Below are 46416 nucleotides of genomic sequence, written 5' to 3' on the forward strand. Positions count from 1 at the left end.
GCGCGGCTCTGGCTGCGCGAATCCCTCGGGGCGCTGCATGTCGAGGAAATCGGCGAGGACGCGCTCGAGGTGCAGCTGATCGGCCGGCTCGACAGTGCCTCCTACAAGGCCCGCACCCCCGATCTCGACGCCTATGGCGCGGCCCATGACCGTTATCGCCTGATGGTGGACCTGCGCCGCTTCGAGGGCTGGCAGGGTCCGGCGGCGGTGGGCGAGCATCTGGGCCTGATCCGCCATCACCGCCGCCAGCCCTACCGGATCGCGGTGGTCGGCGACAAGTCCTGGATGAAGCTTGCGGAAACCGTCCTGCCGATGGTGCTGGACGCCAAGACCAAGTATTTCGACGAGGACGACTATCCCGCCGCCCGGGCCTGGCTGCTGGCCTGACCGGCCCATCCCCGCGCCCCCCGGCCCGGTGCCGGAGCGGTGCCGGAGGGCGCTTCGGCGCCCTTGCCGGTCCCGGCGCCGCCCCCCTCTTTGGCCAATCGCCGCACCGCCTGCGCACGGGACTCGACCTGACGGGCGCGTTCACGCATTATCGGAAAGGTGGTAAGAGGGACACGGCATCACCCATGTACGATGCATTCTTCGGGCTGGCGCACCGACCGTTCGGCGTCGCGCCATGCGAGGGGTCCGTGCATTGGACCGACCCGCACTGGCATGATTTCGAACGCCTCCGGCTGGCGCTGATCGACGGCGCGCCTCTGGCGCTGGTGCTGGGCGATACCGGCACCGGCAAGACCACCTTCTTGCGCGCGCTTCTGCGCGACGAGACGCTGGCCGACATCTTCCGCCCGGCCTTCCAGACCAACCCCACCGGCGACGGTCCTGCGCTCCTGCGCTGGATCCTCTCGGCCTTCGGCGCCGAGGCGGGCGCGGCCGATCTCGATACGCTGCTGGCCCGGGTCGAAACCGTGCTGGCCGATATCCGCGCCGCGGGCAGGCTGCCGCTGCTGGCCATCGACGAGGCGCAGGGCCTTTCGGATTGCGGGCTCGAGATGCTCGACCGGGTGGCGCATCCCGACCGGGGCGACGGCGCGGCCTTTCAGGTGGTGCTGGCCGGGCTGCCCGATCTCGAACCGCACCTGTCCCAGGCCCGCCCGTCCTTCCTGAGCCTCGCCGAGGACAGCGTGGTCCGGCTGAAACCGATGACCGCGGCCGAGACCGCCGATTATATCCGCACCCGGATTGCGGCGGCCGGAGGTTCCGCCGGGACGCTGCTGGATGCCGATGCCATGGCGCTGATCCATGGTCAGGCCCAGGGCGTCCCGCGCCTGGTCAACGTGCTGTGCGACCGCTGCCTGAATGCAGCCTTCGCCGCGCGCCAGCCCCGGCCCGATGCGGCGCTGGTGCGCAGCGTTCTGGCAGACTGGACCGACCCGTCCGGCGCCGACAGCTGCGTCTTCGAGACGCCCGATGCGGGCGGGCCGCAGGCGATGCCCCGTCCCGCGCCCCATGCCGCGCCCCATGCCGCCCGCCCGGCCGGCCCCGCGCCGATGCCGCCCGGGGCGTCCCCTGACGCGGCTCCCGCGGATCGGTCCGGCCCCGCGCCCGAAGCCGATCCCATGGCCGGGACGACCGCGGCACACCCGCCAAGCCTGCCCGACACGATCCAGTTTCATCTCCCGTCCGACCCCGCACCGTCCCCGGCGGCACCGGCGGCACCGACGGCACCGGCGACACCGGCCGCGCCGATGACGGACCGGATCTCGGCGAAGCCGTCCCCCGCCCCCCTCGCCCCCCTCGCCGCGCCGCCCGCCGCGGCCCCGGCCGTACCTGCCAGCAGGCGCAGCCGGGGGGGGCGTGCCATCGCCGCCCTTGCCGGGGCCGGGATCGGCCTTGCTGCAAGCCTGGGCGCGCTGGCGCTTCTGACCGGTCCGGGGCGCGATCCCGCCGCGGAGCCCGGCACCCACGAACCGCGACTGGCCGCCTCGGGTCAAGCGGCGGGCATCGGACCCGACGCCGCCCTTGCGCCTTTGTCCGACCGGCTGGCCGAGGCCCGCGCCGCCGCCGGAGCCGCCGATGCCGAGGCCCGCGCAGCCGCGCGGCGGCTCGACGATACCCAAGCCCGGCTCGTGGCCGCCGAGAGCCGCCTTGCCGCGACCCGGACCGAGCTTGACGCCATCGAAACGCGGCTTCGCGCCGCCAGTGCCGAGGCCGGCACGGCCGAAATCCGCCGCGATACCGCCCGGTCCGAGGCCGCGCGCGCCGAAGCCGGTCTGGCCGGGCTGCGCGACCGGATCGCCGAGGCCGAGCTGCGGCTTGCCGCGCTGACCCGGCGGATCGACGAAACCGGGGCCGAGCCGCTGATCGGCCTGTCGGCCACCGCCGCCACGCGTCCGGCCCCGAAGCCCCCGGCCGCGGCGCTGGCCGCCGCAGCCGTGCCGCCCGTCACGCTGCATGCGGCCCCGTCCGATCCGCGCGCCGCACAGCGCCTCTATCGGCAGGCTCTGGCCAGCACCGACCTGCTCGACATCGCCATCGCCTATTCCCGCGCCGCGGTGAACGGTCAGGCCCGGGCGGCCTATTATCTGGGCCAGATCTACGAGGTCGGCGACGGCGTGGGCCGCGACCTCGACACCGCGCGGCAATGGTACATGACGGCCTCGGTCGAGGTCGACGCCGCACGGGCGAGGCTGTCGGACCTGCCCGAGCGCCCGGCCGAACCCGAGCGCGCCCAGGCCTGGCCGCTGGCCTCGGCCCTGTCCGACGGCGTGGCCGAACTGGTCTGGCAGGGAAGCGGACCCTTCGTGGTCGAACTGGCGCCCGAGCCGGGGCCGCCCTCGGCGGTCTTCGCAACGCCGCTGACCGCCGCCCGGATCGCCCTGCCCTCCCGGCCCGCGCTGGCCTGGTGGCGGGTGCGGGCGGGCACCGGCGCCCCGACCGAGTGGCAGCCGCTGACCCCGGAATAGCCCTTTCCCGGATGCAGGGGCCGCGAAGACAGGGCCTCAGCAGCCCCCGATGGCGTCGCAGATCCGGCGGCGGTAGGTCGCGTTCGCGGCACTCATCGCCGGTTCGGCCGCAGGGGCCGTGTTGCGCGTGCAGGGCAGCGTGAATTCCGGATCGAGCCCCATGTTCACGCAGGCCCCGACCTCCCAGCCGGGCGGAATGTCGGTCAGGTCGACCTGCGTCCATTTCGGATGGCCGGTCTCTTTCAGCTCGGCGAACTGCGCCAGCACCAGATGCGAGATGCTGCGCACCGCGTCGCAGCTGGCGCGGTGATAGCCGTTCTTGCCGATCTGGTATTCATAGGTCATCAGCACCGCCTTGACCGCCACCGCCTCGACCGGATCGCTCTGGAAAGGATAGGTGTCGGCGGCGATCGTGGCGGGCGTATAGACCGCCTGCAGCACCGGATCGGTCAGCGCCAGCAGATGGAACCGCTCGGCGGAAATCCCGGGATCCTGGAACAGCCTGGTGGGCGCGCCCGCCACATAGAAGAAGGCGTCGATCTCGCCCGCCAGCAGCTGCCGCAGCGACTCGTCGGGGCCGATGGTCACGCGCTCGGCCGCGACCTCGGTCAGGTCGAGCACCAGCGTCGCCGTCACATAGGTGCCGCTGTCCTCGACCCCCACCGCGACCCGCTTGCCCGCCAGATCGGCGAGGTTGCCGATATCGGACCGGGCCAGCAGGTGAACCTCTTCATTGTAAAGCGGAAAGGCGATCCGCACCCCGGCGATGGTCTGGGCGATCTCGGGATCGTTCGAGGCATAGGTGCGCAGATATTCCAGCACGTCGCTCTGGACGATGCCGAACTGGGTAAAGCTGCGCTGCCGCACGCCGACGAAGTTTTCCAGCGACCCCGCGCTTTCGCGCACGTTCAGAACGATGCCGCACTCCCCGGCGATGCGGGCGATGTCGCGGCCGAACTGGATATAGGTGCCGGTCGGTCCGCCGGTCAGGATGTTTTTCTCGAACTGCTGGGCAAAGGCGGGCCCGGCGGCAACAAGGCCCGCCAGCGCAAGCCCTGCCAGACCCCCGTCGCGCAGGGCGAAAATGGCGCGCCGGGACCGATGGAAAAGGGACATTCTCAAACACTCCTCTGCGCAGGGGCAGGCGTTAACACCGGCCGAGACCGCGGATCAGCGAAACGAGCGTCTGGCGGTTGATCCCGCCGAACACGGTGCGAAGCGCGTCGGGCGCGCACATTCCCTCGCCAAGCAGGCGTTCCAGCTCGGCGCGTTCGGCCGGACTGGCCTCTTGCAGGCCGGTGGCCGCGGCCACCGCGCGGGCGACGGCATCGCCCGAGGGCGCAGGCCCCGCGCGATAGGCGGGCCGCGCCCCAGGGGCGGGCGACGACGGAGCCATCACGGCCGCCGCGGCCGGGGTCTCGGGACCGGAGGTGCCGGTCCCTGTTTGGGACGCGTCCGGAAGCAGGCGGCGCGCGGCCTCGATGTCGGAGGCAAGCCGGGTCGCGCGGGCCTCAAGTCCGGCGACCCGGGCTTCGGCGGCCTGCTCGCGTTCCTCGGCCATCGCGCGCGCCTCTTCGACGAGGGTGGCCGCCCGGGCACGGCCATCGGCCATCGCGGTATCGGCCTCGGCCCGGGCCTGATCGCGCATCCGCGTGGCGGCCTCGGTGTCCTGCCGCAACCGGTCGAGCGTCGCGCGCGCTTTGGCGATCTCGGCCTGGAGCGCGTCTTTCTCTGCCCCCGCGGCGCGGACCCGGTCTGCCAGGGCGGCAGCCTCGGCTTCGGCGGTCGCGGCCGCCGCGCGCGCCGCCTCGGCCCGGTCGCGCGCCTCGGCCTCGGCCGCCATCGCCTCCTCAAGCGCGGTCTCGATCCCGGTCAGGCGGCCCGTCGCCTCCTGGGCCCCGGCCTCGGCCTGCCGGCGCGCGGCTCTTGCGGCGTCCGCCGCCGCTCCGGCCTCGCGCGCGGCGGCTTCGGCGGCGGCCAGATCCGCCCGTCGCGCCTCAAGTGCGGCCTCGGTCTCGGCGATCCGGCCTTCGGCCGCGGCGAGTGCGGACCGAGCCGCCTCGGTCCGGTCCTCGATGTCTTTCAGCGCGGCCGTGGCGGCCCCGGTCCCGGCCCGGGCGTCGTCGGCCTCCCGGATCGCGGCCTCGGCCTCGGCCAGCCGGGGCGCCATGTCCTCGATCTTCTGGCGGGTGGCCGCCAGCAGCGCCTCGGCGGCCGCCTGTTCGGCCTCGGCGCGCTCGGCCGCCGCCTGAGCCTCGTCGCGGCGGGCGCTGGCGCTTCGATTGTCCTCGGCCAGCGCCGCTTCGGCCTCGGCCCCGGACGCCGCCTCTGCCTCTGCCTCGGCCCGGGCGGCCCTGGCCGCCTCGGCAAGTTCGGCCGCCTCGCGCCGCGCCGTCTCGGCCTCGGTGCTCAGACGGTCCAGTTCGGCCCGGGTCGCGGCCGCCCTGCGGTCCGCCGCCTCGGCGGCCTCGGTTGCCGTTGCCACCCTGGTCTGAAGCTCTTGCAGACCTGCCGCCGCATCGGCCTGCGCCGTCCTCAGCTCTTCTGTCCCGGCGTTCAGACGGTCGCGCTCGGTCGCAAGCTCTGCCAGCACCGCCCGCGCGGCCTCGATCTCTGCGGTCAGATCGGACAGTTCGGCTTTCGCGGCCCCGGTCGCCGCGAGGCGGTCCTCAGCCTCTGCCTGACGGCCGGTCAGGTCCTCAAGCCGCGCCTCGGCCTCCGCCAACTCGTTCAGCGCCGTCCGAAGCCGGTCCTGGGTCCGCGTCAGCACCGCCTCGGCCTGGGCGCTTTCTTCGGAAAGCGCTGCGATGATGCGCCGGTAAGAGGCTGCCTGCTGCGACAGATCCTGAACATCCTCAGCGGTCAGATCAAGGCCGGTCGGCGCCGCCTGCTGGCAGATCCCCCCCGTGGCCGACACCGACAGCAAAGCCGCCGTCGCGGCCAGCCAAGCAAAGCGCATCCGTCCCTCGCCTCGTCAAAGCGGTCCCCCCGGACCGGATGACGCAAGTGTGACCTGCCCTTTCCGTCAAGGCAAGGGGGCGCGCCGGTCCGTTCCGCGGCAACCGCGCCGCTTGCCCCGGAACTGGAACGGGATCAGTCGAATTTTCATGGATTTCCGGGGGGACGTTAAGCTTGTGCAAAACCCGCTGCCGCAGGATCGCCCGCGGAACAAAAGACGAACCGCAAATGCTGTGCCCCTGCTCTTTCCGCGCCCCCGCGCCCGATCCGCGCCCCGCCGACGCGTCGGTACCGTGACCGGCTCGCTCTCTGCCGTGCTGGCCGGGGTCAATGTCGGCCGCCGGTTCGTGCTGCTGACCGCTGCGGGTTACCTCACCGCGCTGGCCGCGATCGCGGCGGCGCTGTGGCTTGTTGCCGTCCCGGCGCTCCACAAGCTGCACCTGGCCGCGCTCGAAACCCAGGCCCAGACCCGGGCAGGATCGGTGCAGGACACGCTGAGCCTGGTGCTGGCCGATGCCCTGTCGCTGGCCCACGCGCCGCAAACGGGCGCCTATCTCAGCTCTGACGCGGCGGCCCGGACCACCCGGATGCGCCGCGCGCTCGAGCGGCTGAGCGACGGGGTCACCGCTCAGGTTCTGCTTTTCGACCGCAACGGGACGGTCCGGCTTCGAACCCCGGGGGTGATGGTGCGTCCGGTCTTCGGCCTGGCCGAAACGCGGCAAGGGCTCAGCCAGCTTTCCGTCGGCCGCATCGGCGGCGAACCCCTGATCTCGTATCGCCCCGGCCACGGCGGCAACAGCGCTGACTCGGCCTTCCTGATGTCGATCCCGGTCTTCGCGGGCGGCCAGCCGCGCGGCATGCTGGTGATCGAAAAGCACCTCGATCTCAGCCGCGTGCTGACCGGCGACGCGGTCTCCGCCAAGACCCGGCTGGCCACCGCCTTTCAGGTCGCGATGTATGCCGACTGGACCGGCCATCGCGACGACCTGATCGCCGCCCCGGTCGCGGGCACCGACTTCTTCGTCGTGATCGAGCGCAATACCCGGCTGACCGGGCGGCTCGCCCGCGAGATGGGGCGCGAGGTCGTGCTGTTCACCGGGCTGGCTCTTCTGGTGCCGTTCGTGGCGATGGGATTTGCCGGCCGCCGCTTCATCGTCGCCCCGCACCGCGCGCTGGAACAAAGCCGCCGCGATCTGGCCGCCAGCCGGGACGAACTGACCGAACTCGCGCAGATCGCCCGCATGTCGAGCGACTCGATCGTGGTCTCCGACGCCCAGCGGCGCATCGTCTGGACCAATCCCGCCTTCCTGGCGCTGACCGGCTACACCGCCCGGGAGGTGCTGGGCCGCGATGCCGATACCCTGCTGCAGGGCCCCGGCACCGACCCGGCGGCCGGCCGGCGCCTGCGCGAGGCCATCGCGCGCAAGGAACCTGTCCGCGCCGAGATCCTGAACTACCGCCGCGACGGCACACCGTTCTGGGCCCATCTCAGCATCACGCCGATTTTCGACGCCGATGGCCGGGTCATCCGCTTTGCCGCGATCTCGACCGACATCACCCGGCGCAAGACCTATGAGGGCGAGCTTGAGCGCGCCCGGCACGAGCTTGAACACCAGGCGCTGCATGACAGCCTTACCGGCCTGCCGAACCGCCGCGCCCTCGAGCGCCTGTTCGCCGGGATCGACCCCGAAGGCGACCCGCGCAGCGTGGTCCGCATCGACCTCGATCATTTCAAGAACGTCAACGACACCCATGGCCACGCGGCCGGCGATCATGTCCTGATCCGGGTCGCCGAGATCCTGCGCGAGGGCACGGATCCGGGCGATGTCCCGGCCCGGATCGGCGGCGACGAATTCGTGATCGTGCTGGGACCGGGCCGCGATACCGACGACGCGATACGCCTGGCGGACCGTCTGCGCAACGAAATCGGCCGCGATATCCCGTACCAGAACAAGACCTGCCGCATCGGTGCCAGTTTCGGCATTTGCGGCACGGGCGACGGGCTGGTCGACATCGGCGCGCTTCTGGTCAGCGCCGACGCCGCGCTTTACGCCTCGAAGGATGGCGGGCGCAGCGCGATCACGCTTTACACGCCCGATCTGCATCGCGACGTCCAGGAAAAGCGAAGGCTCGCCGTCGAGATCGAGCGGGCCGTCCTGAACGAAGAATTCCTGCCCTATTTCCAGCCCCAGTTCGACGCCGTCTCCGGCGCGCTTGTCGGGGTCGAGACGCTTGCAAGATGGCACCATCCGGTGCGCGGCATCCTGCCGCCCGCCGCCTTTCTGGGCCTGGCCGCGCAGATGTCGATGATGCCCGAAATCGACCGCATCATCTATCGCAAGGGCTTGCAGGAGGTCGCCGCCATGAACCGCGCGGGCTTCGACATTCCCAAGGTCTCGTTCAACGCGGGCGTCGCGCAGCTGCGCGAAACCGACCTGCCGGGCATCGCGGCGGCCATCGACATCGGCCCGACCCGGATCGCCATCGAGATCCTCGAAAGCGTGCTGGTCGAGGAACAGACCGACGAATTCGGGTTTCACGTCGATCTTCTGCGCGACCACGGCTTCGGGATCGAGATCGACGATTTCGGATCGGGCCACGCATCGGTGGTGGGGCTGATGCAGCTCGCGCCCGACGTGATGAAGATCGACCAGCGGCTGATCGTCCCCGTCACCCGGACCGAGCGCGCCCGCCAACTGGTGCGCAGCATCGTCGATATCGGCCACACATTCGGGATCGGGGTAACCGCCGAAGGGGTCGAGACCGCCGCCCATGCCGAGATTCTGGCGGCCCTCGGCTGCCACACCCTGCAGGGCTTTCATTTCGCCCGCCCGCTCGCGCCAAAGGACCTTTGCGCCCGGCTGAGCGAGGGCGAGATGGGACGGGGCCGGGACCCCGGCGCCTCCTCCGTCGCCTGAGCGGGACGCATACGGCCAGGTTTCCCTCGGGCTTCAAGGTTTTCGTAACCCATTCGGCGTAGGACCGGGAGTGACTTGATGAGCAGGGAGAATCCCGTGACTGGCTTTGCAAACGAGATGTCCCCGGCGTCGGCGATTCCCGGCCCGGACACCGCGGCCGCGGAGGCGACTGCCGCCGTCGAGCCTCAGCCGACCCACCTTCTGACCATGTCCCGCGGCGCGCCCGAGGCCGTGCCCGCCTCGGCGATGCGGGTGCTGCGCGCGATGGGGGTCGAGGCCGTCATGATGCCCGGTCAGGGTGTCGGGCTGACCTTCCGGCGCGAGATCCCAAATTTCCTGCGGCTCGATCCCTTCCGCCTGACCGATCTCGCCCCCGCCGAATTGCCGTCCGACCCGGCGGCCGAGGTCGAGCTCGCCGAGACGGATGGAACGGACACGGCCGATGCGGACGCCATGGCAGAGGACTCGGCGTCCGAAGAGATGCCGCCCGAAGCGACCGATGAAACCGTCGAGGACCTTGCCGAAGACAGCTTTGACCTCGGCGCCGGGAACGTGGAAGACGCCCTTGGGAACAGCCCGGCCACCGACCTTGCCGGGGCCGATGTTCCGGAGTCCGATCCGGACCTGCCGGACACCGACTTTCCCGCGCTCGATGAGGCCGGTGCGGAAGAGACCGGGCTCGACGTGCCGGCCGAGCCGGGTGACGCCGAACCGCTCGGCGCCGATGCGATGGCCGGGGATGTGGACGAAGGCCTCTCTGACGAGGCCCCGATGGACCTGACCGGGTCCGGGAGGCCCGCCGACGACGAGACGGCCGCAGAGATGGACGAGGGTGTCGCTCTCGGTGCCGTGGAAACCGTGGCCGAGTCGATGAAATTCGGTGCCGACGAGTTCCATCTCGACGCCGCTGAAGACGACTCGCTCGACACGGTGGGCGAAGACATGCTTTTGGAGGACGAAGGCATGCCTGCCGAGGCCTCCGAGGACCTCGTCTCCGACGAGATGGGTCCCGAAGACACCGGTTCTGTGGACACGGGACTCGAAGGCGTGGGCCTCGAAGACATGGGCCTCGAAGACATGGCCGAGGACCCGTCCGACGCAGCGTTCGACGTTCCTGGCGAGACGGCCGAAGACGACGCCCCGGAGCTCGCGCAGGAATCCGCAGCGATCGACGCCCTGACGGATAGCGCGCCCGACGATATCGGTGCCGGTCTGGACACCGACAGCGCCGAGACTGCGGAGCTCGATCCCGGGACCGGGACCGAAGGTCCGACCGGCGGCGACACCGGGCTTGACCAGATCATGGACCGGCTCGACCTGATCGAATTCATGCTGTGCGGTCAGCGCGACGGCGAGGCCGGTTCGGCCGAGTCCGATCCGGGCGAAAGCCTCGGCACGCGGATTTCGCAGATCGAGGCCGGGCTGGCCCGGGTCGAAGCCGAACAGGGCCGTCTTGCCGAAGGGCTCCAGCGGGTCGAGGCCGCCGTGTCCCGGATCGAGGCCGCTCTCGAGGGGCTTGCCGGGCAGGCGGCCGCGTCCGCCGCGCCCCCTGCCGATGGCGCCAGCCTTGGCGACGCGCTCGACGCGGTGGATCAGCGGATCGAGGCCATTGCAGATCGGTTGACCGAGGTGCAATCGTCGCATTCGGGCGAGATCGCCGCGCTGATCGAACGGATCGAACGCCTCGCCGAAACCCAGCCCGAGGGCAGCGTCAGCGCCGATGACATCGCCGCCCGCGCCATCGAGATCGATGCGCTGTCAAGCCTCGTCACCGCGCTTTCGGAACAACTGATGGCGGGCCAGGGCGGCGGCGAACGGAAGGACGGCCTCGAGGAAGTGCTCGAACGTCTCAACGCCACCCAGGAAAGCATCGCCGCCATGGTCAGCCAGCTGGTCGAGGGCACCCCCGCCCCCGAGCGTCAGATCAGCGCCTGATTTTCGTCCGGGCCTCCGCGTCCTCCCCCCTTGCGCGGCCCCGGACAGACCGGCCCCCGGCCCCGATTTCGGGACCGGGGGCCGCCTTTTTCCGCTGACCTGTTCGAAGCCTCTTCCCCGCGACGCCCCGGCGCCGGACCAGACATGTTGCATGGAGCGGGCCGTTCCAGAGATCTGGCCGGATATCGGCGTAAGCCGAGGCGCAGCACGAGGGATCACCGGCCCGATCTTCTCGAAAGCACCGAAAGAGCCGTCACGACGGCACCACGGTGATCAGGCCCGGGAAACGCGCTTTTTCGGGCGACTCGGCATCCGGGCCATAACCAGGGGCTCCCCGTTCCCGGAGGGCCGAAGCCGTCGATTGAGGCGACCGGTCTCAGCCCGCCCCCTGCGTCGAAACGGCCCGGACCCGGAAGCCGCGCCTCAGGCCGCCGCAGCCGCGACCGCCCGCCCGGTCAGGACCCGGATCAGATGCGCGCGGTAGTCGGGCGAGCCGTGCAGATCGCCGATCATGCCCTCGGGGTCGACGCTCAGCCCCGCCACCGCTTCGGGCCGGAAATCGTCCGACAGCGCGGCCTCGGCCTCGGTCCAGCGGAAGACCCCGTCTTCCGAGGCGCCGGTCACGGCCACCCGCACCCCGTCCGCGAACCGCGCGACGAAGACGCCCACCAGCGCGAAGCGCGAGGCCGGCTGGGCGAATTTCACATAGGCCGCCTGTTCGGGCAGCGGAAAGCGCACCTCGGTGATGATCTCGCCCTCTTCCAGGGCGGTCGCAAACATGCCCTCGAAATAGTCGTCGGCCGCGATCTCGCGGGTATTGGTCCGGATCATGGCGCGTGAGGCCAGCACCGCCGCCGGATAGCAGGCCGAGGGGTCGTTATTGGCCAGCGATCCGCCGATGGTGCCGCGGTTGCGCACCGCCGGATCGCCGATATGGGCGGCCAGATCGGCCAGCGCCGGGTAGGTCGCCGCCGCCTCGGCCGCCACCGTCGCATGGGACGTCGCCGCGCCGATGCAAAGCGCGCCGTCATCGGCCACGCAGATGCCTTTCAGGTCGTCGATGCCGGTCAGGCTGACCAGCCGGGCGGGGCTGGCCAGCCGCTGCTTGAGCGCCGGGATCAGGGTCTGCCCGCCGCCAAGCGCCTGCGCCTCTTCCTGCCCCAGCGCCGTGACGGCCGCGTCGAGCGTGGTCGGACGGTCGATTTCGAACGCATACATGGTCTTCTCCTCAGCCCTGCATCGCCGCCCAGACGCGCGCGGGCGTTAGCGGCATGTCGATATGGGTGACGCCGGTGTGGCCCGCGCGCTGCAGCGCATCGACCACGGCATTGACCACCGCGGGCGGCGATCCGATGGCGCCCGCCTCGCCGCACCCCTTCACGCCCAGCGGGTTATGGGTGCAGGGCGTCGCGCAGGAATGATCGACGCGGTAGAACGGCACATCGTCGGCGCGCGGCATGGCGTAGTCCATGTAGGAGCCCGACAGAAGCTGGCCGTAGTCGTCGTAGGACGCGGCCTCCAGCAGCGCCTGGCCAATACCTTGCGCGATCCCGCCATGGACCTGACCCGACACGATCATCGGGTTGACGATATTGCCGAAATCGTCGGCCGCGGCAAAGGAACAGACGGTGACCTTGCCGGTCTCGGGATCGACCTCGACCTCGCAGGCATAGGCGCCCGCGGGATAGGTGAAGTTGTTGGGGTCGTAGAAGGCGGTTTCCTCGAGCCCCGGCTCGAGTTCCTCCAGCGGGTAGTTGTGGGGGACATAGGCCGCGAGGGTGACATCGCCCCAGGCCACCGACTTGTCGGTGCCCGCGACCGAGAACTTGCCGTCCTTCAGCTCGATATCCTCGGGCGCGGCCTCCATCAGGTGGGCCGCGATCTTCTTGGCCTTGGCGATGATCTTGTTGGTCGCCCTGACCATCGCCGAGCCGCCCACGGCAAGACTGCGCGACCCGTAGGTGCCCATGCCCATCGGCGTGTTGGCGGTGTCGCCATGGACGATCTCGACCATGTCCTCGCCGATGCCGATCATGTCGGCCACGACCTGGGCGAAGGTGGTCTCGTGCCCCTGCCCGTGGCTGTGCGAGCCGGTCATCACCACCAGCCCGCCGGTGGCGTTGACCCGGACGGTCGCGCTTTCGTAAAGCCCGGCGCGCGCGCCGAGCTGGCCCACAAGCTGGCTGGGTGCGATCCCGCAGGCCTCGATATAGCAGTTGAGCCCGAGCCCGCGGAGCATGCCGCGGGACTTGCTGTCGGCAAGGCGCGCCTCGAAACCCGCGACGTCGGCGATCTCCAGCAGCTTGTCGAGGGTCGCGTTGTAATCGCCGGTGTCATATTCGACGGCGACGGGGGTCGCGTAGGGAAATTCGGTGATGAAGTTCCGCCGCCGAAGCTCGACCGGGTCGATCCCCATCTCGCGCGCGGCCTTGTCGATGACCCGTTCCAGCTGGAAGGTGGCCTCGGGCCGCCCGGCACCGCGATAGGCATCGACCGGCACGGTATTGGTGAAGACCGCCTTGACGTTCACGTAGATCAGCGGGGTCTTGTAATTGCCCGCCATCAGCGTGCCGTGCAGCCAGGTCGGGATCGAGGGGGCGAAGGTCGAGAGATAGGCCCCCATATTGGCATGGGTCTCTGTCCGGAGCGCCTGGAAACGGCCCTCGGCATCCAGCGCCAGTTCGATCCGGGTGACATGGTCGCGGCCATGGGCGTCAGAGATGAAGGCCTCGGACCGGGTGCAGGTCCATTTCACCGGGCGCCTCAGCTGTTTCGCGGCGAAGGTGCAGAAGGCTTCCTCGGCATAGTGGAAGATCTTCGAGCCGAAGCCGCCACCCACGTCAGGGGCGACGACGCGCAGCTTGTGTTCGGGGATGCCCAGCACGAAGGCGCCCATCAGCAGCCGGATCACATGCGGATTCTGCGAGGTGGTGTATAGCGTCGAGTCCTCGGTCGCGGGGTTGAAATCACCCAGGGCCACGCGCGGCTCCATGGCGTTCGGCACGAGCCGCTGGTTCACCAGATCGAGGGTGGTGACATGGGCGGCGGTCTCGAAGGCGGCGTTGACCGCCGCGCGGTTTTCCTCGACGAAGCCCCAGTCGTAGCAGAGGTTGTTCTTCAGCTCGTCATGGACGAGGGGCGCGTCGGGGTCGAGCGCGGCTTTCATGTCGAGCACGGCCGGAAGCTCGTCGATCTCGACCTCGACCGCCTCGGCGGCATCGCGGGCCTGTTCGGCGGTTTCGGCGACGACGACGGCAACCGGGTCGCCGACATGGCGGACCTTGCCGCGGGCCAGCACCGGGTGGCCGGGTTCCTGCATCGGCTGGCCGAAGCGGTCGGTCACCAGCCAGCCGCAGGGCAGACCGCCCACCCCCTCGAAATCGGCGCCGGTGAAGACGCGCAGCACGCCGGGCATGGCCTCGGCGGCGGATGTGTCGACCCCGGTCAGGCGGCCATGGGCGACCTGCGAGCGCACGAACCAGGCATGGGCCTGCCCGGGCAGGTTGATGTCGTCGGTATAGCGGCCCTTGCCGGTGAGGAACCGCTTGTCCTCGCGCCGCTTCGAGCTGGCGCCGATGCCGTGATCTTTCGGCATTTTTTCCTCCCTGATACGATCTTTCTGCGAAAGATCGGTCCGAATTTTCTGCGAAAATTCGTGTTCGCGTTACTCGGCGGCGATGGCGTCGCCGCCGATGTCGCTGACATCCTGGCCCGATGCCGCGAGGATCGCCTTGACGATGTTGTGGTAGCCCGTGCAGCGGCAGATATTGCCTTCGAGATAATGCCGTATCTCGGCCTCGGTCGGTTTCGGCGTCCCGGCCAGAAGCGCTGCCGCCGACATCACCATGCCCGGCGTGCAGAAGCCGCATTGCAGCCCGTGATGGTCCTGAAACGCCTGCTGGATCGTCGAGAGCGATCCGTCGGCATTGGCCATGCCCTCGATCGTGGTCACCTCGCAGCCTTCGGCCTCGGCCGCGAACATGGTGCAGGATTTCACCGCCTGGCCGTCGACATGCACGACGCAGGCGCCGCACTGACTGGTGTCGCAGCCGACATGGGTACCGGTCAGACCCAGAGTGTCGCGCAGGAAAGACACCAGCAGCGTCCGCCCCTCGACCTCGCCCGACACGGGCTTGCCGTTCACCTTCATGCTGACCTTGGTCATTTTTATCCTCCCTGGGTCCCTGTCATTCCGCCTCGGCCTTGCGGGTCATCAGCCGCCCGAGCCAGCCCTTGCCTTTCGGCGCATCCTCTGCCGGGTCCGCGCCCTCTGGTTCGGCGCCCGCCTCGTCCGTTTCCGAGGGGCCTTCGACGACCTCCTTGAAGCGGGTGAAGAACTGATCGCTCAGCTTGTGCGCCACGCCGTGGATCATCCGGCTGCCGAGCTGCGCGAGCTTTCCGCCGACCTCGACCTCGACCTCGTAGCCGAGCCGCGTGCCCTCGGAGATCTCCTCCAGCGTCACCCGGGCCGCGCCCCTGGCAAAGCCCGCAGCGCCCCCCTTGCCCTCGCCCGACAGGGTCAGTGCCGAAGGTTCCTCCATGTCGCTGAGGGTCACATGGCCCTTGAAGGTCGCCTTGACCGGGCCGATCTTCTGCAGAACCGTCGCCTCGAACCCGTCCTCGGGATTGCCCGACAGCTCCTGACAGCCCGGCAGGCAGGCCTTCAGCACCTCGTCGGTCAGCAATGCCTCCCACACGGTCGCGCGCGGCGCGGCAATATCATGCGTTGCAGCGAGTTTCATCTTGAGCCCCCTCTTCGCACCCAGCCTAGGGTGCCCGCGCCTCGGTTGCTATTCGACCAAGGGATTATATCCCCCGTCATACTGCCGGCGCGGTCGCCTGCCCAACCCGCCGGTCCGACCTTGGTGCCGATGGGCGCGGCGCCGCCCGCATGCTAGGCTCCGCCAGACCGCAACCAGCCGGGAGACCCAAGGGCCATGACCGCCGTCCAGAACCGCCCGGCCGCAGGACCCGCGCCCCGCCGCTTCGACACGGCGATGGTGATCGACGACCATCCGCTTTTCTGCGACGCGCTGTCGATGACGCTGAAATCGGCCGTGGGCATCGCACGGGTCGAGACCAGCGATCACCTGGAGGATGCGCTTTCGCGGCTCGGCCAGGCGCCGCGGCCCGATATCGTGCTGCTCGATCTGAACCTTCCCGATGTCACCGGGCTCGACGGGCTGATCCGGCTGAAGACGGCGGTCGGAGAGACCCCGGTCGTGGTCGTGTCCTCGATGGCCGACCCCAGGCTGATCGGCACAGCGATCCGGGCGGGCGCGGCCGGCTTCGTGCCCAAGCACAGCCCCCGCGACGTGTTCCGGGCCGCCTTCGCCACGATCGCCGAGGGCGAGGTCTACGTGCCGGACGGCGTGGTTCTGAGCGATCAAACCGGCGCACCGGCCCGCGACGACGCGATCCGGCGGCTCGCGCTGCTGACGCCGCAGCAGGGCCGCATCCTGCAACTGATCTGCGCGGGCAAGCTGAACAAGCAGATTGCCTTCGACCTCTCCATTGCCGAAACCACGGTAAAGGCCCATGTTACGGCCATCATGCGCAAGCTCGGGGTCCAAAGCCGGACCCAGGCGGTCCTGATCGCCCAGGAAGCCAGCTTCTCCGGGGTGATGACCGACCCGAGCTAGCTGCAGGCCAATCGGCCCCGGAACCTGCCGGGGCGCTTGATGGGACGTCGTCTTTGGGAGGAGATGCATGGACCGCACCGCGATACCGGGCCGAGGACAGGTCCGATGCACCACCGCCGCGCGGATTTCCGCATGTCCGACCGCCTGATCCGCCCGCCGGAACCGCCCGAGGACCGGGAGGACCGGGTCCACCGGATCGCGACGCTTCTGACCGGACGAGGCGCGTCCGAGCCCACGGGCCCGTCGCTGACCGACCGCGCTGTCCTGCTCGAGGACGAGGTGCGCGCCCGCACCGACGAGCTTGAACACGCGCTCGACCTGCTCAACGAATCGAATGCGCGTCTGGCCGCGGCGAACCGCGCGACCGAGGCCGCCCGCGCCGATCTGGCCAATGCCATCGAGACGCTGCAGGAAGGCTTTGCGCTTTTCGACGAGGCCGACCATCTGGTGCTGTGCAACAGCCGTTTCGTGATGCAGATGCCCGATGTGCGCGAACAGCTTCGGCCCGGGCTCGGCTTTCAGGCCTATGTCGAGGCGGTCAGCCGGTCGCGGTTTCTGACCCTGCCAGACGGCGACACCGCCGCGGACTGGGCCGACCGCCGGATCGCCCGGCACCGCGACAACCTCCATACGGTCATCAATATCAGCCTGCTCGGGCATCGCTGGATCCAGGTCAGCGATCACCGCACCCAGGACGGCAAGACGGTGATCCTGCAGACCGATATCACCGACATCATGCGCTCGGAACGGCGCGAACGCAGCCGGATGCTGGACGATCAGGCGCGCATGGTGCGGGCCACGCTCGATCATATCAACCAGGGCGTCTGCATCTTCGATCCCGACCAGCGCCTTGTCGGCTGGAACCGCAAGGTCGGGGCGATGCTGTCGATCCCGGTGGCCCAGTTCCGGCTGGGCGCCGATTTCGACCGGCTGTTCGGCCAGCTTGCCGCCGACCCGGCGCTGCAGGTCGACATCGCCCCCGAAGCGCTTCTGACCTGGGTCCACCGCACCGACCGCCGCCCGCCGCTTCGGTTCGGGCTCAGGCGGGGCGAGGCCCTGGTGCTGGAGGGTCTGGCCGAAGAGATGCCCGACCGGGGCTTCGTCATCTCGTTTTCCGACGTCACCGCCGCGCGCCGCGCCGCGGGCGCGCTGGCCGAAGCCAAAAGCCATCTCGAACAGCGGGTTCTGGAACGCACGCTCGATCTCGAGGACGCGCTGTCGGTGGCCGAACGGGCCAATGCCTCGAAATCGCGCTTTGTCGCGGCGGCCAGCCACGACCTGCTGCAACCGCTGTCGGCCGCCCGGCTTTACGTCTCGTCCATCGTCGAGGATCTGGCCCAACCCGACCACCGCGAGGTGCTGAGCCGCGCCGAAACCGCGCTGGAAAGCGTCGAAGGCATCCTTGAGGCGCTCCTTGACATCTCGACGCTCGACAGCGGTCAGGCGGCGATCTCGCCCGAACCGGTCGGCATCCGCGATCTCTTTGCCCGGCTGCAGAGCGGCTTTGCCCCCCATGCCGCGCTGAAGGGGCTGGATCTGAGGGTGATGCCCCGCGATCTGACCGTGCGCACCGACCCGGGCTATATCCGCCGGATCCTGCAGAACCTCGTCTCGAACGCGATTCGCTATACAGAAACCGGCCGGGTCCTGGTGGGCGCCCGTCGCCAGGGAGCCTCGCTGAGGCTCGAGGTCTGGGATACCGGCCCCGGCATCGCCGAAGAGGACCAGGAGGCGATCTTTCGCGAATTCCACCGGCTCAATGCCCGCGCCTCGGCCAGCGAGGGCATGGGGCTGGGGCTTGCCATCGTCGAACGCGCCTGCGCGCGGCTCGGCCATCCGCTGGGGCTCTGGTCGCGGCCCGGGCGCGGCAGCGGTTTCTTCGTCACCGTGCCGCTGGCCGAGCCTGCGCCCGTCCGTCCCCCGGCCCCGCCGCTGCCCGAGGCGACGCCGGGGCTGGTCGCGCTGTTGATCGAGGACGATCCCGAAATCCGCCGCGCCCTGCCGATGCTGGTCCGGCGCTGGGGCGTCGACGTGCTGGACGTCGCCGATGCCGACGAGGCGCTGGCGCTGCTGGCCGAAATCGACCTCAAGCCCGACGCGGCCCTGATCGACGACCGGCTCGGAACCGGGACCGGGCTCGCGGCGCTCGACCGGATCGAGGCGCGCTACGGCCCGATCCCGGCCCGCATCGTCAGCGCGAGCCGCAGCCCCGACTTTGCCGCCGCCTGCCGGGCGCGCGGGGTCCAGATCCTGCCGAAACCGCTCTCGCCCGAACCGCTCCGCGCCTTCTTCGCGGATGTCTCGCACCGCCGGAACGGTCAGACCTGAACCGCGATCCCGGCGCGTCCGAATGCCCGCGCTCAGTACAGCCCCGCGACCCGCGCGCGCAGGCTGACCAGCGCCAGCACCGTATCGATGGCGGGCGTCGGCGTGTCGGTGATCCGGCCCAGCTCCTGCACCGATCCGACCAGCGCGTCGATTTCCATGGGCCGCCCCAGATCCAGATCCTGCAGCATCGAGGTCCGGTGCGCGCCGACCGCAGCCCCCCCCTCGATCCGGCGGTCCACATCGATCGGAAACTTCACGCCCAGCTTTTCGGCAATGGCCTGCGCCTCCAGCATCATCGCCCGCGCCACGCCCCGCGTGCCCGGATCGGTGCACAGCACATCAAGCGTGGCATGGGTCAGCGCCGAAATCGGGTTGAACGACAGGTTCCCCCAAAGCTTGACCCAGATCTCATCGCGCAGTTTTGGCCTGACGGGCGCCTTCAGCCCGGCCGCGGCCAGCGCCTGCGACAGCCGCGTCGCGCGCTCGGACTTCGACCCGTCGGGCTCGCCCAGCGAAAAGCGGTTGCCCTCGATATGCTTGACGACGCCGGGCTCGACGACCTCGGCCGCGGGATAGACGACGCACCCCAGCACGCGGTCGGGGCCGAACCCGGTCCATTGCGCATCGCCCGGGTCGACCGACGCGAGCCGCGTGCCCTCCAGCGGGCCGCCGATCTTGTGGAAATACCACCAGGGCACCCCGTTCACGCCGGACACGATGGTCGTGCCCTCGCCGATCAGCGGCTGCATCTTCGGCACGACCGGCGGCACCGAATGCGCCTTGAGCGTGACGATCACATAGTCCTGTTCGCCCAGTTCGGCCGCATCCTCCGCGACCCGCACGGGCACCGTCTCGTCGGTCCCGGTCTCCTCCTCGATCAGCCGAAGCCCCCGCGCCTTCATCGCCGCCAGATGCGGGCCGCGCGCCACCAGACTGACCTCGGCGCCCGCCTGCGCCAGCTTCGCCCCCATATAGCCGCCGATGGCGCCCGCCCCGAACACACATATCTTCATCGAAAGACGTCCCTCGTTCCGGCAGCGGACCCGAAAGGCCCGCCGCGTCCCGTTTCTTCTTGGGAAAAATACCCGCCGCGCAGCGTCCGGGCAAAGCCCGGAATTCTTGCCGTCTGGGCAAAGCCCGGAATTCTTGCCGTCTGGGCAAAGCCCGGAATTCTTGCCGTCTGGGCAAAGCCCGGAAACCGGCTCAGGCGGGTTCTGACAGGCCCAGCTTTTCGGCCAGGCCGATCCGCTGCAGCTTGCCGGTCGCGCCCTTCGGGATCTCGTCGAGGATCACCACCTTGCGCGGCACCTTGAAATCGGCGATGCGTCCGGCCGCGAACTCGCGGATCTCGCGCTCGCTGGCCTCGGCACCCTCCTTCAGCACCACGGCCGCCGCCACCTCTTCGCCCAGCTTCGGATGCGGCAGCGCGAAGGTCACGCATTGCGCGATCGCCGGGTGGTCCATCAGCACGCCATCGACCTCCAGCGGGCTGACCTTCTCGCCGCCCCGGTTGATGATCTCCTTCAGCCGTCCGGTCAGATGCAGATAGCCGTCTTCGTCGAAAGCCCCCTGATCGCCGGTGCGGAACCAGCGCCGCCCCTCGGCCTCGAAGAAGTTCTTGGCGTTGGCCTCGGGATTGCCTTCATAGCCGGGCGTCACGTTCGGCCCCGAAATCACCACCTCGCCGGTGCCGTCCGTCAGGCGGTTCTCGACCTCATGGGCGATCCGCACCTCGGGCCCCGCGGCCACGCCCACCGATCCGGGTTTCTGGGCCCCGCGCGGCAGCGGGTTGCAGCACATCTGGTGCGCGGCCTCGGTCATGCCATAGGCCTCGATCAGCGGCGCGTCGAAGGTCTCGACCAGCGCGGTCATCACCTGCGCGGGCAGCGAGGCCGAGGACGACCGCAGGAAGCGCAGCGGCACCGCCTCGATGGTCTCGCGGTTGCGGCCCGCGCGCGACAGGATCGCCTGATGCATGGTCGGGACGGCGGTGTACCAGCTGGGCCGCGCCTCGGCCATCCAGCCGAAGAATTTCAGCGCGTCGAAGCCCGGCGCGCACCAGATCGAGGCGCCTGCCGACAGCGACGCGGTCACCGCCGCCAGCAGCCCGTGGATATGGAACAGCGGCATCACGTTCAGACAGCGATCGGCCGGCTTCAACGCCAGCGAGTCGCGGATATGCACCGCCGAGGCCGCGACGTTCGATTGCAGCAAGGGCACGATCTTCGGCCGCGAGGTGGTGCCCGAGGTGTGCAGGATCAGCGCCACGTCTTCAGGCCCCGGCGCCGAGGTATCGCACTCGCCGCCGCCGCCCTCGGCCTGCAGGGTAAAGCTCCCAGCGGGTTCGGCCGGATCGGCCGAGAGCCGCAGCACGATCAGACCGAACCGGCGCGCCGCGGCCGCGGCCGGGCCGTCATAAGCTTCGGGCAGGACGATGGCGCGGGCCTTCAGGTCTTCCAGATAGAAGGCGAATTCCTCCTCGCGATAGGCCGGGTTCAGCGGCGCCGTCACCGCCGCCTGCGCCACCGTCACGAAGGCCGCGGCCATCTCGGGGCCGTTCGGCAGCACAATGGCCACCCGGTCACCCCGGCCGATCCCGGCCCGATGCAGCGCTTCGGCGACCGACCGGGCCTGCGTCCGCAATCCGCCGAAATCGAGCCAGGGCCGCCCCGGTGCGCCGATGGCCGGCGCGGCGTCGTCATGTCCCTGAAGAAGGTCCGCGATGGTCTGCACGTTCATGTCCTTTCAGTCTCGTTACGTCACTCGGCCGGAGCCGGATTGGAGGCGCGGGCCCGGCTGCGGCGCAGCAGCCGGATCAGCGGCAGCAAGAAGAGCAGCACCGAGATCGCCATGAAGACCGCCGAGATCGGCCGGTCGACAAAGACGGTCACGTCGCCATGTTCCGCGATCATCGTCTGACGGAAGCTCTTTTCCATCAAGGGGCCAAGCACCAGCGCCAGCACCAGCGGCGCCAGCGGATAATCGGCCTTGCGCAGCACATAGCCCGCAACCCCGAACCCCGCGATCATCCAGACGTCGTGCATGCGCTGGTCGGGGGCGTATCCGCCGACGATGCACAGCACCAGCACCATGGCGCAAAGCACCGTGAACGGCATCCTCAGCGCCCAGACAAAGACCGGGATCAGCGCGATATTGACCAGCACCGCCGCCACGTTCGCGGTGTAAAGCGAACTGATCAGCCCCCAGACGAACTCCTTCTGCTCGACGAACAGCATCGGCCCGGGCGTCAGCCCCCACATCACCATGCCGCCCAGCAGCAGCGCGGTGGTCGGCGAGCCCGGAATGCCCAGCGTCAGCATCGGCAGAAGCGAGCCGGTCGAGGCCGCGTTGTTCGCGGTCTCGGGCGCGGCCACGCCTTCGGGATTGCCGCGTCCGAAACTTTCGGGGCGTTTCGAGATCGACTTCGCCACGCCATAGCTCATCAGCGCGGCGGGTGTCGCGCCCGCGGCCGGCAGGATGCCGACGAAGAAGCCCAGAACCGAGCCGAGGCTCATGGTCCGCCACATCCGGGTCATCTTCGACAGCCCCGCGCGCAGTTCGGAAAAGGTCAGCCGGGCGGGCGTGACCATGGGCGCATTGCGCGAGGTCTCGATGGTGTAAAGCACCTCGCCCACGCCATAGACCCCGATCGCCAGCACCAGGAACGAGACCCCGGAATAAAAGCCCGGCATGTCGCCGAAGATCAGCCGCGGCTCGCCCGAAATGATGTCGAGCCCGACGGTCGAGAGCACGAGGCCGAGGCAGATCATCACGATGGTCTTGAGGATGTCGTCGCCGCCCAGCCCCACGAAGGTCGTGAAGGCCAGCAGGACCAGCGCGAATTCCTCGGCCGGGCCGAAGGCCAGCGCCATGTCGGCCAGCGGCACCGCGAAGGCGGTGAACAGCACGACCGAGACCGTGCCGCCGATGAAGGAGGCGACGGCCGCGACGATCAGCGCCAGCCCCGCCTCGCCCTTCTGCGCCATCGGGCGGCCGTCGAAGGTGGTGGCCACGGCGGTCGAGGCGCCGGGAATGCCCAGCAGGATCGAACTGATCGCGCCGCCATACATCGCCCCGTAATAGATCGCGGCCAGCAGGATGATGGCCGAGGTCGGCGGCACGATGAAGGTCAGCGGCAGCACGATGGCCACCCCGTTGACCGACCCGAGCCCCGGCATCGCGCCGATGAAGATGCCGACAGTCACCCCGATCAGCACGATCAGCAGATTCAGCGGCGAGATCGAGGTGGCAAACCCGTCGGCCAGAAGTGCGAGAACGTCCATCTCCGGGGCTCCTCAGAAGAACATCGCGTAAAGCGGATAGAACAGCGGCTCTGTGATGCCCTTGGGCAGCAGGATCTTCAGCGTCACCTCGAAGAAGAAGAACAGAAAGACCGGCGTCGTCAGCGTCAGGATTCCGGTCAGCACCCAGCCATGGCCGCCGATGATCCTGAGATAGGCCAGCAGGAACAGCATCAGCGCGATATAGGCCCCCAGCAGAGGGATCAGCGCGATGGCGCCCAGCAGCAGCCCGATCACCCCCAGGATCTGCGGGATCGCATCGGCATCGGGGATGAAAGTCTCGTCGGAATGGGGCCGCACGACGAAGCTGCGCGCCAGGATCGCGCCCGAGGCCAGCAGCATCCCGAGCCCGAGCCAGAACGGAAAGGCGCCCGCGCCGGGTCCGGTCTCGGGCTCCCAGCCGATCGGCAGACGCAGGGCATAGATCATGAAGCAAAGAGACAGCCCCATCAGGGCCAGGGCGATGATACGGTCGGCGGCAAGCATTTGCCTCGCTCCTTCTCGTGCCGGTGGTCGGGCCAGTCTGTCGGGCCAGTCTGTCGGGCCGGGACCGGCGGGCGCATCCGCCGGGGCTTCGGGATCAGGACGGGATCAGGACGACCCCATCTCGCGCAGGATCTGGGCGTGCTTGTCGCGTTCCTCGAGGAAATAGTCCTGCAACGCGTCTCCGGTCAGGAAGTCGGCCAGCAGGGCCTGTTCGGCGGTGTATTTCCGCCATTCCTCGGTCTCGCTGAGCTGGCGGAACATCTCGGTGTAATAGGCGACTGCGCCTTCGGGCATGTCCTTCGGTCCGACGAAGGACCGCTGCATCGTATAGACCAGCGGGTGGCCAAGTTCGGTGAAGGTGGGCAGATCGGGGAAGGTCTCGAGCCGGTCGGCGGTCAGCGCGGCGATGGGGCGCGACTTGCCGGCCCGCAAGAAGCCCATCTGTTCCGACGGGTTGTTGACGGTCGAATCGACATGCCCGCCGATCAGCGCGGTCGCGACGTCGCCGCCGCCCTTGTAGGGCACATAGGTGACCTTGATGCCGAATTCCTTTTCCAGCATTGCGGTGACCAGGCTGTCCTCCTGCCCGGTGCCGGTGCCGCCCATCTTCCAGGTGCCGCCCGAGGCCTTCACCGAGGCGACGAAATCGTCCAGCGTCCGGATCTCGCTGTCGGCCGAGACCCACAGCACGAAGGTATCCAGCGCCATCCGCGCGATCGGCGTGAATTCGGCGATGTCGACGCCGATATCGGTGCGCAGGGGCGTGGTGTAATAGCTGTTCAGCGTCGCCATGATGACATGGGCGTCGCCGTCCTTGTCCTTGAGATAGCGCAGCGCCTCGGCGCCCGATCCGCCGCCCTTGTTGACCGGCAGGATCGGCATCCGCGACAGGCCCTGTTTCTGGATGATCGCCTGGAAAAGCCGCGCAAGCTGGTCGGCGCCGCCGCCCTGCCCGGCCATGATCACCATCTCGATGGGCTTGATCGGTTTCCACTCATCGGCGAATGCAGGGGCGGCCGCGGTCAGGGCCGCCGCGCCCATCAGGGCCAGGCTCGCCCGACGTGTGAATCTGTGTGTCATGTTGATCCTCCCAAACTGACCGGAAGGCCGGGGGCGGCGGGCGGTCTCCTCCCTGCCTGCCGAACCCGTCTCTCCGCAGCCTCGACAATAAGCGGGGAGGCCGATTTTTCACACGAAACCGCGTCGGTCTGTTAAAGTCGGTTCTTACAAACCGCGATCTTGTAATGTTGTAAATCATGCAGAAAGCCCTGATCGGATCGAAACTGCGCCAGCTGCGGCGCGATCATGGCCAGACCCAGGCCGAGATGGCGCGGCGGCTGAACATCAGCCCCGCCTATGTCAACTTGCTGGAAAACAACCAGAGATCGTTGTCGGTCAAGGTGCTGATGGCGCTGGCCGAGGCCTATGGCATCGAGATCCGCGAACTGCTGAGCGACCGCAATGCCGGGCGTCTGGCCGATCTGCGCGCCGCCGTTTCGGACCCCGCCTTCGGGCGCGACCGGCCCGATCTGCAGGAGCTGCGCGGCGCGGTCGATCACGCCCCCCGCCTCGTCGATCTGTTCCTGCAACTCTACCGCAGTCACCGCACCGCGGTTGACCGGATCGCGCGGATCGGCGGCACCGGAACCGAACCCCGGCTGCTGGTCACCTCGCCCGAAACCGCGGTGCATGACTTCTTTCGCGATAATCGTAATTATTTCGACGCGCTCGAGACCGCAGCCGACAATGTGCGCGGCCAGTTCATCGGCGGCGCCGATGACATGTATGCCCAGCTCAAGCGCTATCTCCGGCTCAAGTTCGACATCGAGGTGCGGGTCGAGCCCAGCCAGGACATGCCCGACGCGCTGCGGGTCTTCGACCGGCAGGCGGGTCAGGTGCGGCTGTCACAGGCGCTCGACCATGCCAACCGGGTGTTCCAGCTGGCCCATGTGCTGGCGCTGGCCGACATTCCCTATCTGCTCGATTCGATGATCGGCCAAAGCGGCATCGACAGCGATCTGACCGCCGCCCGCTGCCGGGTCGAGCTGGCGAACTATTTCGCCGCGGCCCTGCTGATGCCCTATGACCCCTTCCTCGCCCTGGCCGAGGCCACGGGCTATGATGTCGACCGGCTGGGCGCGGCCTTCGGCACCTCGTTCGAGCAGGTCAGCCACCGCCTGACCACGCTGCAGCGCGACGGGGCGCGCGGGGTCGCCTTCTTCCTGATCCGGGTCGACAAGGCGGGCAATGTCACCAAGCGGGTCAACGCCACGCCGTTTGCCTTGGCCGAAAAGGGCGGGTCCTGCCCGGTCTGGAACGTGCATAACGCCTTCGCGACGCCCGGGGTGATCCTGCCGCAACTGGTCGAGATGCCCGATGGCAGCCAGTTCTTCACCCTCAGCCGCACCGTCAAGCGCCCGGTCTTCAGCCCGCATCTGCAGGACAACCGGCTGGCCGTGGCGCTGGGCTGCGAGCGGGGCGAGGCGCACCGGATCGGCTATGCCCAGGCGGTCAATCTGGCGGCCGAGGGGCCGGTCGCCCGGATCGGCGTCAGCTGTCAGCTTTGCCCGCGCCAGGCCTGTTCCCAGCGGGCGCACCAGCCCTTGCACATGGACCTGCCGATGGATGGCGACAGGCGCGGCAAGACCCGCTACGAAAGCTGAGCCTCAGCGGCGCGGCGCCGGGCTTGCGCCGGGAAAGGGCAGCGGGCCGGTCAGCGGGGTCAGCGGCCCGGACGATGCGGCCTTGTGCGGCCAGACCGCGTCCCGGCGCGTCAGCGCACCGGCGATCAGGCGCAGGTCGACCCAGGGACCGGCGATCTGGCTGTAGCGCAGGTCGTCATGGACCCGGTCGCAGAACCGCCCGCCGGGGTGCGCATCGGCCAGCCCGATCAGCCCGGGACGCATCGCCAGATAGACGCTGCGCGCCAGACCGTAGCGCGCCAGATCGGCGCGCGTGGCCGGGCGCGGACCCACGAGGCTCATGTCGCCGCGCAGCACGGTCCAGAGCATCGGCAGCCCCGCAAGGCCCAGCCGCCGCACCCGAAGCCCGACCCGGCCCGCCGCGGGCTCGGTCCCCGTATGGGTTCCGCTGCAGATCCCGGTGTCGCGACGCCGCGCCCAGAGATCCCCGGGCCGCGCCCGGACAGGTCGGCGCGCGGGCGCGGAGCGGGCGGTGTGGAAGACAAGGCAGGAGATCGGCACGCCGCCCCGGCCGATCCGGGTCCGCCGGGCGAATCCCCGCCCCGTCTCGACCCGAAGCAGAAGCCAGATCGCGCCGATCACGAGCGCACAGAGGATCAGCAGCGCCGCCGACAGGACGATATCCAGCAGACGCTTGCCCGCATAGCCGCCCGGGCGCGGCACCGGCGCCGCGCCCATCGGCACGGCAAAGACCTGCAGGACACCCGTGTCCATCCAACCCTCCTGCCCAACTCTTCTGCGAGGCGCGCATGACAGGCGCCCCGCCTCAGGATCGGCGAAAAAGGGTCAACCATGGGTTAACAAAGCCTGCGGCATTCGCGGCATAAACAACTAATTTTCCGAAACTTGCACACGCATCTTCATGCGATGCGCGAAGCGGTCAGGTCGCCACCGGCGTGCCGGTGACCAGCGTGCCCTCCTGCGCGTAGAACGGAAAGACGACGTTGTGGCGGGTATTAGTGCGCTCGACCTCGTAGTCCAGAAAGACGCTCATCCGCCCCTCGGCCCAGTTCTCGAAACTGACCCGCACCTCGCGCAGCGTGATCCGCGCCTCGAAGAACAGGATCGCCCGGGCAATGGCGGTCTCGACCGCGCGGGCGGTGGCCGCGGTCATCGGCTCGAACACCAGATCGTGGATGCGGCAGCCATAGGTCGGGTGCATCACCCGTTCGCCCGGCCGGGTCTCGAAGAGGATGCGCAGGCTCTGGTCGATGTCCTCGACCGCCTCGACCATGCGCGCGCCGCCTTCTGCCGGATCGAAATCGGGTGGAAACGCCCAGCCCCGGCCCAGAAATCCCGGATCGCCCCACTCCATCGCCTCAGCCTCCGATCATCACGGTGGCCAGCCCCAGCACGATCGAGCCGCCATGCGAGGTCGTGTCGCCCATGCGCGCCGCAGGCATGCCGCCGATCATCACCGTGGCCGATCCCTTGACGATGCTGTCGGGCGGGCCGACGCAGACGCAGCTGTCGCCGACCACCGCCGCGGGAAGACTGCCGATCAGCACGGTCGCCACCCCCGGTCCCGCGATCGGTCCGCCCACATGGGGCACGACGCCCGTGACCATCGGGCAGACATGCATGTCGGTCAGTCGCGCGGCGGGCGGCATCGGGTTCTCCTCAGTTGATCATCACCATGGCGCCCTTCACCGTGGTCTGTCCACCGGCGCTGAGCTCGGCCGAAGTGCCGCCCTTGGCGGTCAGACCCATATCGCCGCTGAGCGTGACATTGGTGCCGCTGACGCTGACGTCTCCGCCCGACGAACTGATGGTGATATTGCCCTCGGCGGTCAGATCGAGCGTGCCCTTGCTCGACACCGTCACGCCCGAGCTTTCCATCTTGATGCTGTTGCCGGTGCTGTCGGTCACGGTGACGGACGTGTCGTCATCGCTCAGCACGATGCTGTGGCCGCCCGGGGTCTTGGCGGTCAGCACGGTCTTGTCGTCGTCGAAGCTGATCTCGAGCCCCGAGCGCGTGGTCAGGGCCTTGATGTCGTTGCCGTCGGTGGCCTCGCGGGTGCGCGCAAGCTTGCCGCCATGGAGCGAGCCAAGGATCACCGGCGCCGCCGGATCGTCGGCGAAAAAGCCCAGCACCACCTCGTCGCCCACCTCGGGCAGGAACTGGATGCCCGCCCCGTTCGACCCGTAGGGCTGGGCATAGCGCGCCCAGATCTCGACCGGCGGATCGCCCGACAAAGGCAGGCTGACCTTGATCATGGCGCTGTCAGAGAGGGGGTTTTCGCTGCCGCTGTCGGTCAGGGCCACCACCGTCGCGGGCTGCAACCCCGGCACCGGGGCCACGAGCCCGCCCGCCGCAGCGCCCCCCGGCCCGATCCCGTCCGACCGCCAGCCCTGCGGCAGCCCCAGCCGGGCGGTGGTGGTCCAGTGCCCGTCGCCCAACTCGTGGGTGATGCCCGCGACATAGGCGGTGCCGCCCATCCGGTCGCCCACGCCCTTGATCTCGACCGTGTCGCCGGGCCTTGCCGCGGCGGACCCGGGATAGCTGCACCGCCCCTGCAACGCCGCCAGCGCGACCCGCGCCGCGCGCGCCTTGGCGACCGAGGTCAGCGAGACCTGACCTTCGGCATAGGACGCGGTCTGCGACCGGGTGCGGTCGCCGGTCACGCCGGTCAGGTCCGACAGCGCGCTCGACCCCCAGGCCCCCGCCGCCACGGCATCCGAGGTCTGGACCGTCGCGGTTTGCTGGGCCGGGTCCCAGCCCGTCACCGAGACCGTCTTTTCCAGCCCCACCGTGTCGAGCCGGGCGTCGAAATCGAGCACATCATCGCCCAGCGTCAGCGTCAGCTTGGCCGCGGCCGACGGGTCGGGCGCGGCCGCGGTGATCTTGCCCGCATCGACCGCCAGCACCAGCCCGTTGCGGTCGGCCAGAAGCCTGAGGAAATCCCAGTCGGGGCAATCGTGCTGCACCAGATCGGCCTCGGGGCCGTCGGTCGCGGCGATGTCGGCGGTCAGCCCCGCGGCCTGCACCAGCGCCGACATGGCATCGCTGTCCTTGGTCTTCGACCAGACCGCCGTGCGGCACAGCCCGGTCAGCTTGACCGCCTTGTCGCGGCAGGAAAGCTCAAGCTGGCCGCCGCTGCCGCTGCGGATCCGAAGCCGCAGGCCGGTGACGATCCCGGTGAACAGGGTCTGCGCCGTGTTCGACCCGAACTGGGCGGAAATCTCGATTTCGCTTCCGGGCTTGGCGGTGTCGGCATCGGTCAGCGGAAATTCCTGTTCGGCGACCGACCCGTCGGCCAGCGTGACCACCGCCTCGGGCACGCGGTTCAGCTCGGTCTCGACCCGGATCGACACGACGCCGACCGTATCGGCCAGCGCGGTGCCGTTCAGCTTGACGGTGACGCCCAGCGGGCCATCGGCGTTCTTGACGGGGCTGTCGGCCATGGCTCAGCGGATCGGCGGGAAATGCAACAGCATGCCGGGCGTCAGATCGCGGAAATCGTCCAGCTCGTTGGCCCGGGCGATTTCCAGATACCGCGTCACGTCCTTGTAGACCCGCTGGCACATCAGGGGCAGCGTATCGCCCTCGCGAACCTGCAGCACATGGGTCATGTCCGGCGACTTGTCGTTGCTTTCCTTGGCCTCCTTCTCTTCGGTGATGGCCTCGATGAATGTCATCTCGACGGTCGCGCGCAGCGGCGTGCCATCGGCCTGGAACAGGGTGTAATCGACATCTAGCCCGGTCAGCCGGCCCTGGAAATCGGACAACCCGCCGCCCCATTCCACCTCGACCGGGTTCGGCTGGTGGTCGTCGCCGTCATAGCTGTAGGCGATGCTGCGGAGCTTCTCGATCTGGGCCGAGACGGTGGTGTTTGCGGCATCGGGCACCACGCCGGTGCCGTCCAGCGTCAGCGTCAGGGTCAGATGCTCGGGGTCCGAGCGGTCGAACTTGGGCACCGGTTTCGACTTGCCGATGGCCCCGTCGCGGTCGATGCCCGAAAACCGGGTCTTGTACTTGCGCTTGAACCGGGCCGGGTTGATGGTGGCGGTGAAGATGTTCGAATCGCCCGCCATCTTGACGATGTCGCCGCCCTGGATCTCGCAGCGGGTGATCTTGAGCTTGGTCACGACCGCCCCTCGCGCAGCCGCCGCTCGGCCGCCTCGACGGCGCGGGCGATCTCGTCCTCAAGATCGCGCCGCAGATCGGCCAGCCGCTCTGCGAATTCTTCGGGGCCGACCGCCTCGGTCTGCTGCGCCGGGCGCCCGAACGAGCCCTTCACCACCAGACTGCCGATCTCGATCGTCATCTCAGAGCTTCCTTTCCAGCGTCAGATAGGCCAGCTCGACCGTCTCCAGCGCCAGTTCGTTCTTCATCGCGTCGAACCCCGCCACCGTCCACTTGACCGGAAAGGCGTTGCCGACCGCCCAGGTCGCGACCGGGTTGGCCTCTTCGTCCAAGAGCGACACGACCAGATCCTTGGGCACGATCGCCGTGCCGAAGCCGCCTTCGAGACAGGACTTGCACCAGGTGACCAGACCGCTCGACGTGCCGGTCAGGGCGCGTTTCAGCGTCAGGTTCGAATGCGCGACCTTTTCCGGCAGCTGGTGCTGAAACCGGTTCTCGCCACCTTCCTGCAGGGGGGTGGTCTCGATCCGTGTCTCGAGACCGCCCACCTCCTGAAAGGCGGTGTCGTCCACCTTCGGCGCGCTTCCCGTGAAGCTCACCGAAAAGTGGAACGCGACCGGAGGCGCGAAATCCTCCATCGCCTCAGCCGTTCTCGATCACGAAGCCTTCATGCGCGATCTCGATGGTCTCGACCGCGACCTCGTTGCCCTCGGCCTTCAGATCGGTCGAGGACACCTTGACCGGGAAGGCGTTCTGCACCTTCCAGACCATGGTCGGGTTGCCCTCCTCGTCGAGCAGCGAAATCGTCAGCGCCTTGCGCTTGATGATGTTCATCTTGATCTCGGCGAACCAGTCCCAGATCGCGTTGTCCTTGACGAAGACGCCCTTCTTCATGGTGATGTTCGAGGTCTTCAGAAGCCCCGGCATCTTGATCTTGGAAAACACCTTGCTGTTGCCCGCGCGGTATTCGATGGCCTCGCTTTCCATGTCGAGCCCCGAGACCTCCTGGAAGGCCAGTTCGGTATCGTCCCATTTCACCTGGAAATAGAACTTCGGAAGCGGCCATACCGTCTGCGACTGGGCGGAACCGTCATCTGCCATGGGTCATACCCTCCTCAGGCTCAGGATTTCTGCATCTGTTGCTGGAACGTGATCTCGATGAATTCCGCGGGCCGGGTGACGGCAACCAGCACCGTGATCCGCAGAATGCCCTCGAGGATGTCTTCGGGCGTCATCGTCTCGCCCAGGCCCACGAAGACGCTGAACGCGTCGGTCGGCACCGCGCCGGCAAGCCCGCCCGCCTTCCAGACCGAGGTCAGGAAGTTCTCGATCATCGACCGCATGGTGACCCAGGTATTGGCGGTGTTGGGCTCGAACACATAGGCCTTCGACGCCAGCCGGATCGATTCCTCGATCATGATCATCGTCCGGCGCACGTTGATGTAGCGCCAATCAAGGCTGTTGCCGTCGAGCGTCCGCGCCCCCCAGACCAGCGTGCCCTCGCCCACGAAGGGCCGGATCGCGTTGATCGACTTGCCGGTGGTCGAGACGTTGAGGTTTTCCTGTTCCTCGTGGTTGATGTTGACCCGGGGCGCCACGACCGAATTCAGCGACACGTTGGCGGGCGCCTTCCAGACCCCGCGGGCATTGTCGACCATGGTGTAGATGCCCGCCATCGCGGCGGCGGGGGGCATCGCATTCTCGCGCTTGGCGATGGCGTCCATCATCGTGATGTAAAGCGGCACCAGCGCGCGCAGGGTCTTGTCGATGGCCGCGGGCGTCGGGGTTTCCTGGCGCACCGGCGTCGTGCCGTCGACCAGCACCCGGATCTCGCGGGTCGCGAGCGGCGCGTTGTCCTTGAAGATGGTGTATTTCACCTTGGCCTCGGGCCCGGCGAAGGCCGGATCGGGGGTGAAGGTCACCGTGCCCGCATCGGCCTTCCAGGTGCCGACGCCTTCCAGCGCCTTGGTCTTGCCATCGGTGCTGGTGGCTTCCAGCAGCACGATCGAGTCCGCGTCGCCCTCGGGATTGTCGGCGGCCACATCGACCGAAACCGCGGTCTCGGCCTCGATATCGGCCTTGGCCAGCACGCCGCCCACCACCTCGACCTTCAGCGTGATGGTGTCGGTCGAGATCCCGAGCTCGTCGGTCACGGTCATCTCGAACTTGCCCTCGGGCGTGGCGTCGTCATGCTTGAAGCTGACCTTGCCCTCGGACACGTCCTCCTGGGTGAAGGTCTTGATCTCGCTGTCGTCCTCGGTCTTGACGAAACTGCCCGCCAGGGTGCCGGGCTTCTTGGCCAGCGCATAGGTCAGCCCGGCCTTGTCGCTTTCGTCATCCTCGGCCTTCAGATCCTGTTCGGTGATCGCGACCTTGCCGCCCCTGGTCACCGAGATGGTGAAATCGCCGGTCACGGTCGGCGCGCTGATCCGGTCGATCTCGGGCGCGAGGTCGGGATTGCGCTTCACCGACTGCTTCAGCAGCGCCATCATCTTGGGATGGCTGGCGGGCTCGATGTTCTGGAAGCTGAAGTCGCGCGACTGGAAGATCGAGGTGTCGAGCCAGGGGAAATAGGCCGCCCCGAAATCGAGGTTGTTGATGCCCACATCGTTGCGGAAGGTCGCGACCGGGTTGCCCAGCGGGTCCTTCTGGCCAAGATGCCCGCCGAAGATATCAAGGATGGCAAAGCGGTTCTTCATGTCGTTGCCGCAATGCTTCAGCATCGCCTGCTGGACCTTGACGCAGTTCTGCCGCACCAGCCGCGTCGCCTCGGGGATCACCAGCATGGTGGGCTCGGGCTCGTTCTTGAGGCTGTCGATGGCGGTCAGCATCTTCTCGGCGTCGATCACGTTGTCGACCAGCTGGCCCTGGTCGTCCCTGACCTTGTAGGCCCCGATCGAGATCACGTAGCAGGGCCCGCCGCCGTTCTGGAAAAAGAGCCGCATCGCCCCGTAAAGCGAAAAGGCCGGGTTCTTCTGCTTAAGCTCGAATTTCTTCTCTCCCAGCGGGAAGACCGCCCGCGGCAGCGGGTCCTTCATCGCCGCGCCATCGGCCGACAGCGGCGACACGCCCGAGGCTACCTCGAAATCGACGATCTCGAAGACCGGGTCGGGGGCGCCGCCGTAATACTGCACGAATTCCGAGAACGAGGTGATCCGCCAGGGCGTCATGTCCAGCGACACGGTGCCGTTGACGGCCCGTTCGGTGTAGCCGATGAAGGCCGGCACCGCGGTGGCCACCTGGACCACCGAGTTTGGAAAGGCGCTTTTCTCTACGATGTAAACGCCGGGGGTCTTCATGGCCATGGGGGCGTCTCCTCTACCAAAGGCTCACGTAAATGTCGGATTGCAGACCGTCCTGACCGGGGGCCGGACGCAGGTTGGCGCCGCCCGCGGGCAGCACCGGGATCAGGGCTATGGGATCGAAGGGCGCGGGCTGGGTTTCCTCCAGCCGGAACCGCCAGGGCGAGCGCGCGGCCAACGGCACCGGACGGGCCGAGCGCAGAACCCGCGCGCGCCGCCCGTCCGGCATCGGCGTCTGGCCCAGATCCTCGAAGGCAACCTCATCCGCCGGGTCGATCACCCGGATCGGCCCCTCCGCGCCGCGGCCGGTCACATGGTAGGCCCAGAGCGCCGCGACCGGCTCGAGCCGCAGGCTCAGCACCCAGCCCGCCTCGGGGTCCGCGCCCGCAAGGTCCAGCAGCAACCGGCAGACCCGGCGGTCGCCGAGATCGCGAGGCAAGGTCTCCTGCGCCGCGGCAAGCCCGGTTTCGGCCTGGCCCGGCGCGGGGGTCAGCACCGACACGGCGTCGGCCTGCCAGCCTTCGGTCAGCGCGATGGCGCGCGGCTCGGCGAGGATGTCCAGCGCGACGGCTGCAGGCGGCGGAGCCGTCTCGGGCAGGCCGAGGATGGCGCGCGTGCCGTCGGTCTTGAAGACGATATCGGCCCTCGTCAGCCGTCCCGGATCGGCTGCCGCGATCCTCAGCGGTGCGGGCGCGTCGCCCCAGAAGCCATGACGAACCGTCAGATCCAGGGCGACGCGATATCTCATTCGCGCCCCCTCCCCGCGCGCCCCTCGGGCCGCTGCGCCGACCGGATCGGCGCCGCAACCCCGGCGATGGCCCCGGCATCGACCCGGACGGACCGGATCTTGAACATCACCGAGGGCACATAGCGCCCGCCGAGATTGCCCCAGAGCTGGCCCACCTCCTCGACCTTCAGATTGGCGATCTCGAAGGACAGCTGCGCCAGACCGGGCGGCATGTCGGGGGTGTTCTGCGGCGTCATCACCGGCTGCACCTGAAAGAACATCAGCGCCGCCGACAGCTGCTTGAGACCCTCGGCGTATTTGTCGGGGTCATGCGCCGCGGCCAGCATCGCGTAGATGTCGAGATGAATGGCCTGCGCCCCGCGCGCGAGCCCGATCGAGGACAGCCCCGGCCCGCGCGCGCTGCGCGGCATGGTGTCCTCGGCGATGGCGGTGACGAACAGCGCCAGCTTGTTGCGGGCGGCATCGGCGGGTTTGCCCTCGGCATCGGTCAGCGGCGACAGCACCACGACGTCGTCCCCGGTCCGGAACCGCCCGGCCAGATGGCCGTTCAGGCGGTCGACGGCAAGGCTCAACGCCTGATCGATCATGCGCCGCTTGCCCCAAGGGGTGACACAGATCCGACGCGGGCTGCGGGTGCAACCATGGCTCCCCCCTGACCGGACCGCGGGTCCGGCCGTTTTGACCGGCGTCCCGCGCAATCGCCAAAAGGCGTTGTTCCGAAATCCAAATTCAACCACAGGAGGTAGCCACAAGGCAAGCCAAGAAATCACCGGCGTTCCGCACCGTCGCGACAGGTCCGGCGGCGGCCTCTGCCCCTGGCTTTCTCGGGGACCTCAATCCGGGGCAATGCTGCCCGATCCCAGATAGCGCTGCGCCAGCCGTCGCCAGCCGCCATGACGGATCTGCTGGATCAGCGCGCTGTCGATCCGGGCGCGCAGGTCCTGCGTCAGCGCGCTGCCATAGCCCCAGCCCAGGGGCTCGCTGCGATAGACCTTCTGCTCGACGGTCACCTTGCCGCGAAACCGGCCGGTGCCCGCCAGATAGGTCAGTTCGGCCCAGTCGCCGATCACCCGATCGACCTCATCGGCGACCAGAGCCTCCAGCAGCTTGTCGGCCGACACCTCGGTGACGCAGCCCGGCCCTGCCAGCGGCGCCGCCGACAGCGGGCGGCATTCGGGATCGTCGGGCTTTCCGGCGGCCGCCTCATAGGCGTCGGCCAGGAATTCCTGCGCGGTCGAATGGGATTCGATGCCCACGCGTTCGTCGGTCAGGTCAAGCTCGTCCACCCGGTCGCTCTGGCCGATGGCCGAGACGAAGGCCGAGGTCAGCACCCCCAGAAGCGCCGCCGACAGCGCGGTGCCGATGATTGCCATGAACATTTCCAGCGCCCGGCCCGCCAGGTTGAACCCGGCATCGCCGATGCCCTTCAGCCCGAGCGTCCTCTCGACCGCCTCGAGATAGGGATCGACCAGCGTCAAGAGACGGCCGGGGGGCGCGCGATCCTCTTCGGGGCGGCGGCGGGCATCGCGCAGCACCCATTTGATCATGACGGCCAGCACGAGATTCAGCACCAGAAACAGCACCACCGCCCGCAGCGTCCCGGGCTGAAACAGCGTCGTCACCAGCACCTCGAGCGCATGGGAAAACGCGATCTCGTTGCTGTGCCGCGCGGCGATGGTCAGCCCCGACAGGAAATACTGGCGCGAAAAGCCATAGGACAGCAGCCGTTCCGGTGTGATCGTCAGCGGCGCCAGCACCAGATCGAGACCGCCATCGGTCAGCGCCTGTTCCTGCTGCTCGATGGCGTCGCAGATCACGAAATGGCTGCCCTCGATCCGCCCGGCCTCGATCAGGCCGGTCTCGACCCGGCGCCAGAGTTCGACCGACAGCCCGGTGGGCGGCGCCCCGTCCTCGAGGATGACGAAGGGCGGCGCATGGGCGACGCCGAGATCGAGAAAACCCGGCTCGCGCGGGCCGTCGCACCGGGCGACAGCGGCGCCGACAGCGGCCCCGGCAGCCCATGCCGTGACCACCGCCCAGACCGCCAGCGCCCGACACAGCGCGGCAAGGACACCAGCGCAAGGACCGCCCCCCCGAACCGCCTTGACCGGACCGGAGCCGATGCGCCCCGCCGATGTCGGGCGGGGCGTCACGCGGCTCATAGCCTCTCGGCTTTTGCACCCATCCGGTCGGCCTCGCTTTCCAGCGCGGGGCTGTCATTGACCGGCGTCCCGGCGACCTCGGTCGTGGGCCGCACCCGGCCCTTGGCCTGCTGCACCGTATGCCAGGCCTCGTGCGGCAGGTGTTTTTCCTGGCCCGGGCCAAGATGGATGTCCGATCCCTGCGCATAGGCGTGGGCCTGCACAGCGGCTGGTCTGGACGAATTGTAATGCACCCGGACATGGCTCATGTCGACGCCCGATAGCCGCTCGACGCCGGACCTGAGCCTCTCCGGCAGGCCGGTCTTCGAGCCGCCCTTGCGCTGGAGCGCCTTGCCCTGAAGCGGCTCGTCTTCCTCGACGCGCTGGAGCGCCTTGCCTTGCAGGGGCTCTTCCTCTTCGGGGGCTTCGGCGCGTTGCAGGGCCTCGGCCCGAAGCGCCCCCAGCCGGGCGGCAGCCCCCCCCGACGTTGCCGCATCGGCCTTGGCCTGAAGCGCGGACAGACGGTCTTCCTGGGGGCCGCCCGCCCGGGCGCCGCCCCGGGCCTGCGGCGCCGGACCGGCGCTGCCGCGTTCGCTCTGGAAGATCTGGGCCATGGCTGCCTCCCGATACCGATAGGGAATGAAACCACAGGTTGTGACGCGCTGGCAAGCGGCATCGCGCGCCCACGCCCCGCCGTCGCGGCAAGGGCCGCGTCCGGCTCGGCGCCGCTGCGCCCCCCCCAAGGGCAACGCCCTTCCGGACCGGTCCTTGCCGATGTCGCACCGCCACACGCTGCCACACGCCATGGTTGACGAAGCCGCCGGGCTCGGCCACGCTGTCGGCAACGAACCGCCCCCAGGGAGGCGCCCCAGATGACCACAGGCCGCCGCCTGTTCCAGTCTTTTCCGGCCGTTGCACTGGGGCTTGCCTGTCTTGCGCCCACGGCCTGCGGGCTGGTCACGAAGGTGCAGGAACTGCCGGTCGTCGAACGGTTCGGCTTCGGGATCGAGGTGCCCTGCGACATCAATCTCTATCAGCAACGGCGCATGACCGGCGCCTATCTGCAGATCGCGGTGGGCTCGGCCGGGGGCGTTGCGCACTATGTGACCGGGCGCCCCTCGCGCAAGGCGCTGCCGCGCAATCTGGTGATCGAGGAGGACACGATCCGGCGCCTCCGCCCCGAGGAAGAGAACGGCCAGACCAGGCTGGAAGGCTGGAAGCGCGCCAGCGCGGTGCCGGTCGCGGGGCTTGGCCCCGGCACCGAACTGCCCGCCGCCTACACCTTCAATTTCCGTTCGCAGAAGATCGACTATACCGGCCCGCTGGTGGTCGGCCAAAGCCCGACCGCGACCGAGATCCCGAAGGCGGGGCTTTCCACCATCACCGGGCCGGTCCGGGTGACCTTCACCGCGACCGACGCCACCGGCAAGACCGAGGTCACCGACGCGCTGGGCAGCTTTACCCTGCAGATCGGCTATGGCACCGGGCGGGCCAGTTTCGTCGCGTCGGGCTTTACCGCCGACAGCGGCCCCGCCCTGCCCTTCGACAGCTTTTCCTGGTCGCGGCTCGGGCTGTGCGCGCCGCGCGTGGTGTCCAGCGGCCAGGGGACGGTCCGCTTTACCGGCCCCGATGGCGGCCGCGTCGGGCTGCTGACGCCCGGGCTGGAACCGGCGGCGCTGCTCAGCTTCGAGGCCAGCCAGTTCGCCGGAACCGACCGCCCCGGCCCGCCCGGCGCGGCGGGCGGCGTCTTCGCGATCCAGGGCAACAGCGCTACCCTGACAGGTGTGTTCCTGTCGCAACCTTCACCCTAGACGGGTTTCTTTCCTTGCCCTGTATCGAGGCTTCCGCCAGTATCTTAACCAAGAAAGACCCTACATCCGTGAACCGGAACGATTTTCTACCGTCTTCAGGGGGGACCGATCGCAGCCGCCTGGCCTGCGGTCCTTTGGCAAGTCGCATGCGTTGAATACCGACTGGTCCGATATCCGCGTCCTGCAGGGGGCCTCGTGCGAGGCGCGCCTTCCGGTTCCTTTGACCCGCGACGCCCCCTGGCTTCGCCCGCGCGATCTGGCCGCCCGGCTGGCGGCGCTGGCCGAGACCGCACCTTCGCCCTGGCGCGACCGGCTGCGGGCCGAGCCCGCCGTCGTGGTGGCCCAGATCCTCAGCTTTCGCCCCGACGATGCCATCGCCGCCTTCGATCTGGCCGCCGACGAGGGCACCGAGGCGCTGATCCGCCATGTGCGCGCGCTGTCGCGGCGGATCGACGACTGGCTGATGCGGATCGAGGCGCAGCTGCCCGAGGCTTTCGGCGAGACCATCGCCGCACTCGAACGGCAGATGGGGCTGCGCGGGCGGGTCAGCGGGCTTGCGGCCCGGTCGGGCACCGATCTGGCCGCGCTTTTGCTGGCCACCTTCGGTAGCAGGCAGGCCGGGCGCCCGGCCGAGGCACAGGCCGAGGCCGTGCCCGACCGGATCGCCGAGGCCCGGGCGCTCGCGACCGCGATCAGCGCGGCGCATCGGCAGATGATCCATGCCGTGGCCTCGCTGCAGCCCGCCGCCGCCACCGCCTTTGCCGAACGGATCGAGGCGGGCACGATCGAGCCCGGCATCGGCCTGATCCTGGCCGAGCTGTCCGCAGCCGGGCTGGTCGACGACCGGCTGAACCGCTTTACCCGCCGCCATACCGATTTCTACTACCGCGAGATCCTGGGCCAGCCGCCCGCCGATGCGACCCCCGAACGGGTGCTGCTGCATGTGCCCCCGGCGGCGGCCGAACGGCACCTGCCGCGCGGCACCACGCTGGCCGCGCGCGGCGCCGACGGAGCGGTCGCCACCTTCCGCACCCTGACCGCGATCCCGGTCAGCACCGCGCGCGTCCGCACCACCGGCGCCATCACCTTCGAGACCGATCCGCAGGTGTCGTTCTTTGCCACGCTGGGCGCGATCACCCGCGTCGAGGCGGGGCTCGACCCGGCCGGGGCCGGGCCGCTCGGGCGCGGGGTCTTCGTCGCCCGCAACCGCGCCGCGCCCGAGGGCGGGCGCAGACAGGCCGGGGCCGAAATGGGGCTCGACATCGCCTCGGACCTGTTCCGGCTGCGCGAGGGGCGGCGTCAGGTCGAGGTCCGGCTGGACATGCGCCGCGCGAGCCCCCTGCCCGCGATGTCGCCGAAGCTGCCGCCCGGCACCGAGCCCGGCCGCGACCCCAATGTCGCGCTGGAACTGCGCAACGATCCCGAACTGATCCGCGCCTGCGGTTTCGCCAGCCTCGCGGAGGGGATCGAGGTCGTCGACGCCGCCGTGCAGGACTGGGCGCGCAACATGGTGCGCGCGCCCTCGATGGCGATGATCTACGAGGTCATCGCGCGCAAGACGCTGAACGCGGCACCGCTGCGCCAGCTTCTGGGGCGGATCGTGACGCTGAGCCTCGTCGAGGGCGTGCCCTGGCCCGAGGGCGACTATCTGCAGCTGCTTCTGGACAAGAACAGCGCATTGCAGCAAGGCCCGGACGGGCTGCTGCGCCGCGCCGCCGCGGGCGAGACAGACGGAAACGCCCCGGCGGACGGGGCCCCGGCCTCGCTGATGGCGGGCGCCTTCCAGCTGGCCCCGGGCGGCCGGGGGTTCCTGCTGGCGCCCTGCGACGTCTTCCAGAAGTTCTTTGCCGATGCCTTCACCGTCACCCTGACCAGCGCGCGCGGCCCGGTCGCGCCCGAGGTGCTGCAGATCCTGCCGAACGGCCCGGGCCAGCCGCCGGGCGTCACCTTCCGCATGACCTTCGGCCGCGAGGCGCCGCCGCTCGAACCCGATCCGGCGACGCCCGAGGCCGCGCCCGCGCTGGCGATCCGCGCCGCCCCCGATGCCCGGATCTGCCCGGTCAGCTTCTTCGAGCGCTACGAGGTCGATGCCGCCGCGATCCGGGTCCGGGTCGAGGGGTTGCGGACCATGGCGGGCTTCAACGATGACGGGCCGGTCGCGGTCGATCAGGCGGTGCTGCCCTTCGGCGCCCGCCCCGCCGATGGCGGCACGCTGACGCTGGCCGCGCCCGAACTGGCGGTCAAGCCGGTGACCCATGTCTCGCTCGACCTGACCTGGGCCGATCTGCCCGCCGGGATCGACGGCTTTGCCGGGCATTACGCCGCCTATCCGCGCGACACGCCGGTCCCGGACCCGCTTGTGACCGTCGAGGTGCTGTCGGGCGAGACCTGGAAGCCGCTGCTGAACGGCCCGACGCCCATGGCCGACCGCGATCCGGCCAGCGGCCGGCTGCTGGCCGACTGGCACCGCGAGGCCGATCTGGAAAGCCCCAGCCTGCCCGAGGACGGCCCGGCCGCGCTGAAGCTGCCGAAGGCGCGGGGCGAGATCCGGAGCGGCGCGCTGCGGCTGCGGCTTTCGGGCAGCGCGGGCGGCTTCGGGCAGACCGCCTATGCGCTGGGGCTGGCCGATGCGCTGCGCCCGCGCCTGCTGCGGCTGCGCCCCCGCCCGGTGCCGCTGCCGCCCTATCTGCCGCGGATCGCGCGGCTCAGGATCGGCTACGAGGCCGCCGGGCGGATCGCGCTTTCCGCCCCCGACAGCGCCCGGGCGCGCGACCGGGTGCGCCAGATCACGCCGTTCGGCACCATCCCGGTCTTTCCCGAACGCACCGAACGGGCGGCGGGGCTGGTGCCCGCGCGGCTGGGCTATGGCACGCTTTTCCTTCAGCTTTCGGGCAATTCGGCCAAGGACAACCTGGCACTGCTGTTCGACATCGCCGATAGCGGTCACGAACGGGTGGTGCCCGACCCGGTGCCGCTGGCCTGGCACTACCTGACCGAGGCGGGCTGGCAGGACCTGCCCGCCACCGCGATCTCGTCGGACACGACCGACGGGCTGCTGAGGTCCGGCACGGTGGTGATCGACATGCCCGACGACGCCAGCGAGACCGCGCCCGACATGCCGCCGGGCGGCATCTGGCTGGCGGTTTCGGCGGTGCGGCCCGGGTTTCACACCCATCCGGTGCTCGATGGCGTGCATACCAACGGGGTCTGGGCCGAAAGCCGCGACAGCCATCCGCATCCGGGCGACGGCCCGCGCGACTGGCGCTTCGATCCGGGCTTTGCGGGGCTTGGCAAGCCGGTCGAGGTCGACCGCCGGATCCCGCCGCGCCCGCCCGAGACCCCGCCCGCCTGGCGCGCCCGCGTGGCAGAACGGCTGCGCCATCGCAAGCGCGCGGTCACGCCCTGGGATGTCGAACGGCTGGTGCTGCAGGAATTCCCGGAAATCTGGCGGGTCAAATGCCTGTCCCATCTGACCGCCGCCACGCCCGAGCCCGCGCCCGGCCGGGCCACGGTGGTGCTGGTCCGTCGCCCGCCCGAGCCCACGGACGGCGCGCCCCCGCCCCCGCGCGAGCTGTACTTCGATGTCGGCAAGCTGGAACGGGTCCGCGCCTGGCTGCAGGCCCATGCCTGCCCCTTCGCGGGTTTCGACGTGGTCAACCCGGCCTTCGACCGGCTGCAGGTGCGCGCCCGGATCCGCTTTGCGCCCTTCCTGAACGACGGCGCGCTGGCCTTCCGGCTGCGCCAGGACCTGATCGCCCGGCTGTCGGTCTGGACCGCCGCGCCCGAGATCGCGCGGTTCGGCTGGTCGCTGAACGTGGCGCTTCTGCGCGCGCAGATCGCGGCGCTCGACTATGTCGAGGACGTCACCGATTTCTCGGTGCTGCATTTCGCGGCCGACGATTCCGGTGTCCACCGGCTGGCCGATACCGCGCAGATCGACGGGCGCGGCCCGCACGGGCCGGTGATCCGGCCGTCCCGGCCCTGGGCGCTGGCGCTCTCGGCCTCGGATCACGCGCTGGCGGCAGCCACCGCACGGAGCGGCATCGAAGCGACGCAAAGCGGCATCGGTCGGCTCCGGGTGGGCGACATGCTGATCGTGGGGCAGGAGACGGCGCGGTGACGAGACAGGACAGGACGACGCTCAAATCCTTTTTCCGCGACGGGGCGCTGCCCACCGCGGAACATTACCGCGACCTCATCGAATCCTGCGTCAACCAGACCGAGGACGGATTCTCGAAGACCCCGGCCGACGGGTTGCAGTTGCATTCGGTCGGCAGCTCGCGCGCGGTTCTCAGCCTCTATGAGGGGCTCGGCACGCCCTATGCCTCCTGGGTGCTCGAACATGGCGAAACCCAGGGCCATCTGCATTTCCGCCAGGGGCTGGGGGTTTCTGGCAACACGCTGGACGGCGCGGCGGGCGGCTGGGTCAGCGGTCCGCCCGGGCTGACGCTGGGCCGGGACGGCCGGATCGGGATCAGCGAGGCCGCGCCCGAATGGCGGCTTGACCTGCGCGGCACCGCGCGGATGGACGGGCGGCTGGGGCGCGCGACCGAGGGCCTTGCCGACCCCGTCGCCGACGGGCGCTGGCACGACATCACCCGGCCGATGACCGGCTGCCAGGCCTTCGAGGTGATGGCGGGCGTCGGCGGCGAGGTCGGACAGGGGCATTACGCGCTGGTCCACGCGGTCGCGATGAACGCCTTCCATCCCCGGAACGCGATCCTGAACTGGATGTTCGGACGGCGCCGGATCCGCGCCCAGACCGCGGTCTACGGGTCCTATGCCGACCGGCTGCGGCTGCGCTGGATCGCGACCGAGGAACGTCACCACTTCAAGCTGCAGATCCGCACCAATGCCGATTACGGCCTGGCCGAGGGCGCGCCGGTCCGGATCCGCTATCACCTGACGCGGCTCTGGTTCGACCCCTTGATGACCGGGTCGCGCGGACCCGCCGGAGGGCCGGACCGCGAGGACGGGCTGTTGTGACCGAAGATCTGCCGCCTCCGATCACCTTCGCGGCGCTGATGGCCGAGGCGACGCCCGCCGCGCAACGCGCCTCGGGCCGGATCTGGACCGATTACAACACCCACGATCCGGGCGTGACCTTCCTCGAACAGACCGCCTTCGCGCTGACCGAGATCGCCTATCGCGCCGACCATCCGGTGCGCGATCACCTGACCGCCGCGCCCGAGGCCTTCGACCTCGACGCGCTGGCGCTTTTCGGGCCGCGCGCGGTGCTGCCGGGGCGGCCGGTGACCGCGCTCGACCTTGCGGCCTGCCTGTCCGCCCTGCCCGAGGTCGCGCGGGTCTTCGTGCGCCCGGCCGGGGCGCGCGGGCTTTACGAAATCGCCGTTCTGCCGGGCGAGGGCACCCCTGCCGCCACGGCCATCGACGCGGTCGCGGCCGCCTTCGAGGGCATGCGGCTGATCGGCACCGATACCCTGCCCGTCGCGCTGGCCGAGACGCGCTGGCTCGATCTGGCCGGCCGTATCAGCATCGGCCCGATGGCCAAGCCCGAGGCCATCGCGGCCGAGGTCTATCATGTGGTCAATCTGGTGCTGATGGGGCTTGACGCGACCGGCACGGGCGGGCGCCGGGGGGCCACGCGAGCCGACCTTTTCGACGAGCCCGCCGCGATCTGGCCGCCGGTTCAGGCCGAGCCCGGCGACCCGGCGCGCCCCGATCTGGTGCTGGCGGCACTCGAACGGATCGAGGGCATCGAGAATGTCCACGAGCTGCGCCTGACCGAGACCGCGCCCCATGACGACCGCAGGCTGGCCCGGCCCGGCATCGTCGCGGTGCATGAGGTCCGTCTGCCCGCAGGCGCCGCGCGTCTGGACCTGACACTGGACGGCGCGCCGGTGCCGCTCGATCCGCATGGCATCGCCGAGGAATACGGTCGCCTGACCGCGGCGCGGATCGCCGGACAGGGCAACCGGCTCGACCCGCGCGATTTCGACGTGGCCTTTGCCGGGCGGCCGCGCGCGGCGGGGCGGCTTGGGGTCGATGCGACCCTGCCCGCCATCTACCGGATCCGGGGCGGCGAGCGCATCGCCTCCTATCGCGGGATGATCGACGCCACGCTCGGGGCGATGGCCGCGCCGCTTTCAGCCCTGCCCGCTCGCTATGCCGCCCGCGCCGTGCCCGACCCCGAGGATGCGGTGGCGCTGCGCGAACGGCGCGAGATGCTCGATTATCTCATTGCGCTTCAGGGCGAAGAGATGCCCGATACCGGACAGACCGGGCTGCATGCCTATCGCAGCGCGGCCGAGCGGCTGCGCTGGGACATCGCCTGGCGCGAGGCCTATCTGGCCCGCCTGCCAGACTTCGACTTTCACAAGGGCACCGCCCATCCCGAATTCGGGGCGGCGGCGCGGCTGGCGCATCTGTGCGATCTCTCGCCCTGGACCGGGCCGGTCGTGGCGCTGGCGGCGGCGGGCCTCACGCTCGCCCCCGGGGCCGATGCCCCCGAAGCCCCCGTACCGCGCAGCGACCTGACCCTGCCCGATCCAGCGCATGACCTCTTTCTCACCCGCCGGTCGGCGCCCGCGCCGCTTGGCGCATCCGATCTCGCCGCACTCTCGCCCTGGATCGCAGACGGGCGGATCTCGCCCGCGCTCCTGCGCCGCGCCGCCTCTGCCGAGGCCTATCTGCTGACCCCGGGCGACGATCCCGGGGATGGCTGGCAGCTTCTGTTCGAGGCCGTCCCCCGCGCGCCCTTCCTCTACCGCTGCGCCACCGACAGCGACCGCGCCGCGCTCGACCGGCTCGGGACGCGTCTGTGCCGCGCCTGGCAGGATCTGAACCGCGCCTGCGAACAGCTTTTGCTCATTGAGGATATCCGGCTGCGCGGCGCCGGGCGCGGCTTTGCCGAGGCCAGCGTATGGGCGCTCCTGCCGGGCTGGACCGCGCGCGGCGCCGACCCGGCCTTTCGCCGCCACGTCGAGGACATGATCCTGCGCGTCGCCCCCGCCCATGTGCATGTCCGCCCGGTCTGGCTGGACGCCGATGCGCTGGCGGATCTGGCCCCGCGCATCGCCGCTTGGCAGGCTGGCATCGACGGCGCCGCGGCGGATCTGCGTGCGGCGCTGAGGCAAGACGGAGGGCCGCTGGAATGACCGGCCAGCCCGCGTCCCGACCTGCGCCCGAAGCCCCCCCGAACCGGATCGGGACGCTTGAATTCCGCTTCGACCTGGTCGACGGCCCGGGGCCGCTCGGCACGCCCGAACGGCTGCTGCTGGCGGTTCGGGCCGAGTTGCTCGAGACCGTCGGGCATGTGCTGGCGGCCACCTCTGTCGGCCGCGCCGATCTGCGGCTCGAGACGGTCGAGATCGACCTCGGCGTCTTCCCCGACCCGCCCGACTGGCCCGCCGTCAGGCGCCGTCTGGCCGAAACCCTCACCGCCGCGCTGGCGCCCCATCTCGGCAGCCCTTTGCCGGACCGGGCCGGGCCGGGGACCGGCGCCCCGATCCCGGCTTGCACATTGCCCCGCCCCGAAGCCCCGCGCGGGCCAGCCCCCGCCGCCGCGACTCCCGCGGCGCAGATGCCGACCGGCCCGGCCCCGAGGTCCGATCCACCGCCAGTCCACGCTCTCCCCACCGGGCCTGCGCCCGGACGGACCGGAACCCGATCGGCGCCTGCGACCGTCCCGGCCCCCGCGCCGGTGCCCCGGCAGCACTCCGCGCCGACGGCTGCGGACCGGCTGGCCTCCGGCGCGGAACCTGCCGGCCGGTTGGCCACCCCGCCTCCGCCGGACCGCCAGTCGGCCGCGGCCTCGCCGCCCGCCGACAGCATGGCACCTGCCGCGCCGCTCCGGCCGGGCGACCCGCCCCCTGCCGCGCCGCCCTCACCGGCGCCGCCCTCACCCGCGATGTCCGCAACCGAGCGTCCCGCCCCCGGCTCCCCCGATGGCCCGTCGCCCCTCGGGCAGAGCCCGTCCCCCGGCATCCCGGCCACAGCAACCGCAGCAACCGCAGCAACCGACGCAACCGACGCAACCGACGCAACCGAAGCAACCGAAGCAACCGACGCAACCGACGCAACCGAAGCAACCGAAGCAACCGAAGCAACCGAAGCAACCGAAGCAACCGAAGCAACCGAAGCAACCGAAGCAACCGAAGCAACCGAAGCAACCGAAGCAACCGA

The 46416-nt window shown here is 69.7% G+C and carries 35 protein-coding genes and 1 pseudogene (1 of these 36 only partly in view); 12 read left to right on the top strand and 24 right to left on the bottom strand.

Features of this window, described 5'->3' with window-relative positions; translation table 11 throughout:
* Together EV657_RS03600 and EV657_RS03605 are read left to right on the top strand one after the other, a co-directional pair.
* Positions 1-387, top strand: partial view of a SpoIIAA family protein gene (locus EV657_RS03600; RefSeq protein WP_075786019.1) — the 3' portion only. 339 nt of this gene lie to the left of the window's left edge; only the last 387 of its 726 coding nucleotides appear in the window; the start codon falls outside the window, past its left edge; the stop codon is at positions 385-387.
* Positions 388-572: 185 nt separating this feature from the next.
* Positions 573-2912, top strand: coding sequence for an AAA family ATPase (locus tag EV657_RS03605; RefSeq protein ID WP_134077158.1), 2340 nt, complete (start codon positions 573-575; stop codon positions 2910-2912).
* Positions 2913-2948: 36 nt separating this feature from the next.
* Here EV657_RS03605 and EV657_RS03610 read toward each other — a convergent pair whose 3' ends face one another.
* Positions 2949-4028: a TAXI family TRAP transporter solute-binding subunit gene (locus EV657_RS03610; protein WP_134077159.1), complete on the bottom strand. Its 1080-nt coding sequence runs from the start codon at positions 4026-4028 to the stop codon at positions 2949-2951.
* A 31-nt stretch (positions 4029-4059) separates the two neighbouring features.
* Positions 4060-5871, bottom strand: coding sequence for a coiled-coil domain-containing protein (locus EV657_RS03615; RefSeq protein WP_134077160.1), 1812 nt, complete (start codon positions 5869-5871; stop codon positions 4060-4062).
* A 292-nt stretch (positions 5872-6163) separates the two neighbouring features.
* Between EV657_RS03615 and EV657_RS03620 the strand changes: the two genes are divergently transcribed.
* Both EV657_RS03620 and EV657_RS03625 read left to right on the top strand, forming a co-directional pair.
* Entirely contained in the window at positions 6164-8788 is a 2625-nt protein-coding gene (locus EV657_RS03620; RefSeq protein WP_166673633.1) for a putative bifunctional diguanylate cyclase/phosphodiesterase, read from the top strand.
* Positions 8789-8884: 96 nt separating this feature from the next.
* The gene (locus EV657_RS03625) at positions 8885-10723 is read left to right on the top strand and encodes a putative sodium/potassium/calcium exchanger (RefSeq protein ID WP_134077162.1); all 1839 of its coding nucleotides are present in this window, start codon (positions 8885-8887) and stop codon (positions 10721-10723) included.
* Positions 10724-11146: 423 nt separating this feature from the next.
* On the opposite strand, the gene EV657_RS03630 is transcribed toward EV657_RS03625, so the two are convergent.
* From EV657_RS03630 to EV657_RS03645, 4 genes are all read right to left on the bottom strand, one after another.
* Positions 11147-11941, bottom strand: coding sequence for an FAD binding domain-containing protein (locus EV657_RS03630; RefSeq protein ID WP_113669859.1), 795 nt, complete (start codon positions 11939-11941; stop codon positions 11147-11149).
* A 10-nt stretch (positions 11942-11951) separates the two neighbouring features.
* Positions 11952-14318, bottom strand: a complete 2367-nt coding sequence (locus EV657_RS03635) for a xanthine dehydrogenase family protein molybdopterin-binding subunit (protein ID WP_134077163.1) — start codon at positions 14316-14318, stop codon at positions 11952-11954.
* A 69-nt stretch (positions 14319-14387) separates the two neighbouring features.
* Entirely contained in the window at positions 14388-14888 is a 501-nt protein-coding gene (locus EV657_RS03640) for a (2Fe-2S)-binding protein (protein WP_134077164.1), read from the bottom strand.
* A gap of 22 nt (positions 14889-14910) precedes the next feature.
* Complete coding sequence (locus tag EV657_RS03645) at positions 14911-15465, bottom strand: SRPBCC family protein (RefSeq protein WP_075786027.1); 555 nt, start codon at positions 15463-15465, stop codon at positions 14911-14913.
* A 195-nt stretch (positions 15466-15660) separates the two neighbouring features.
* On the opposite strand from EV657_RS03645, the gene EV657_RS03650 reads away from it, so the two are divergent.
* Positions 15661-16365 carry a response regulator gene (locus tag EV657_RS03650; RefSeq protein WP_134077165.1) on the top strand — a complete coding sequence of 235 codons (705 nt, stop codon included), beginning with the start codon at positions 15661-15663 and terminating at the stop codon, positions 16363-16365.
* A gap of 132 nt (positions 16366-16497) precedes the next feature.
* The gene (locus tag EV657_RS03655) at positions 16498-18693 is read left to right on the top strand and encodes a hybrid sensor histidine kinase/response regulator (protein WP_134077166.1); all 2196 of its coding nucleotides are present in this window, start codon (positions 16498-16500) and stop codon (positions 18691-18693) included.
* A gap of 32 nt (positions 18694-18725) precedes the next feature.
* Here the strand turns inward: EV657_RS03655 and EV657_RS03660 are convergent, their stop codons facing one another.
* The 5 genes from EV657_RS03660 to EV657_RS03680 form a co-directional block, all read right to left on the bottom strand.
* The gene (locus EV657_RS03660) at positions 18726-19706 is read right to left on the bottom strand and encodes a 2-dehydropantoate 2-reductase (RefSeq protein ID WP_134077167.1); all 981 of its coding nucleotides are present in this window, start codon (positions 19704-19706) and stop codon (positions 18726-18728) included.
* A gap of 190 nt (positions 19707-19896) precedes the next feature.
* On the bottom strand, positions 19897-21426 hold the full coding sequence (locus EV657_RS03665) for an acyl--CoA ligase (RefSeq protein ID WP_371412600.1): 1530 nt from the start codon (positions 21424-21426) through the stop codon (positions 19897-19899).
* A 26-nt stretch (positions 21427-21452) separates the two neighbouring features.
* Positions 21453-22976: a tripartite tricarboxylate transporter permease gene (locus tag EV657_RS03670; RefSeq protein ID WP_113669864.1), complete on the bottom strand. Its 1524-nt coding sequence runs from the start codon at positions 22974-22976 to the stop codon at positions 21453-21455.
* A gap of 12 nt (positions 22977-22988) precedes the next feature.
* Positions 22989-23480: a tripartite tricarboxylate transporter TctB family protein gene (locus EV657_RS03675; RefSeq protein ID WP_075786032.1), complete on the bottom strand. Its 492-nt coding sequence runs from the start codon at positions 23478-23480 to the stop codon at positions 22989-22991.
* 105 nt (positions 23481-23585) lie between these two features.
* A complete protein-coding gene (locus EV657_RS03680) occupies positions 23586-24560 on the bottom strand; it encodes a Bug family tripartite tricarboxylate transporter substrate binding protein (protein ID WP_113669865.1) in 975 nt (324 codons plus the stop codon).
* 176 nt (positions 24561-24736) lie between these two features.
* Between EV657_RS03680 and EV657_RS03685 the strand changes: the two genes are divergently transcribed.
* The gene (locus tag EV657_RS03685; RefSeq protein WP_075786034.1) at positions 24737-26143 is read left to right on the top strand and encodes a helix-turn-helix domain-containing protein; all 1407 of its coding nucleotides are present in this window, start codon (positions 24737-24739) and stop codon (positions 26141-26143) included.
* 3 nt (positions 26144-26146) lie between these two features.
* On the opposite strand, the gene EV657_RS03690 is transcribed toward EV657_RS03685, so the two are convergent.
* The 13 genes from EV657_RS03690 to EV657_RS03750 all read right to left on the bottom strand — a co-directional run bounded on the left by EV657_RS03690 (position 26147) and on the right by EV657_RS03750 (position 37074).
* Entirely contained in the window at positions 26147-26896 is a 750-nt protein-coding gene (locus EV657_RS03690) for a sugar transferase (protein WP_134077168.1), read from the bottom strand.
* A gap of 166 nt (positions 26897-27062) precedes the next feature.
* Positions 27063-27497 carry a GPW/gp25 family protein gene (locus tag EV657_RS03695; RefSeq protein WP_134077169.1) on the bottom strand — a complete coding sequence of 145 codons (435 nt, stop codon included), beginning with the start codon at positions 27495-27497 and terminating at the stop codon, positions 27063-27065.
* Positions 27498-27501: 4 nt separating this feature from the next.
* Positions 27502-27792, bottom strand: coding sequence for a PAAR domain-containing protein (locus tag EV657_RS03700; RefSeq protein ID WP_134077170.1), 291 nt, complete (start codon positions 27790-27792; stop codon positions 27502-27504).
* 10 nt (positions 27793-27802) lie between these two features.
* The gene (locus tag EV657_RS03705) at positions 27803-29587 is read right to left on the bottom strand and encodes a phage baseplate assembly protein V (RefSeq protein ID WP_134077171.1); all 1785 of its coding nucleotides are present in this window, start codon (positions 29585-29587) and stop codon (positions 27803-27805) included.
* A 3-nt stretch (positions 29588-29590) separates the two neighbouring features.
* The gene (locus EV657_RS03710; RefSeq protein ID WP_134077172.1) at positions 29591-30271 is read right to left on the bottom strand and encodes a CIS tube protein; all 681 of its coding nucleotides are present in this window, start codon (positions 30269-30271) and stop codon (positions 29591-29593) included.
* Positions 30268-30450, bottom strand: a complete 183-nt coding sequence (locus EV657_RS03715) for a hypothetical protein (protein WP_075786040.1) — start codon at positions 30448-30450, stop codon at positions 30268-30270. Before EV657_RS03715 ends, EV657_RS03710 begins: the two co-directional genes overlap by 4 nt.
* 1 nt (position 30451) lies before the next feature.
* Positions 30452-30907: a phage tail protein gene (locus EV657_RS03720; RefSeq protein WP_134077173.1), complete on the bottom strand. Its 456-nt coding sequence runs from the start codon at positions 30905-30907 to the stop codon at positions 30452-30454.
* A gap of 4 nt (positions 30908-30911) precedes the next feature.
* Entirely contained in the window at positions 30912-31370 is a 459-nt protein-coding gene (locus tag EV657_RS03725; protein ID WP_075786042.1) for a phage tail protein, read from the bottom strand.
* A 20-nt stretch (positions 31371-31390) separates the two neighbouring features.
* A complete protein-coding gene (locus tag EV657_RS03730) occupies positions 31391-33574 on the bottom strand; it encodes a cadherin-like domain-containing protein (RefSeq protein ID WP_134077174.1) in 2184 nt (727 codons plus the stop codon).
* Between the two features lie 13 nt (positions 33575-33587).
* Positions 33588-34319 (bottom strand): hypothetical protein, encoded by a 732-nt coding sequence (locus EV657_RS03735; protein ID WP_134077175.1) that lies wholly within the window; start codon positions 34317-34319, stop codon positions 33588-33590.
* Positions 34316-34906 carry a Pvc16 family protein gene (locus tag EV657_RS03740; protein ID WP_075786045.1) on the bottom strand — a complete coding sequence of 197 codons (591 nt, stop codon included), beginning with the start codon at positions 34904-34906 and terminating at the stop codon, positions 34316-34318. Before EV657_RS03740 ends, EV657_RS03735 begins: the two co-directional genes overlap by 4 nt.
* Before the next feature lie 246 nt (positions 34907-35152).
* The gene (locus tag EV657_RS03745) at positions 35153-36481 is read right to left on the bottom strand and encodes a transporter substrate-binding domain-containing protein (RefSeq protein WP_134077176.1); all 1329 of its coding nucleotides are present in this window, start codon (positions 36479-36481) and stop codon (positions 35153-35155) included.
* On the bottom strand, positions 36478-37074 hold the full coding sequence (locus tag EV657_RS03750; RefSeq protein WP_134077177.1) for an eCIS core domain-containing protein: 597 nt from the start codon (positions 37072-37074) through the stop codon (positions 36478-36480). Before EV657_RS03750 ends, EV657_RS03745 begins: the two co-directional genes overlap by 4 nt.
* A 258-nt stretch (positions 37075-37332) precedes the next feature.
* Here EV657_RS03750 and EV657_RS03755 point away from each other — a divergent pair, with 258 nt between their 5' ends.
* The 5 genes and pseudogenes from EV657_RS03755 to EV657_RS21430 form a co-directional block, all read left to right on the top strand.
* The gene (locus tag EV657_RS03755) at positions 37333-38271 is read left to right on the top strand and encodes a hypothetical protein (RefSeq protein ID WP_113669875.1); all 939 of its coding nucleotides are present in this window, start codon (positions 37333-37335) and stop codon (positions 38269-38271) included.
* 151 nt (positions 38272-38422) lie between these two features.
* A complete protein-coding gene (locus EV657_RS03760) occupies positions 38423-42391 on the top strand; it encodes a hypothetical protein (protein WP_134077178.1) in 3969 nt (1322 codons plus the stop codon).
* Positions 42388-43257, top strand: coding sequence for a hypothetical protein (locus EV657_RS03765; RefSeq protein ID WP_075786049.1), 870 nt, complete (start codon positions 42388-42390; stop codon positions 43255-43257). Before EV657_RS03760 ends, EV657_RS03765 begins: the two co-directional genes overlap by 4 nt.
* A complete protein-coding gene (locus EV657_RS03770; RefSeq protein ID WP_134077179.1) occupies positions 43254-45389 on the top strand; it encodes a hypothetical protein in 2136 nt (711 codons plus the stop codon). The genes EV657_RS03765 and EV657_RS03770 overlap by 4 nt, the downstream gene beginning before the upstream one ends.
* Positions 45386-46416 (top strand): annotated as a pseudogene (locus EV657_RS21430) (hypothetical protein); the annotation flags it as partial. The gene EV657_RS03770 and the pseudogene EV657_RS21430, both read left to right, overlap by 4 nt.

Origin of the sequence: Rhodovulum visakhapatnamense (genome assembly GCF_004365965.1) — a bacterium.
GTDB lineage: Bacteria > Pseudomonadota > Alphaproteobacteria > Rhodobacterales > Rhodobacteraceae > Rhodovulum > Rhodovulum visakhapatnamense.

What these genes read in the sequence shown, in the direction of transcription:
- EV657_RS03605 (WP_134077158.1), top strand. Translation starts at nt 573, where the DNA reads ATGTACGATGCATTCTTCGGGCTGGCGCACCGACCGTTCGGCGTCGCG.
- EV657_RS03610 (WP_134077159.1), bottom strand. Translation starts at nt 4,028, where the DNA reads ATGTCCCTTTTCCATCGGTCCCGGCGCGCCATTTTCGCCCTGCGCGAC.
- EV657_RS03615 (WP_134077160.1), bottom strand. Translation starts at nt 5,871, where the DNA reads ATGCGCTTTGCTTGGCTGGCCGCGACGGCGGCTTTGCTGTCGGTGTCG.
- EV657_RS03630 (WP_113669859.1), bottom strand. Translation starts at nt 11,941, where the DNA reads ATGTATGCGTTCGAAATCGACCGTCCGACCACGCTCGACGCGGCCGTC.
- EV657_RS03635 (WP_134077163.1), bottom strand. Translation starts at nt 14,318, where the DNA reads ATGCCGAAAGATCACGGCATCGGCGCCAGCTCGAAGCGGCGCGAGGAC.
- EV657_RS03640 (WP_134077164.1), bottom strand. Translation starts at nt 14,888, where the DNA reads ATGACCAAGGTCAGCATGAAGGTGAACGGCAAGCCCGTGTCGGGCGAG.
- EV657_RS03645 (WP_075786027.1), bottom strand. Translation starts at nt 15,465, where the DNA reads ATGAAACTCGCTGCAACGCATGATATTGCCGCGCCGCGCGCGACCGTG.
- EV657_RS03650 (WP_134077165.1), top strand. Translation starts at nt 15,661, where the DNA reads ATGACCGCCGTCCAGAACCGCCCGGCCGCAGGACCCGCGCCCCGCCGC.
- EV657_RS03655 (WP_134077166.1), top strand. Translation starts at nt 16,498, where the DNA reads ATGTCCGACCGCCTGATCCGCCCGCCGGAACCGCCCGAGGACCGGGAG.
- EV657_RS03660 (WP_134077167.1), bottom strand. Translation starts at nt 19,706, where the DNA reads ATGAAGATATGTGTGTTCGGGGCGGGCGCCATCGGCGGCTATATGGGG.
- EV657_RS03670 (WP_113669864.1), bottom strand. Translation starts at nt 22,976, where the DNA reads ATGGACGTTCTCGCACTTCTGGCCGACGGGTTTGCCACCTCGATCTCG.
- EV657_RS03675 (WP_075786032.1), bottom strand. Translation starts at nt 23,480, where the DNA reads ATGCTTGCCGCCGACCGTATCATCGCCCTGGCCCTGATGGGGCTGTCT.
- EV657_RS03680 (WP_113669865.1), bottom strand. Translation starts at nt 24,560, where the DNA reads ATGACACACAGATTCACACGTCGGGCGAGCCTGGCCCTGATGGGCGCG.
- EV657_RS03685 (WP_075786034.1), top strand. Translation starts at nt 24,737, where the DNA reads ATGCAGAAAGCCCTGATCGGATCGAAACTGCGCCAGCTGCGGCGCGAT.
- EV657_RS03690 (WP_134077168.1), bottom strand. Translation starts at nt 26,896, where the DNA reads ATGGACACGGGTGTCCTGCAGGTCTTTGCCGTGCCGATGGGCGCGGCG.
- EV657_RS03695 (WP_134077169.1), bottom strand. Translation starts at nt 27,497, where the DNA reads ATGGAGTGGGGCGATCCGGGATTTCTGGGCCGGGGCTGGGCGTTTCCA.
- EV657_RS03700 (WP_134077170.1), bottom strand. Translation starts at nt 27,792, where the DNA reads ATGCCGCCCGCCGCGCGACTGACCGACATGCATGTCTGCCCGATGGTC.
- EV657_RS03705 (WP_134077171.1), bottom strand. Translation starts at nt 29,587, where the DNA reads ATGGCCGACAGCCCCGTCAAGAACGCCGATGGCCCGCTGGGCGTCACC.
- EV657_RS03715 (WP_075786040.1), bottom strand. Translation starts at nt 30,450, where the DNA reads ATGACGATCGAGATCGGCAGTCTGGTGGTGAAGGGCTCGTTCGGGCGC.
- EV657_RS03720 (WP_134077173.1), bottom strand. Translation starts at nt 30,907, where the DNA reads ATGGAGGATTTCGCGCCTCCGGTCGCGTTCCACTTTTCGGTGAGCTTC.
- EV657_RS03725 (WP_075786042.1), bottom strand. Translation starts at nt 31,370, where the DNA reads ATGGCAGATGACGGTTCCGCCCAGTCGCAGACGGTATGGCCGCTTCCG.
- EV657_RS03730 (WP_134077174.1), bottom strand. Translation starts at nt 33,574, where the DNA reads ATGGCCATGAAGACCCCCGGCGTTTACATCGTAGAGAAAAGCGCCTTT.
- EV657_RS03735 (WP_134077175.1), bottom strand. Translation starts at nt 34,319, where the DNA reads ATGAGATATCGCGTCGCCCTGGATCTGACGGTTCGTCATGGCTTCTGG.
- EV657_RS03740 (WP_075786045.1), bottom strand. Translation starts at nt 34,906, where the DNA reads ATGATCGATCAGGCGTTGAGCCTTGCCGTCGACCGCCTGAACGGCCAT.
- EV657_RS03745 (WP_134077176.1), bottom strand. Translation starts at nt 36,481, where the DNA reads ATGAGCCGCGTGACGCCCCGCCCGACATCGGCGGGGCGCATCGGCTCC.
- EV657_RS03750 (WP_134077177.1), bottom strand. Translation starts at nt 37,074, where the DNA reads ATGGCCCAGATCTTCCAGAGCGAACGCGGCAGCGCCGGTCCGGCGCCG.
- EV657_RS03755 (WP_113669875.1), top strand. Translation starts at nt 37,333, where the DNA reads ATGACCACAGGCCGCCGCCTGTTCCAGTCTTTTCCGGCCGTTGCACTG.